This is a genomic window from Holdemania filiformis (assembly GCF_003459085.1).
In the GTDB taxonomy this organism is placed as follows: domain Bacteria; phylum Bacillota_I; class Bacilli_A; order Erysipelotrichales; family Erysipelotrichaceae; genus Holdemania; species Holdemania filiformis.
Window position 1 is genome coordinate 57,672 of the sequence record NZ_QRUP01000011.1, and the last position, 57,671, is coordinate 115,342.

Annotated in this window: 51 protein-coding genes and 1 pseudogene (2 of these 52 cut by a window edge); 28 read left to right on the forward strand and 24 right to left on the reverse strand. The window is 49.0% G+C overall.

The window, feature by feature from the left end; all coding sequences use genetic code 11:
* Window positions 1–2,558 carry the 5' portion of a YfhO family protein gene (locus DWY25_RS09960; protein ID WP_181981780.1) on the reverse strand. It extends 475 nt beyond the left edge of the window, so the window shows 2,558 of its 3,033 coding nt (coding positions 1–2,558); the start codon lies at window positions 2,556–2,558; its stop codon lies beyond the left edge, outside the window.
* Window positions 2,559–2,727: 169 nt separating this feature from the next.
* Between DWY25_RS09960 and DWY25_RS09965 the strand changes: the two genes are divergently transcribed.
* Window positions 2,728–3,423 (forward strand): response regulator transcription factor, encoded by a 696-nt coding sequence (locus DWY25_RS09965; protein WP_117895106.1) that lies wholly within the window; start codon window positions 2,728–2,730, stop codon window positions 3,421–3,423.
* Window positions 3,420–4,853 (forward strand): sensor histidine kinase, encoded by a 1,434-nt coding sequence (locus tag DWY25_RS09970; protein ID WP_117895107.1) that lies wholly within the window; start codon window positions 3,420–3,422, stop codon window positions 4,851–4,853. Before DWY25_RS09965 ends, DWY25_RS09970 begins: the two co-directional genes overlap by 4 nt.
* A gap of 223 nt (window positions 4,854–5,076) precedes the next feature.
* On the opposite strand, the gene DWY25_RS09975 is transcribed toward DWY25_RS09970, so the two are convergent.
* The 9 genes from DWY25_RS09975 to DWY25_RS10015 all read right to left on the reverse strand — a co-directional run bounded on the left by DWY25_RS09975 (window position 5,077) and on the right by DWY25_RS10015 (window position 13,269).
* A complete protein-coding gene (locus DWY25_RS09975; protein ID WP_117895108.1) occupies window positions 5,077–5,895 on the reverse strand; it encodes an RlpA-like double-psi beta-barrel domain-containing protein in 819 nt (272 codons plus the stop codon).
* A gap of 45 nt (window positions 5,896–5,940) precedes the next feature.
* Window positions 5,941–6,729 carry a TatD family hydrolase gene (locus DWY25_RS09980; protein WP_117895109.1) on the reverse strand — a complete coding sequence of 263 codons (789 nt, stop codon included), beginning with the start codon at window positions 6,727–6,729 and terminating at the stop codon, window positions 5,941–5,943.
* Window positions 6,714–7,136 (reverse strand): RDD family protein, encoded by a 423-nt coding sequence (locus tag DWY25_RS09985; RefSeq protein WP_117895110.1) that lies wholly within the window; start codon window positions 7,134–7,136, stop codon window positions 6,714–6,716. Before DWY25_RS09985 ends, DWY25_RS09980 begins: the two co-directional genes overlap by 16 nt.
* Before the next feature lie 10 nt (window positions 7,137–7,146).
* Window positions 7,147–8,490 (reverse strand): tRNA uridine-5-carboxymethylaminomethyl(34) synthesis GTPase MnmE, encoded by a 1,344-nt coding sequence (gene mnmE, locus DWY25_RS09990; protein ID WP_117895111.1) that lies wholly within the window; start codon window positions 8,488–8,490, stop codon window positions 7,147–7,149.
* 227 nt (window positions 8,491–8,717) lie between these two features.
* A complete protein-coding gene (locus DWY25_RS09995) occupies window positions 8,718–10,367 on the reverse strand; it encodes an FAD-dependent oxidoreductase (protein ID WP_181981781.1) in 1,650 nt (549 codons plus the stop codon).
* 70 nt (window positions 10,368–10,437) lie between these two features.
* Window positions 10,438–11,247, reverse strand: coding sequence for a MerR family transcriptional regulator (locus DWY25_RS10000; protein WP_117895113.1), 810 nt, complete (start codon window positions 11,245–11,247; stop codon window positions 10,438–10,440).
* A gap of 61 nt (window positions 11,248–11,308) precedes the next feature.
* Window positions 11,309–11,968 (reverse strand): hypothetical protein, encoded by a 660-nt coding sequence (locus DWY25_RS10005; RefSeq protein ID WP_117895114.1) that lies wholly within the window; start codon window positions 11,966–11,968, stop codon window positions 11,309–11,311.
* Window positions 11,961–12,620 (reverse strand): hypothetical protein, encoded by a 660-nt coding sequence (locus tag DWY25_RS10010; protein ID WP_117895115.1) that lies wholly within the window; start codon window positions 12,618–12,620, stop codon window positions 11,961–11,963. Before DWY25_RS10010 ends, DWY25_RS10005 begins: the two co-directional genes overlap by 8 nt.
* Window position 12,621: 1 nt before the next feature.
* Window positions 12,622–13,269, reverse strand: a complete 648-nt coding sequence (locus DWY25_RS10015; protein ID WP_117895116.1) for a hypothetical protein — start codon at window positions 13,267–13,269, stop codon at window positions 12,622–12,624.
* Between the two features lie 183 nt (window positions 13,270–13,452).
* Here DWY25_RS10015 and DWY25_RS10020 point away from each other — a divergent pair, with 183 nt between their 5' ends.
* From DWY25_RS10020 to DWY25_RS10035, 3 genes are all read left to right on the forward strand, one after another.
* Window positions 13,453–14,877 (forward strand): DEAD/DEAH box helicase, encoded by a 1,425-nt coding sequence (locus tag DWY25_RS10020; protein ID WP_117895117.1) that lies wholly within the window; start codon window positions 13,453–13,455, stop codon window positions 14,875–14,877.
* 132 nt (window positions 14,878–15,009) lie between these two features.
* Complete coding sequence (locus DWY25_RS10025; protein WP_117895118.1) at window positions 15,010–15,234, forward strand: hypothetical protein; 225 nt, start codon at window positions 15,010–15,012, stop codon at window positions 15,232–15,234.
* A gap of 1,077 nt (window positions 15,235–16,311) precedes the next feature.
* Window positions 16,312–16,983 carry a methyltransferase family protein gene (locus DWY25_RS10035; RefSeq protein ID WP_117895120.1) on the forward strand — a complete coding sequence of 224 codons (672 nt, stop codon included), beginning with the start codon at window positions 16,312–16,314 and terminating at the stop codon, window positions 16,981–16,983.
* Between the two features lie 308 nt (window positions 16,984–17,291).
* Here the strand turns inward: DWY25_RS10035 and DWY25_RS10040 are convergent, their stop codons facing one another.
* Window positions 17,292–18,245 carry an alpha/beta hydrolase family protein gene (locus DWY25_RS10040; RefSeq protein ID WP_117895121.1) on the reverse strand — a complete coding sequence of 318 codons (954 nt, stop codon included), beginning with the start codon at window positions 18,243–18,245 and terminating at the stop codon, window positions 17,292–17,294.
* Between the two features lie 15 nt (window positions 18,246–18,260).
* Window positions 18,261–19,190 carry an alpha/beta hydrolase gene (locus tag DWY25_RS10045; protein ID WP_117895122.1) on the reverse strand — a complete coding sequence of 310 codons (930 nt, stop codon included), beginning with the start codon at window positions 19,188–19,190 and terminating at the stop codon, window positions 18,261–18,263.
* Window positions 19,191–20,034: 844 nt separating this feature from the next.
* Here DWY25_RS10045 and tet(32) point away from each other — a divergent pair.
* The 14 genes and pseudogenes from tet(32) to DWY25_RS10125 all read left to right on the forward strand — a co-directional run bounded on the left by tet(32) (window position 20,035) and on the right by DWY25_RS10125 (window position 32,415).
* Window positions 20,035–21,954: a tetracycline resistance ribosomal protection protein Tet(32) gene (tet(32), locus tag DWY25_RS10055; RefSeq protein ID WP_002602099.1), complete on the forward strand. Its 1,920-nt coding sequence runs from the start codon at window positions 20,035–20,037 to the stop codon at window positions 21,952–21,954.
* 81 nt (window positions 21,955–22,035) lie between these two features.
* A pseudogene (locus DWY25_RS10060) lies at window positions 22,036–22,490 on the forward strand (helix-turn-helix domain-containing protein).
* Between the two features lie 213 nt (window positions 22,491–22,703).
* On the forward strand, window positions 22,704–23,471 hold the full coding sequence (locus DWY25_RS10065; protein ID WP_002602097.1) for a class I SAM-dependent methyltransferase: 768 nt from the start codon (window positions 22,704–22,706) through the stop codon (window positions 23,469–23,471).
* A gap of 204 nt (window positions 23,472–23,675) precedes the next feature.
* Window positions 23,676–24,122, forward strand: coding sequence for an RNA polymerase sigma factor (locus DWY25_RS10070; RefSeq protein ID WP_002602096.1), 447 nt, complete (start codon window positions 23,676–23,678; stop codon window positions 24,120–24,122).
* On the forward strand, window positions 24,112–24,315 hold the full coding sequence (locus DWY25_RS10075) for a helix-turn-helix domain-containing protein (RefSeq protein ID WP_002602095.1): 204 nt from the start codon (window positions 24,112–24,114) through the stop codon (window positions 24,313–24,315). Before DWY25_RS10070 ends, DWY25_RS10075 begins: the two co-directional genes overlap by 11 nt.
* A gap of 533 nt (window positions 24,316–24,848) precedes the next feature.
* Window positions 24,849–25,247, forward strand: coding sequence for a plasmid mobilization protein (locus tag DWY25_RS10080; RefSeq protein WP_002602094.1), 399 nt, complete (start codon window positions 24,849–24,851; stop codon window positions 25,245–25,247).
* Window positions 25,219–26,841 carry a relaxase/mobilization nuclease domain-containing protein gene (locus DWY25_RS10085; protein ID WP_002602093.1) on the forward strand — a complete coding sequence of 541 codons (1,623 nt, stop codon included), beginning with the start codon at window positions 25,219–25,221 and terminating at the stop codon, window positions 26,839–26,841. Before DWY25_RS10080 ends, DWY25_RS10085 begins: the two co-directional genes overlap by 29 nt.
* Before the next feature lie 186 nt (window positions 26,842–27,027).
* The gene (locus DWY25_RS10095) at window positions 27,028–27,219 is read left to right on the forward strand and encodes a hypothetical protein (RefSeq protein ID WP_006058351.1); all 192 of its coding nucleotides are present in this window, start codon (window positions 27,028–27,030) and stop codon (window positions 27,217–27,219) included.
* A complete protein-coding gene (locus DWY25_RS10100; protein WP_002605636.1) occupies window positions 27,209–27,967 on the forward strand; it encodes a phage replisome organizer N-terminal domain-containing protein in 759 nt (252 codons plus the stop codon). Before DWY25_RS10095 ends, DWY25_RS10100 begins: the two co-directional genes overlap by 11 nt.
* Window positions 27,964–28,821: an ATP-binding protein gene (locus DWY25_RS10105; protein ID WP_002605635.1), complete on the forward strand. Its 858-nt coding sequence runs from the start codon at window positions 27,964–27,966 to the stop codon at window positions 28,819–28,821. The genes DWY25_RS10100 and DWY25_RS10105 overlap by 4 nt, the downstream gene beginning before the upstream one ends.
* Window positions 28,818–29,000, forward strand: coding sequence for a transposon-encoded TnpW family protein (locus tag DWY25_RS10110; RefSeq protein WP_002605634.1), 183 nt, complete (start codon window positions 28,818–28,820; stop codon window positions 28,998–29,000). The genes DWY25_RS10105 and DWY25_RS10110 overlap by 4 nt, the downstream gene beginning before the upstream one ends.
* A gap of 100 nt (window positions 29,001–29,100) precedes the next feature.
* Complete coding sequence (locus DWY25_RS10115) at window positions 29,101–30,711, forward strand: recombinase family protein (protein WP_002605633.1); 1,611 nt, start codon at window positions 29,101–29,103, stop codon at window positions 30,709–30,711.
* A 400-nt stretch (window positions 30,712–31,111) separates the two neighbouring features.
* Window positions 31,112–31,645, forward strand: coding sequence for a TetR/AcrR family transcriptional regulator (locus DWY25_RS10120; protein ID WP_117895123.1), 534 nt, complete (start codon window positions 31,112–31,114; stop codon window positions 31,643–31,645).
* 245 nt (window positions 31,646–31,890) lie between these two features.
* Entirely contained in the window at window positions 31,891–32,415 is a 525-nt protein-coding gene (locus DWY25_RS10125) for a transposase (RefSeq protein WP_117895124.1), read from the forward strand.
* A 192-nt stretch (window positions 32,416–32,607) separates the two neighbouring features.
* Here the strand turns inward: DWY25_RS10125 and DWY25_RS10130 are convergent, their stop codons facing one another.
* Window positions 32,608–34,062, reverse strand: a complete 1,455-nt coding sequence (locus tag DWY25_RS10130; RefSeq protein ID WP_117895125.1) for a sodium-dependent transporter — start codon at window positions 34,060–34,062, stop codon at window positions 32,608–32,610.
* Window positions 34,063–34,405: 343 nt separating this feature from the next.
* Here DWY25_RS10130 and DWY25_RS10135 point away from each other — a divergent pair, with 343 nt between their 5' ends.
* The 6 genes from DWY25_RS10135 to DWY25_RS10160 all read left to right on the forward strand — a co-directional run bounded on the left by DWY25_RS10135 (window position 34,406) and on the right by DWY25_RS10160 (window position 40,741).
* Window positions 34,406–35,227 (forward strand): histidinol-phosphatase, encoded by an 822-nt coding sequence (locus tag DWY25_RS10135; protein WP_244925959.1) that lies wholly within the window; start codon window positions 34,406–34,408, stop codon window positions 35,225–35,227.
* 167 nt (window positions 35,228–35,394) lie between these two features.
* Window positions 35,395–36,273: a VIT1/CCC1 transporter family protein gene (locus DWY25_RS10140; protein ID WP_006058088.1), complete on the forward strand. Its 879-nt coding sequence runs from the start codon at window positions 35,395–35,397 to the stop codon at window positions 36,271–36,273.
* Window positions 36,274–36,446: 173 nt separating this feature from the next.
* Window positions 36,447–37,145: a response regulator transcription factor gene (locus DWY25_RS10145; RefSeq protein ID WP_117895126.1), complete on the forward strand. Its 699-nt coding sequence runs from the start codon at window positions 36,447–36,449 to the stop codon at window positions 37,143–37,145.
* A complete protein-coding gene (locus DWY25_RS10150; RefSeq protein WP_117895127.1) occupies window positions 37,142–38,179 on the forward strand; it encodes a sensor histidine kinase in 1,038 nt (345 codons plus the stop codon). The genes DWY25_RS10145 and DWY25_RS10150 overlap by 4 nt, the downstream gene beginning before the upstream one ends.
* A 70-nt stretch (window positions 38,180–38,249) precedes the next feature.
* Window positions 38,250–38,933 (forward strand): ABC transporter ATP-binding protein, encoded by a 684-nt coding sequence (locus tag DWY25_RS10155; protein WP_117895128.1) that lies wholly within the window; start codon window positions 38,250–38,252, stop codon window positions 38,931–38,933.
* Window positions 38,930–40,741, forward strand: coding sequence for an ABC transporter permease (locus DWY25_RS10160; RefSeq protein WP_117895129.1), 1,812 nt, complete (start codon window positions 38,930–38,932; stop codon window positions 40,739–40,741). Before DWY25_RS10155 ends, DWY25_RS10160 begins: the two co-directional genes overlap by 4 nt.
* 190 nt (window positions 40,742–40,931) lie before the next feature.
* Here the strand turns inward: DWY25_RS10160 and DWY25_RS10165 are convergent, their stop codons facing one another.
* From DWY25_RS10165 to DWY25_RS10180, 4 genes are all read right to left on the reverse strand, one after another.
* The gene (locus tag DWY25_RS10165; RefSeq protein ID WP_117895130.1) at window positions 40,932–42,011 is read right to left on the reverse strand and encodes a hypothetical protein; all 1,080 of its coding nucleotides are present in this window, start codon (window positions 42,009–42,011) and stop codon (window positions 40,932–40,934) included.
* Window positions 42,012–42,118: 107 nt separating this feature from the next.
* A complete protein-coding gene (locus tag DWY25_RS10170) occupies window positions 42,119–43,312 on the reverse strand; it encodes a hypothetical protein (RefSeq protein WP_117895131.1) in 1,194 nt (397 codons plus the stop codon).
* Between the two features lie 191 nt (window positions 43,313–43,503).
* A complete protein-coding gene (locus DWY25_RS10175; RefSeq protein WP_181981782.1) occupies window positions 43,504–45,360 on the reverse strand; it encodes an ABC transporter ATP-binding protein in 1,857 nt (618 codons plus the stop codon).
* Window positions 45,326–47,146, reverse strand: coding sequence for an ABC transporter ATP-binding protein (locus tag DWY25_RS10180; RefSeq protein ID WP_181981783.1), 1,821 nt, complete (start codon window positions 47,144–47,146; stop codon window positions 45,326–45,328). The genes DWY25_RS10175 and DWY25_RS10180 overlap by 35 nt, the downstream gene beginning before the upstream one ends.
* A 286-nt stretch (window positions 47,147–47,432) precedes the next feature.
* On the opposite strand from DWY25_RS10180, the gene DWY25_RS10185 reads away from it, so the two are divergent.
* Entirely contained in the window at window positions 47,433–47,942 is a 510-nt protein-coding gene (locus DWY25_RS10185; RefSeq protein WP_117895134.1) for a helix-turn-helix domain-containing protein, read from the forward strand.
* Between the two features lie 66 nt (window positions 47,943–48,008).
* A complete protein-coding gene (locus DWY25_RS10190) occupies window positions 48,009–48,482 on the forward strand; it encodes a hypothetical protein (RefSeq protein ID WP_117895135.1) in 474 nt (157 codons plus the stop codon).
* A gap of 131 nt (window positions 48,483–48,613) precedes the next feature.
* On the opposite strand, the gene DWY25_RS10195 is transcribed toward DWY25_RS10190, so the two are convergent.
* The 6 genes from DWY25_RS10195 to tdh all read right to left on the reverse strand — a co-directional run bounded on the left by DWY25_RS10195 (window position 48,614) and on the right by tdh (window position 55,441).
* Window positions 48,614–49,075 (reverse strand): GNAT family N-acetyltransferase, encoded by a 462-nt coding sequence (locus tag DWY25_RS10195; protein WP_117895136.1) that lies wholly within the window; start codon window positions 49,073–49,075, stop codon window positions 48,614–48,616.
* 31 nt (window positions 49,076–49,106) lie between these two features.
* Entirely contained in the window at window positions 49,107–50,093 is a 987-nt protein-coding gene (locus DWY25_RS10200) for a sensor histidine kinase (protein ID WP_220412936.1), read from the reverse strand.
* Entirely contained in the window at window positions 50,090–50,761 is a 672-nt protein-coding gene (locus DWY25_RS10205; protein WP_117895137.1) for a LytR/AlgR family response regulator transcription factor, read from the reverse strand. Before DWY25_RS10205 ends, DWY25_RS10200 begins: the two co-directional genes overlap by 4 nt.
* A gap of 470 nt (window positions 50,762–51,231) precedes the next feature.
* On the reverse strand, window positions 51,232–52,959 hold the full coding sequence (locus DWY25_RS10210) for an FAD-binding protein (protein ID WP_117895138.1): 1,728 nt from the start codon (window positions 52,957–52,959) through the stop codon (window positions 51,232–51,234).
* Window positions 52,960–53,183: 224 nt separating this feature from the next.
* Window positions 53,184–54,377 (reverse strand): glycine C-acetyltransferase, encoded by a 1,194-nt coding sequence (locus DWY25_RS10215; RefSeq protein ID WP_117895139.1) that lies wholly within the window; start codon window positions 54,375–54,377, stop codon window positions 53,184–53,186.
* The gene (gene tdh / locus DWY25_RS10220; protein ID WP_117895140.1) at window positions 54,377–55,441 is read right to left on the reverse strand and encodes an L-threonine 3-dehydrogenase; all 1,065 of its coding nucleotides are present in this window, start codon (window positions 55,439–55,441) and stop codon (window positions 54,377–54,379) included. Before tdh ends, DWY25_RS10215 begins: the two co-directional genes overlap by 1 nt.
* A gap of 248 nt (window positions 55,442–55,689) precedes the next feature.
* Between tdh and DWY25_RS10225 the strand changes: the two genes are divergently transcribed.
* Complete coding sequence (locus tag DWY25_RS10225) at window positions 55,690–57,279, forward strand: polysaccharide deacetylase family protein (RefSeq protein ID WP_117895141.1); 1,590 nt, start codon at window positions 55,690–55,692, stop codon at window positions 57,277–57,279.
* Between the two features lie 102 nt (window positions 57,280–57,381).
* Here the strand turns inward: DWY25_RS10225 and DWY25_RS10230 are convergent, their stop codons facing one another.
* Window positions 57,382–57,671, reverse strand: partial view of a ParB/RepB/Spo0J family partition protein gene (locus tag DWY25_RS10230; protein ID WP_117895142.1) — the 3' end only. Its footprint extends 586 nt past the window's final position; the window shows 290 of its 876 coding nt (coding positions 587–876); the start codon falls outside the window, past its right edge; its stop codon occupies window positions 57,382–57,384.

The window sequence follows — 57,671 nt, forward strand, 5'->3', positions numbered from 1 at the left end:
GCCTGACTGAACGTGATCGTACATTGCCTTTCATAGCCTTGGCTTATTCCTAAATCAAACAAATAATCTTCCCGCTCCAGATACCAGGTATATTCGGGTGAGGAACACTTCGCCGGGGATTGCCCGTGTTGACTGTGAACAGTAAAATCCAACGTTTCTTTTCCGGATTGATCAATATTCAGTCCCGCTATCCGCAGATAAACTTCATCATGCGGGGGGCAGCGGAAGGAAAGGGTCATGCTTCCGCCCGGCTTTTTTACCTCGATCCTTCCTGCATTCCATTGAACACCTTTAGTCGAAACAATTTCATAATTCATGCTTTTTATTGCTTCAAGCTGCTCATTTATCGGAGCTTCCCCCAAGCTCTCCGAATCAGCTAAAATCACAGACTGCAGCATCAATACTTGTTTTTCCAAACCATTGAGTTCTTCTGTCTGAGTTTCAGAAACACTTTGACGATACGTATAGCCTAATGGCAGCGCATACTTATTTTCATAGATCTGATATTCTGAGTTTTCACTCCAGACCGTAGGAACATAACCAAACACAACGGATGGATCAGACTGGTCATTCCGGTCGTTTTGAATTTTCGGGCCGGTTTCAGCCTTCTGACTTGATTGCGCCTGAAAAGGGGGCTGCATCCCCGGGCTGGTCTGCGATTTCAGCCGGTCTTGGTTTTGGGAGTTTCCTTGCGTTTTCGACTTCTCCTGCGGCTTAAGAGCAGCTTGTTTTTTCAAATCAGACTGGGGTTCCTGCAGGGACTGCCTCTGCTTGTTACTATCGATAAAGCCTTGACTGTCATCGGTCTTTGAATAGGCTGGCTGCGACCTTCCCTTCTCAATTTGATATTGCATGGAAAGCAACGTGTTCGTGAACAAAGACGGCCCGGTGCTAATCAACCTGAACGCGGTATATAGTCCCGGACATTCGGTTTGCATATAGAAATCAGTCACAGGCTCCTCTACAATACTCCAATAAAACAGCGGGGTAGAAACTCCTGCCAACATACCGCCGTTGGGCAGCAGGTTCGTGCCGTTCACCCGCACTCCGCTTGTCTGTGTCAGACTGACAAAGCTGGATTCCGCGCTGCCCGTCACGACTTTCTCTGTGGCAAAGCCAACTTGCGCATAATCATGAACCGCCTGATTTAAGCTATAGTAGGAAACAACATTGACGATGACATTGAATCCGACAAATGCAAAGATAACCTGTGCTGCGAACCGCGGGCGGGGCCAGGCTTTAGCCGTCAGCTTCCGGAACCAGAAATTTGTTGCGAGTATCGCCCAGGTGGCCCAAAGCATACCGCTTGTTAACGTCAGGTTTACGCCCGTCATCGTTTTGCACAACAACTCCAGGCAGGTATAGCCAATCGGAATCAGCGTGCAGAGAATCAGAGTCGGGTTTGACATCCGGATCAGACGCGGCAGCTGATCCGCAGTAATATAAGCAAGCAAGAGAGCGAACGCAAATATCCAGCGGCGAGCGGAATATGAAAAGCCATTCATCATTGAACCCGCGGGAACCAGCCAATAAAGTAAAAGCAGCACAATAAAACTTAACTTAAGCGTTCGCTTGCCCTTAGTCAGCGCCAGTGAAGCCAAAGCAAACAAACAGATTGCGGCCATCCCCAGCGCGCCCTGACCGCTCAAGGGTCCGCTCAAGGTCATAACATCCCGCAGATACTGAGAAGCTGGATAGAACAGCGTGTTCCAGGAGACGATGCCGGAACGATAACTGGAAAGAAAACTCAGAATTGCGGGAAGCAGCACCGGCGCCGCCAAGCCAAGGCCGCCTATATAATGCACTGCGAACCGCAAAAGTCCTGACGTTCCGGCTTTTATCCGATCCTGACGAACCTGATCAAAAAAGCGAAGAACACCATAAAGAGCAGTAAGCAGCGACATCATATATAAAAAGTAAAATCCGCACAGCGCGGAATATGCGAGCGTAAAAATAAAGAGAAATGAAGTTTTTTTATGCAAAATCTGGTCACAGCCGACGATCAAAAGCGGGAATTGAATTGCCGGATTCAGGAAAAATGGATGCATCAGCCCTGAACAAAGCAGCGCTCCGCTGAAAACATAGACAATACTTCCGGTGAGTGTCGATATTCTGGATTTTCTAAAATACCGGCAGAGATAACAAAACGACAACCCGCTGAGATACAAGCGCAGAAGAATCAATCCCGTGTATAAATATTCCGCAGCCTGTGCCGGAAAAGCGACTGAAAGAAGATTCAGCGGATCCTGCAGACCGTAATAATTAAGCGTCGTGAAAACATCCATCCCCAGACCCGCGTTGAAATCTATCATCGGGATCGTAAAATTGCCCTGCATTCCCTGATGGAACAGATTCCGCCAATATTCCCCGGTATAAACCAGAACCGGATAATGCTGGGAAAGACCGTCGGCATTCCAGATCAGCTGCCGGCTTTCTCCCCAAAACGGCCAAAAAGCCAGAATAACAATCGCTAAGAATAAGAAGGTATAGGCTAGAGTCATGGATTCCCGCCATTTTTTTCTTCGTTTATCCTGCCTTTTTGCTTGAATTTGTTTCATCAGATTTGACCTCGACTTTCCTTCTTTAATCCACATTGCAGCTTCGGTTTCAGAATAAAGGAAATTCGCGTTCTTTTTCAAAGGTGAAATTGCGGCAATCCTGCGGCAATGATTTCCCCGGAACGCTGCGGATGGTATAATAAAACAAAAGAAGCGAGGAGGCGGATCTATGTCTCAAATCCTTTATGTCGCAGATGACGAAAAAAACATTCGCGATTTGATTGCGGCATTCTTAAGCAAAGAAGGCTTTTCAGTCTCAACCTTTGCGGATGGCGAAACTCTGCTTAAGGCCTGCGAAGAATGTCTGCCTGAACTTGTTATTTTAGACGTCATGATGCCGAAAATGGATGGTTTCAGCGTGTGTTCCAGCCTTCGTCAGCAATATCCACAGCTGCCGATGATAATTGTCTCCGCCAAAGACAGCCCGTATGACCGGGTTACCGGACTGACCCTGGGATGCGACGACTATCTGATCAAACCCTTTCTTCCCCTGGAACTTGTAGCGCGGGTGCGGGCCTTACTGCGGCGGGTGAACACTCAGGCAGCGGACTATGAATCAGGAACGCTCGTTTTCGGCCCCCTTGCGCTCTCCATGGATTACCGTTCAGCCGTTCTCAACCAGAAACCGTTGATGCTGACCCCTACAGAATTTGATTTTCTGGCTTATCTGATCCGTCATCAAGACCGGGCGGTCAGCCGGGAAGAACTGTTGAAGGCACTCTGGCAGGTCGATTGGCAGGCGGATACACGGGCCGCTGACGATTTGGTTAAACGTCTGCGGAAGAAATTCAGAGACTTGCACAGTCCGGTTCAGATTGAAACAGTATGGGGTTATGGATTTCGTCTGCAGGAGTCTGAGCCATGAAGAAAAAAAGCATCTTAACGCATATTCTTCTGCATGCAGTTTTATCCCTTTTGCTCGTCATCCCGCTGACCTGCGTTATTTTTCGAACGCTCGCCCGGGATTTTGCTTATAAAGAAGCTGAGCAGAATTTGACTTTACTGCAGAAAAACGTACTGCCCTTGATGCATACTTACTTTTCATCCGAGCAGGAACATCAATCTCCGGAATCCGTGCGTCTTTTTTTACTACAGCTGAGCGAATTGACAAAGAAAACAGAAAATAAAGCGGAGATTCTCGTCTTGTCACAGGACATGAACGTCATCTTTCCTCACACGGAAACTGCGGCGGCCAGCGTTGACCCGTTAGCCGCTTTGATTGTGGATTATATCGAAGAACAAACTACTGAATTTTCCACGATGACCGCCAGGCTGACAAACAGCGGCAGTCAATATTTAATCCAAATCTACCGCATTCCCTACCGTGGAAAACAGCTGAAATATTTGATTACCTACTGTTCAACCGAATCCATCGATCAATGGGTGAACACTGCGGTCAGCCTGGTCCTGGCAGTTTCCAGTTTTATCGGACTGTTGATGATCTTCATTTTCTATCTATGCGCCCGCGGCATTACACAGCCCTTAGCCCAGCTGGCTAAGACTTCGGCCTGGATTGGCGAAGGGCACTTTCAAACCCTGGATTCGCCCTTTTCCATTAAAGAATTGGAGCTTCTGCGGCTTTCCATGAATCAGATGTCCGAACAGCTGCGGCAAAATGAACTCCAGCAGCAGCATTTCTTCCAGAATGTATCCCATGACCTCAGAACTCCGCTGATGTCGATCAGCGGTTATGCGCAGGGCATTGAACAAGGAGTATTCAAAGATCCGATACCGGCCGCTTCCACCATTCTCGAAGAAAGCAGCCGCCTGAGTGAACTTGTAAATCAGCTGCTCATTCTGTCGCGAATTGAAAATATCTCTCAAACACAGAAAAAAAAGGAACCCCTTGCCCTGGCCCCTTGTCTGCAAAGTTATATCGACCGATATCAATGTCTGGCCCGCCGGCACGATCTGACTTTGACGGTTCTGCCGTTTCCTCAGAATCTGCTTGTTTTTGGAAACAAGGAACTTCTTTTACAGGTTGTCGATAATTTATTATCCAACGCTTTACGATATGCCCGCCGAGAAATCATCCTGCGAATTGATCTCAAAAACGAAAATGTTCTTCTGCAGGTACTTGATGATGGAGACGGCATTTCAGGACAAGATCTTCCTCATCTCTTTGATCGCTGCTACAAAGGGAAAGGCGGAAATTTTGGCATCGGTCTGACCATTGCCAAGACCGCGTCAGAGCGTATGCAAGGTTCGTTGACAGCGGACAATCGTCCCGAAGGCGGGGCAATATTTACATTAACGCTGAAGCAAGCGCAGTGTTCAAGTCCGCAAAAAACATAGATGTAATATTCGTTATCAGGCTGGACTTGGATTCAGCCTTTTTTCTTCGCACAAAAAGTAAAAGCCATTTCCTTTCAAAGAGAATCAGCGTGGTTCCCTGGAATTCAATTTTAAGAAGAAGTGACTCACTACATAAAAAGACATCCTGCCCCGCAGAATGCCCTCGTTCTCTTATGCTTGATTTACTTTGTTGACGCTGCGCTTCCGTTCCGTCTTAATGATCTCAGTTGAAGCGGCAGCCGTTGGTCCGTTTGCGTCCGAAGTCCACAATCGAAACTTTGACATTGGACCGTTTCCCGTTGCGCACGCTCGGATAATATTCCGAACCGGTGAACAGATCGATCGTCGACCCCTGCACCGCGCCGCCCCGGTCGGCTACCACGGCCAGAAAAGGTTCGCCCGGCGTCAGTCCCTGACCATTGAATTTATGGTCGCTGATTTCCACCAGCGTGCATAACGGCAGCGTTGAAGACGCGGCAATCAAATAATAACCGTCGTAAGTAATCCCGTCTTTCCAGGTGCCGTCAGACTGACGCACCCCGGTGGTGCTGATTGCGATGCCGGCCGGCGTTCCCCCGCCGCACCCGACGCAATCCGCCCCATAGGAAGTCACGCGGCTGGAATAGAAGTACGCTTCCTCCTTCACCTCAGAGCCGTAGCTCATGACAATCGGCTGAGCTTCGATGACTTCTGTGGAATAAGGCACCAGGACACGCGACAACAAGTTGCCCTCCTGGTCGTAGGTCATTTCATAGGTATCGTTCTGAACCTTCGGACTTCCATCGTCCGTTTTGGAAATCATCCAGGAAACGCCATTTTCTGAGATTTCCTCGGGATGGACAAATACGGTATCCTGCGCTTCCAGAAACGTCGTGATCGTCTCCTGCGCCGTCCGGTACGGAAGCGGTTCTTCGCTCGCGGCTCGCGAATAACTAAAGGTCTGCAGGATCAGTGGTGTCTTGACTTCTTCCGGGATCATGATCAATGCGGTCATGCCCAGACCTAAGCATACTAAAATTCCAAAAAGCACTGCTTTTTTCATTTTATTTTCCTCCTTTCACCAGAGATCGTAGACTCTTCTCTTATTTCAGAGTTCGTCTTGCGGGTGGAATAAAGCTTGATAGTTATCCCAAAGACTCTGTTTCAACGTTTCTTCCTCCATCCCGCGCAATTCCAGAATGGTTTTCGCAGTCAGCGGAAGATACATCGGCTCGTTCCGTTTTCCCCGGTAAGGAACGGGCGTCAGATAAGGACAATCGGTTTCAATCTGCAAATGCGCCAGATCCACGTCCGCCGCCACCTCTTTCGGGGTTTTGGCATTTTTGAACGTGACCGGTCCGCCCAGGCCGATCGTGTAGCCAAGTTTGACGAATTCCCTGGCCATTTCCCGGCTGGAGCTGAAACAATGGATGATCCCGCGGCGGGCAGCGGGATGCTCGCGCAGAAGGGCCAGCGTATCGCCGATCGCGTCGCGGCTGTGGACCAGAATCGGTTTGTTGACCCGGTTCGCCAGCTCGATCTGACGGATAAACGCCGCCTGCTGCTGAGGATGATTGTCTTTATCCCAGTAGTAGTCCAGGCCGATCTCACCGATGGCCGTGACATTCTCATTATAGACCAGAGTTTCTAGTTTATGCCAGTCTTCTTCCGTAAAATCACGCAAATCACTGGGATGAAAGCCCACCGCGACGTCAAAACGCGCGTCTTCGGCCTTCATTTTCAAGGCGGCTTCCGCTTCTTCCAGCCGGCAGCAGACGATCATCATCCGCGCGACGCCGGCATCCAGCGCCCGCTGGCGGACGTCCTGAGCCTCGCCGATCAGATCCGCACAGGTCAGATGACAGTGCGAATCAATCCAGCCTAGAGCTTTTCCCATACCGAAGTGCCTGCGATCCGGTCATGCAGCGAGCTGTGCTGATCGGAATACGCGAAAATCGCGGAGAACACACCCAGGATCCAGATCTGCAGCGAGAACGCCTTCATCACGCCGCGGATCAGGCAGTCGCCGAACGATAACGAGCCATGTTCCTTCTCGACTTCCAGCTTCATGATCAGCTTGCCCACGGTGCCGCCGGCGAAGTAAATCATCGCCGCCTCATACAAAGCATAGACAATCACGAACAAAAACGATGTCGAAAACAGGAAGCGGAAATGATGGAGAAACGGCAGCCAGCTTAAAATCCAGCGGATTAAGGAGAACGCTATTTCGAGAATGCCGACCGGAATTCCGATCAACAGACTGTCGATAATCAAAGCGATAACACGGTTGGTAAATAATTTCATGAATGATTCCTCACTTTCCTAAACAAAACTTGGAGAACAGCGCATCCAGCAGGTCTTCCCGGCTGGCTTCGCCGACGATTTCTTTAAGTGCCATATATGCCGCCTGCAGATCAATGGTCACTAAATCCAGTTCCGCGCCATCCTGCAGCGCGTTGACGGCCTGCGCCATGGACTGGCGGGCCTGACGGGCCAGCGCGATCTGACGTTCATTCGCCAGCGACGGCAGTTCCAGCATCGCATGATGGTGTTCGTAGCGTTGGTTGATCTGATCGATCAACGGTTCAATCTGATTCTGAGCGGCACAGATGGAAATGGTGCCGGAACGATCCTCAGCCTGCGGCGCGAGATCTTTTTTATTGATGACGACGATCCGGTTGCGGCCTTCAGTCAGATCCAGCAGGCGGCGGTCTTCGTCGTCCTGCGGACGGCTGGCGTCCAGCACGATCAGGATCAGCTCCGCTTCCTCCAGCGCCTTCATGGAACGTTCGATCCCGATCTGTTCCACACGGTCCTCGGTTTGATGGATCCCGGCGGTGTCGATCAGATGGAGCGTGACGTTGCGCAAATGGATTTCTCCTTCGACCAGGTCGCGGGTCGTCCCGGCGATCTCGGTCACAATCGCCTTGTCTTCTTCTAACAGGGCGTTGAGCAGACTCGACTTGCCGACGTTCGGTTTGCCCAGGATGACCGTCTTTACGCCTTTTTTCATGATGCGTCCGCTCTCCGCCCGCTGCAGGATTTCATCCATCCGGATTAACCAGGACCGGGCCTGGGGCAGAACGCTTTCCCAGGTCAGCTGTTCGGCATCCTCGTATTCCGGATAGTCGATATTGACCTCAATATTGGCAATGATGTTGAGCAGCGCTTCGCTCAGCGGTTCGATCAAACGGCGGATACTGCCGCGGATGCCCTGAATCGCCAGCTGCGCCTGCTGGGAAGAATCGGCGTCGATCATATCCATGACCGCTTCGGCCTGCGTCAGATCAATGCGGCCGTTGAGGAAAGCCCGGCGGGTAAATTCCCCCGGATCGGCCAGCCGTGCGCCTTCCGCCAGCACCAGCGCCAGAATTCTCCGGGTAATGTAGCGGCCGCCATGCCCGCTGATTTCCACAACGTCTTCGCGTGTAAAGGTTTTCGGCGCGCGGAAAACCGTCAGAAGCACCTCGTCGACAGCTTCCTTACTGATGGGATCGATGATATAGCCATACCGGACGGTATGCGTCGGCTGATCATCCACCCGGCGGCTGAACAGTCGTCCGGCAATCGCCAGACTGTCCGGGCCGCTGATCCGGATTACCGAAATCGCGCCGTCCTGCAATGCGGTAGAGATCGCCGCTATCGTATCATTCAGCATTCTCTCACCTCCGAAATGTTCATGGTACAGTTTATCATATTTTTAGGATTTGCCTAGTGAAATCCTTCAATCTCCCTTTAAAATAAGGGATTCTTAAGATCTTTTGGAAAATATTTCTGGCGATTTAAGTTCTTTTTAAGATTTTTACTTTCTTCTTTTCACGATTAAACGGATACAAAAAAACTGGAATCGCATGGACTCCAGTTCGCTCAATCCTTAAATCTATCTTATTTTTTCAGCAGTTCGCTGACCGCTTCGCCGACAAACTTGCCGGTGTTGACGGAATAGCCCATCGTGTTGCCCGGAAGCAGGAACATATAGCTGTCGCCGTAAACCGTGCAGGAATCCGTGCCCGCCGAGTACAGACCGGTGATGACCTGATCGTTCTGATCCAGCACTTCCAGATTGGAATTGACCTTGATGCCGCCGAGCGTGCCGTAGCTGGATGGATAATACTGCGCCGCATAGAACGGAGCGGTTGTGATTGGCTTGAGATACGCCGCGCCCTTGCCTAACGGATCGTAACCGTCGGCGCACAGCTGGTTGTATTCCGCAACCGTCGCCGCCAGGCCCTGCGGATCGATGCCCATCTTGTTCGCCAGTTCTTCCAGTGTATCAGCTTTGACAATCGCCGTGTAGCCGGATTCTTCCATCGTCTTGAAGTTCGCGTCAAACTGTGTGAAGTTGTCGGTATTCCAGACCCGGCTGGTGAAATCGACATGATTCGCTTCGACATAGCTTTGCTTGATCGCCTCATCGAGAATCATGAAGCCGGTGTTGCCTGTCTGATTGCGCAGTGAGTTGCCGGTATAGGTTGTGTTCTGCACCTGTTCCTCGTTGAAGAACCGCTTGCCCTGTTGATTGACCATCAGGTTCGGCTGCTGAATGACGAGCTTGATATCGTTGGTGTACGATCCGGTTGAGCCTGGCTGGAAGATATCGAAGATCATTTCCTCGATCATCTCCGATTGCTTCACGCCGGCATTCCACGCCATCTGGATCCCGTCGCCTTCATGCCCCGGGAAGCGCATGCCGAAGAAGTCCTGATCGAGATTCAAAGCGAATTGTTCCTTAACCCATGCTTCGTTGTTGCCAAAGCCGCCGGTCGCGATCAAAGCGGCATTGCACAGGAAATGATAGCCCTGCTTGCCATCCGCGCTGACGGCACAGACACCGCTGACCTTGCCGGTTTCCGTTTCCAGACGGCAGGCCGGCGTTTCCAGGTAGAACTCCACGCCCAGTTCGCGGGCGCGGGCTTCCAGATGATCAGTCATGGTCTTCGCCTGACCGCCGCCGATCACGCCGGTTTCTGATTTGACAATGTGCCAGGTCGGATAGGATTTTTCAAAATAACGCGCGGCTTCTTCAAATTCGACGCCCATCGCTTCGATCCATTCCAGCGTTTCCTTCGATTCCTCGAAGTACCGGCGCATCAGCACGCAGTCAGTGCGGTAGTGCGTGTACTCCGTGAACATGTTGTACATCGCATCTAAATCCAGTTCCTCGCCCTGTGCTTTCTGCAGCTCCGTACCGATCGCAAGGATGCCCATACCGAATTTTGCGCAGCCGCCAGTTGCTCCGGTTTTTTCCACGACGGCGACAGACAATCCGTTTTCCGCGGCTTTCACGGCAGCGCACAGACCGGCCGGGCCGGCTCCGACAATCACGAAATCCACGGTTTTCTCAGTGATCGCATCCGCGGACAGCGCGGTATACGGCGCGTCTAACGCGGCTGCGACGGTGTCCCCCGTAGCTTCCGGCGAAGGTGTTGATGTGGTGTTTTCCTGGGTGCTGCAGGCCCCCAGCAGCCCCAGTGCGCCCATGCCCGCGGCTGCGGCCAGGGAGCTTTTCAGAAACTCTCTGCGAGATAAATTCATTTCTAATTCCCTCCTCATGTTTCTGAAAACATTGTAGGGTATACAGGTACTGTACAGGCAAGTGATATTTTTAACAATCCCGGAATGGGACGTAACATTTATGATATTCGATCGTCTTGCCCTCCTGGGTATGGACCAGAATCAGGCTGGTGCTGACAAAGGAATGCACCGTCTTGCCGGAGGCGATCATCTCGTCCCGAAACGCCAGCGCTTTTTCGATCAGCTGACCCGGCATCGCATCCCACTCACAGCGGACACACCGCACTGCCGCCAGCGAACCGGGCAGCTTCCGCATTTTCGGATGAAGCGGAATCCCGGCGGCCCGGGCATTAGCTTCGATGATCCCCAGACTGGTGACTGACCGCCAGCCGGAAGGTCCTTCGATCAGATCGGCATGGACGCTGGTCAGGGGCATCGCCGCGATCAGCGCTTTCAGCGCCGGCAGATCCGCGGCTGTCATGTCGGCAAAAGCATCGGCGGTCAGTACGTAATAATCAGGACAAACTTCGATCCGGGTGCAGGGCCACTCGCACTCCTGAAGCACTCGCCGGTATTTCCGCAGTTCTTCCCGCCGCTGCATGAGCCGCTCGATCTGCGCGTTCAGCTCCTGTTCGCGCTTGTTGATCCGGGTCTGGATTTCCGGCAGCGTCAGCTCCGCTTCTTTTACAAAGGTAGTCAGCGTTTCATCCAGTGAAAACGACATCGACGCATAACGTTTTAAGTAAAACAGCTGAAAAATATCGTCAATGCTGTACCAGCGAAAATCATGTTCATCCCGCCGCGGATGAATCAAGCCTTTTTCTTCATAAAAACGGATCGCTCCGCGCGTATTATCAAACAAATCGGAAACTTCCTTGATCGTAAACCATCCGTTTTTCATCCCGATCACCTCAGTCTGATTGTATCATGAACGGCTTGGGAAAGGCGTTATAAAGTGATAATCAAGAATGGGCGTGGCTTCCTTTACGGCTTTTGTCTGTGGACAAGTCCAGCCCCAACCAGGGAAGCTCCGCCAGCCAGATTAAATTAAGCAAATCGAAAAAGCTAAGCGCCCATTCGCCGTTTAAATCAGGGTAAAAACTGAAGAGCGCATAAACGCTGATCACCGCCAGTTTGATCGCAATAAATCCCCAGCGGATCTTTCTGGCCTTTTTCAAGTACAGCGTTGTCAGTCCTGCCTGAAAGAGAAACGCAACAGTCTGCACAAGTCCGATTGACAATCCAAGGCCCAGGATTCTTCTCAAGAATTTCAGAATCAGCGTATGCGGAATTCCGAGGATCTCCAACAGCAGCGACGCCGCAAAATAACCATCGTCCAGCGGCATCAGCGTCATTAAAAAGAGGAGAACCGCCAGTCCTGCCGCAAAGCTTCCGATGCATTGTCTTGCATCGCTGATCCAAAATAAATAAAAGCCCACGATCATCATTCCGACTGAAATCATAACGAAAGAAATCCCCGGCTGAACCCACGGCTCGCCATAGAATCGCAGCGAATGAAGTTCCGGTCCCCAGCTCAGCCAATAGCCCAGCGATATCGACAAATAGATCAGCAGCCAGCTGCCCGCACGGTATAGGATCATTCTGTATCGCGAATTATTCATCGTTTGATCCCTTTTCTGCTTTCAAACTTTGCTTTGCGGGAGTGTCCATCCAAATCCACGGAATTTCAGCCAGTCTGACCAGCGTCAGCATACTGAAGAAACTGAGCATCCAGGTATTATCCACACATTCATATAAACAGAAAAGCGCATAAACGCTAATTATCGCCAGCCTGGAAGCAATACATCCCCAATGGAGCTTTTTAATATATTTGAAACTCAATACGATCAAAACAACCTGAAGTAAAAATAGAATTCCTGTGACCGTTGAGATAGGAATGATAAAACCGGTAATTACTTTAATGATCTTTAAAATTATCAAATAGGGAAGCATGGGCAAGGTATAGAGCAGAAGAACACCTAAATATCCATCGTCATAGAACATTATCTCTAATACAATAAACTCCAATATCAGTCCCGCGGCGAATCCTGGCAGAGTGTGAATGGAATCGCTGAGGATGAATAAGACCGCGCCCAGGATCGCCAATCCGATAAGAATAAGGAGCGTTGGCATTCCCGGAACGATACGGTCATTTCCATAAAAGTGGAAAAAACGACATCCCCCATTAAACTGCCAGTAGCCCAGCACGAGGGATAAATAAAGCAACAGCCAGCTGCCCGCACGGCTTAGAATTTTCTGCCAATTCGTATTCATCCTAGCTTCCTCCCTTTCCTTGATTAATCCATTTTTGCAGCGCCTGAATTCCCTGTTCTCCTATGGATAACCAGACCAGAATTTCCAGAACATAGGGATATAAAGAACGTAATCCGCCATGGATCGTGCCGATCGCAAATACATTCGCTAAAATCGTCATGCGAACCGCTGTCCAAGTCCAGTGGACTTGTTTGCGGACAAGCAGAACAAACAATAAGATTCCACATAACGTCCAGGTCAGACAGAAGGCCACAGAAACATCCGTCCAAAGCCAATCCCTCGATGCCATAAACTTCATACTGAAGGGGGATAACAGGGCTAAAGCAAATGTTAAATCTCTATCGTTAGCCCAAATTTTCATTATTTTAACGAACAGCAGCAGGATCAGGATCACTGCAGAAGCTGTCCTCAGCTTGAAAAATGGAAGCTTCTTTCTGAATAAGAAAACAAAAATCCCGGTGGTCAACCCGGCGGTCAAAACGGTAAAGACCAATGCAGAAGAAGGCTTTTGCAGCATCGGAGAGGAAGGACTTGTCCCTAAAATTTCCTGATACTGTGGGGCATATCCCCACCAGACGACGCAGACGCCGGCCAGGATCACAGAAAATAAGATGGCTGCCGAAATAATCCGGTCTTTCAGTTGTTTCATTCCATATCACCCCAGATTCTTCCTTTTTCATTGTAGCATAGCCGCTTATCGGAAAACCTTACGATAATATTACATTTGTAGACCTGATTTAATCCTTGTGTTTTTGGGCTTCTGCTGATATGCTGAGAGCCAGACTTATTGATTTTATCCTTATTATAAGAAACTTAACAGGAGGTTCTTCCGATGAATAACAACAATGTATTCGATCTGCTTGAAGCGGATTTGCGTCAGGCAGTTGAGGCGCTGCACTACACTCAGCCCACCCCCGTTCAGGAACAGGTGATTCCCGTTTTTCTTGAGGGCCGAGATTGTCTGGTTCAGGCGAAGACTGGCTCAGGAAAAACTGCGGCCTACGCACTCCCCGTTTGCCAACAATGTCATTTTGAAGACCGTCTTCCGCAAGCCTTAATTCTCGCTCCAACACGCGAGCTGGCTGATCAGATCACTCAGGAAATCCAGAACTTCAGCTTGTTCCGACGTCTGACGTGCGTGCGGCTGGTGGGCCGGCAGCCGATGAAAAGTCAGAAATATCAGCTGAAACAGCGGGTTCAGATTGTCGTCGGTACCCCGGGCCGGGTGTGGGATCATATAGAACAGGGAACACTCGATTCCTCCCAGCTGAAAATGATCGTCCTGGATGAAGCGGATCAAATGTTCTCGCTGGGGTTGACGGAAACTGTTCATCAGATTTTAGAACAGCTTCCTTCCCCTGTTCAGACATGTTTGTTTTCTGCAACTTTAAGTCCTGAAATTTTACAGCTGGCGGAAATCACGGTTCACGATCCTTTAATGATCCAGATTGATTCACCATGCCAGACGAATCAAAATATCCGCCTGACCTCCTTAACGATTTCCAACACGGAAAAACTTACCGGTCTGCTTCATGTCTTTTCCACTATCCAAGCACCCTCCGCGATTGTTTTCTGCGACCGGCAGGTGACCGCGGAAGAAGTCGCGGAACAGCTCAAGAAAAGAGGACTTTGCGCGGATGCCCTGCATGGCGGGATGGAACAGGATCAGCGGTTTGCCGTGCTGAAACAATTCCGTCAGGGACAGCTGCGGATTTTATGCGCGACCGACGTAGCGGCGCGGGGTCTGGATATCGACGGTCTTTCGCTGATCGTGCATTGGGATCTGCCTTTGAATCTGGAATCTTTCATTCATCGCTGCGGACGCTGCGGTCGGATTGATCAGCCGGGCACTTCGGTTGCCCTTCTCACGCCGAGTCAGCAGAGTCGCTATTCCTCTTTCTTGAAAACATTAGAAACTCAGGATGAAGTTTTTGAGCTGGATCCGTTTGATGATCACTCAGGATTAGCGCATTGGAAAACAAAAAGTCAAAGACAGCCGGAGAAAGCGGCAGAACTGAAACAAAACAAAGCGACAATCTTAATCCGGGCCGGCCGGCAGCATAAGCTGCGCCCTGGTGATTTTGTCGGTGCTTTATGCAGCGCGGGATATTCCGCGGAACAGATTGGAACGATTGAAGTGCAGGAACGGGTGACCTTTATCACACTGATTCAAGCCGATCCGCAGCCATTAATCCGCACCGGAGAGCTTTCTGTTAAAGGCAAGCTCCGCCGGGTTGAACGGGCTCGCTCGCTCTAGTTTCATTATACCTATTTCATCATCATAAGCAGAAGTTCCGGCGTTCGCCTAGTTATAACGCAGAACTTCTGTTTTTCATATTAGGAAAGATGGTATAATTTCATCATACAAAGAAATGTTGGAGGGTCAACCGTGAAAAAGTTATATGGATTTTTAAGAATCCTCTTGTGGTGCTTCATCGGTGTTTTTCTTGGCAGCAGCCTCTTTCAGTATCTTGATTACAAAGCCCATCCTGGTCTGTATGAAATGCAGTCTGCCCCGTGGTATACGGCAATTCAGATCCGCGGCCTTTTTACGGTTGTGCTGGTCGTGATCATCCTCGCGGCGATGGTAGTCATCCGTAAGAAAATGAAATAAGTCAACGCAATTTTTGCGGAGGAAACCTGAAATGAGAAAGAAATATTTGAGTATGCTGATTATCGGGTTAAGCCTGTTGTTTATGGGCTGTGTCAATCTGTTGTTAAAGAACTTTAACATCGTGACCCTCATTCAAATCGGCTTTGGTATTCCCTATATTTGTATTGGAGCCAAGAACATTAAAAGTAGAATAGATTGAGGAATTAGATGAAGTGAGATGTATGGGATGAACGCCTATCACGTTGTAACTGATAAACCTAAGTATATAGAACAACAGATCATATTTGATGAAGAACATCACAGCGGTGTATTTCAAAAAGTACAGGATAAACTAAATTTTGTAAACGACATATACTCCAATCCATAAAAATATAACCCTGAAACATAGATCATCCTACGAAAGTCGAACTCAGGGAATTGGCATTAGAAGAAGTACAACAAAAAAATATCCGCAATTCTCCTCGCGTTTGAGTTGTTTATATGTTTCTAAGATATTGGAAGAAGCCGATCAATGGGTAGCTCTTTCGTAGAAATCGGACGTCCCACTTATCATGTTGTAAAATTAGAGATTGAAGAAAATTGTTTTATCGGCGATGCTACAAAATGTTGTGATGGAACACCGGATAAAAATAAAAATTTACTGTTATCGAAATTGTTAAAGAGATCCATCGGAATTTACTACAAAAATGAAATAGAGTAGAAAAATCTATATTTCAATATCCCTCAGTTTATTGGATAATGAACTACAAATTTGTAAAGGAGTGATAGCAATGTGCGACACTTGTTCATCTGTAGAATTAATTGATTTTATGCGCACCCCTGATGATTTTGAGGACGCTGTTCAATCCATTAAGTTCCTTCTAAGAGAACGCAAATTTATATTGGTAGATGGAAATTATAAGTTAGGCTGCCCTAAGAATGAACAAGGACAATGGGTGAATGATATTCTTTATTGTGTTATAAAATGTCCTGATTGCGGCCAGCTTTTTTCTTGTTCAGTCAATACGTACAGAGGAGGAGGTTCTTTTAGGAAAGGAGGTTTCATTTGAAAACTGTATCTAAAAGGAGACAATATGTATGAATCAACTGGCACTTTTATATCTTATACGAGTTGAAATTCAAAAAGTGATCGGCTTTTTATTGTATGTCCTTGGCACAGGATTTTCTATCACCTGTACGGGAGCACTCTATTTTGCCTATCTATTTATCGCGACGCTCGTCATCGGCTGGATCTTGTTTAAGGCGAATGCAGAAACATTGGCAGAGCGGGGAAAAACAAATACAAATTCGCCGCTATGGGATAAAATCCTCTTATTTATTTTCTGGTTATTGAACTATTTTGTCGTCTATCTGTTTGCCGGAATCGCGGAACAAGCAGAACACTTCAATATTGGATTTGCTTTCGGGATACTGTTCACCCTGTTTGCGGCATGGCTTTCCACAAAAGCAACGTTGGAAAATACCTTTCTGGAATCCACCGCAAGAATCCAGGGTGATCGGAATCAAACCGTATGCACAACCGGGCCGTATCGCATCGTGCGTCATCCCGCCTATAGCGCGCTGATCATCAACTGCTTTGGCGTCAGCCTGATTTTTCCTTATGTCAGCGTTGGAATTTGCATGGCTGTAACAGTAATCATTGTCATCATCCGAACTCTATTTGAAGACAAGATGTTAAAGGAAGGTCTGAATGGATATCTTGACTATACAAAAGAAACCCAATATCGATTGGTTCCTTTTGTCTGGTAAGGGATGAGATTCATTTCAGCTTATCTGTTCATTCCTCCCTAAGCCTTTGTTCCAAAAATGGATCTGATCCGCCTAATTTCTGCTGTATCCGCGGGTTCACAGAATTGTCTGTGCCGCAGCGGACAAAGAATATTTCCATGACCGGCCGTAACAAAGTGCGGCCTTTTTTACTTCATAGTAATCATCCAGATTGTAAACTTTGATAGCTCAGAATCATTCTTGCGTCTTTGGTTTCCGCTGTCCCTAAACCTTAATGCTTGGATATCGCAAAAGCCTGTCAGGACGTCTTTCATTTCATAAAATTTCTTTTACTCCGTACCTTTCTGAGAATAGAAATCCTGATATCGGGTGTTATTTCTTATTTCAGCATGATCTCCGAAGAACGCATTCTCATTGTCTTCTTGATCTTTCAGATAAAGGTCAAGCCACGCGATCACATAACCGTTTGCTTCGTAGAGAATGTTGCCATGATCTACGTCGTCAGCTCTGCGAAATGCTGCCTTATCCCCTCGCAAAAACGCATACTGCTCCTGCAATTCTGCCAGGGGTGTTACCGTATCACTGTCAAACGGACCGGTTCCGGCAATGATCATCATGGGAATCTCTATTTCTTCGAGTCTGAAAGCATACTGCTCCTCTGTCCCTAATTGAAATCCCCATTGCAGCTGCAAAGCCAAATCATTATTCGTAGGACTTAAAGCAAACGCAGCTTTATATCGGTTTCCGTTTTCATATTCGGTTATTGCGTTAAAGGTACCGATTCCGCCTTGCGAATGACCCCCTACGGCGATCTTATCAGTATCGATCCACTTAACAATCTCTTCGGTATTCAAAGCAAAGTCTAACGTTTCACTTGCGTGTTTTCCATCCCAGTTAGTACCATAATCGTTACCGACAATCACATATCCCCAGGAAGCAAAATGCTCAAAAACCGCTTCATATTTACTGCAAGGCGTTCCAGATCCGTTGATCATCACTACCAACGGATATTTTCCTTCTTTTTCGGGATACCAGACAACAAAATGATTGGTATTGTTGTCTCTTTCATCCTGGGGTGCGTCATATGTTTTTTTCACCACTTCATATTCGCCAAGATGATTGTATTTATTTTCAATCACACCCTCGGTAGAAATCTTTTCCCAATATTTTTGAGGCGCGTTCTGATTTTTTGACAAGATGAAGAGAAACACAGCGATGCCTATGGAAAGCACCAACACTACGACAAGTAAAATCTTCATCAGTATCTTAAAAAATTTTTTCATGTTTTTTTATCCGCCTTATTCACTCATATATTTTTCCAGATATTCTTCTACTTTTGTCATATATTCAACATACATTTGATTATCGTTTTGTAAGCCATGACCAGAGTGAGGAAAGACGAGATATTCATGCGGAACACCCTTTTCAGTCAAAGCTTTATCAAGCCGTACCGAAGCTTCATACGGCTGGAATTTATCATATACGCCATAAGCCATCACGGTCGGCACGGTATTTTCATCAACCCAATATAGGGCAGAAACCTCCTTCGTCAGTTCTGCATAAGCTTCCGTCCCGAACATTTCTTCCGTAATCTTTTGCCCTGTCATCACGCTGAACATGGCAGCGGCCGCCACAGGATCCTCATCAAAACCGTAGCACTTCCAATCCTCCGGATAAAAACTGGACGGTCCGACGCCTTCAAAAACCATCCTGACAGGAACCGGAGAATCCTTAGCGTCGCGATAAGCATAAATCAGAGCCAGGCAGCCGCCTGCGGAACCGCCGGATATTGCCATCCGATCAATGTTATAGCCCAGTGCTTCTGCCTCTTTTATAATAGAAGGAATGCTTTCTTTGATCTCCATTGACTGCGTATAAATATTGGCATTGGGATTTTCTTCTGAAAAAGCTAAAGTATAATTAATTCCTGCCGTCACATAGCCCAGCGAACAAAGCCATTGAAGCATTTTCGCATCATCGCTCTTATCTCCGGATGTGAATCCTCCCGCATGAAGATATACGATAAGACCATAGGTGTCTTTTGAATCATCGGTAGGCACATAGAGGTCAAATTTATTTGCGGCTCCCTCGCCATAAGACAAATCAGGATAGGTCTTGCCAATTTCATCACTCCACTTTACAGTGTACTTTCTCATTTTACGCGGAGTGTAGGTTATTTTAAAAATCGCAGATCCCACGAAAGAGAGAAGAAACGCGATAATGCTCATGTACGGTAAGGAAGCAAGCAACCGAAAACAAGAGATAGACCGCCAGCACTACACTATTCCGAACCAAAGACCAAAAGATAAGCATTGTGGGAAAATCTAAACTTTTGGATTTTCCTACAATGCCGACTACGGCGGAATCCTTCCCACTCCTTATATCTTTATTTCCGTATACATTGAATTTGTATTTAGTAAATGCTATAATGTCCCTATTCAAATTATAAATGTGTTGAATTAGTTACATGTACATATTTTTTGTGCCGCATAAATACCCTGTTGAGGTTGTCGTTCTTTGTCCAGATGTGGAAACAATAAAAGGAAGGGAACGATACAGGGAGAAAACAGGCTATTCCGGCTTTACGGTTGAAACCTTATACGATACATTTATGCAGACAACACCACGGATCGGCTTTTGGCTGGACAATTCCAACCAAACACCACAGCAGACAGCAGAAACCATTCTGAACGCCAGAAAGTCGGTATGATTGTTACATATAAGGGGAAGAAAAATTTCTTTTAGGTACTTTCTTTCCTAAAACTAATGTGATATAATAGCATCATTCCAAAAAAGGAGTAAAAAATATGCGGCAAGGTATTCTTAAATAAAACTATAATCAAATAGTGGGAACAAAGGATTATGATAGTCCCTTTTGTGGGGGCTTGGTTTTTTGTACCCAATTTAAGAATACTTTTGCCTTATCAATTTTGACATATCCGAAAAACAGCAATCACAAACAGGTGTATGCTGTATATGTGTATGTCCGCAAATTATAATCCCCAGTGGTAAAAGTATTTTACTGCTGGGGATTTTTATGCCCTTTTGGGGCTGTAAAAGGAGGACAATCACATGAAAATAATCAATATTGGAATTCTCGCCCATGTAGACGCAGGAAAAACAACATTGACGGAAAGCCTGCTGTACACCAGTGGAGCGATTGCGGAACAAGGAAACGTGGATAAAGGAACTACAAGAACAGACACTATGATTTTGGAACGGCAGCGCGGAATTACCATTCAGACAGCGGTTACTTCTTTTTGCTGGAATGATTATAAAATCAATATCGTGGACACTCCCGGTCATATGGATTTTTTAACCGAAGCATACCGCTCTTTATCTGTCCTTGACGGAGCTGTTTTAGTCATTTCGGCAAAAGACGGCGTACAGGCACAAACCCGTATATTATTCCATGCGCTTCAGAAAATGGACATTCCGACAATTATCTTTATAAATAAGATAGACCAAAATGGGATCGACCTGCGGCGTGTTTACCAAAGCATTAAAGATAAACTTACCAGTGATATGATTGTCATGCAGGAGGTTTCCCTGTCGCCAAAGATAACCATGACCGATATTTCTGATTTGGACAAATGGGATATGATTATTTCCGGAAGCGATGAACTATTAGAACGATATGTTGCAGAGGATTCTTTGGATATACAGGAATTACAATATGAAAAGTGCAAAAGAACCAGATGCTGCTCTTTGTTTCCTGTTTATCATGGGAGTGCAAAAGACAATTTAGGAACAGAAAAACTGATTGAAGCGATTACAGAAACTTTCATTACAGAAACAGACGATATTCAGTCTGAATTATGTGGATATGTTTTTAAGGTTGAGTATACAGAGCGGAAAAAACGGCTTTCTTATTTACGCCTGTATCATGGGACGCTCCATTTACGGGATACCCTGCTGCTGTCAAAAAAGGAAAAAATAAAGATTACAGAAATGTGTATTCCGTCAAATGGTGAAATCGTCCCGGTTGACCATGCCTGTCCGGGAGAAATTGTTATTTTAGCTGATGATACTTTGAAACTGAACGACATTCTGGGAAATGAAAAACTCCTGCCTCACAAAACACGGATTGATAATCCCATGCCATTACTTCGGACAACGGTAGAGCCGCAAAAGCCGGAGCAAAGGGAAGCCCTGTTAAATGCCCTCACAGAGATTGCTGATACAGACCCTCTTTTGCATTTTGACATTGATACTGTTACACATGAGATTATATTATCTTTTTTGGGAAAAGTACAGTTAGAAGTTATTTGTTCGCTATTAGAAGAAAAATATCATGTGGGCGTGGCTATGAAAGAGCCTTCGGTTATTTATCTGGAAAGACCGCAAAAAAAAGCGAGCTACACGATTCATATTGAAGTGCCGCCGAATCCGTTTTGGGCATCTATTGGTTTGACTGTAACACCGCTTCCTGTTGGAAGCGGAACACAATATAAAAGCGAGGTATCTCTCGGCTATTTAAACCAAAGTTTTCAAAATGCCGTCATGGAGGGTGTGCGTTATGGAATGGAGCAGGGCTTATATGGCTGGGGAGTGACAGACTGCCAAATTTGTTTTGATTATGGAGTTTATTACAGCCCGGTCAGCACCCCCGCTGATTTTCGTTTTCTTGCGCCTGTCGTGTTGGAGCAGGCATTGAAAAAAGCAGGAACACAACTGTTGGAACCATACCTTTCCTTTACCCTTTTTGCACCGCAGGAATATCTTTCACGGGCTTATAATGACGCACCAAAGTATTGCGCAATCATTGAATCAACCAGACTTGAAAAAGATGAAGTTATTTTTAAGGGGGAAATCCCTGCCCGTTGTATTGGTGAATATAGAAATGATTTGAATTTTTATACAAATGGAAGAAGTGTCTGCATTACAGAATTAAAAGGGTATCAGGAAACTTCCGGCGAGCCTGTGTTTCAGCCACGCCGCCCGAACAGCCGTTTAGACAAGATCCGGCATATGTTTCAGAAGATAATGTAACATCTTGCGCAATGCAAACGTTCATTGCTGGCTATTGCGAAATATCATTGATAAAATCAGCATCAGAGAGGAGGAACCATTTTGAACCAGAAACAGACGGATATTACAACAGGAAAGCAAATACGTCATCTGCGAACACAATCGGGAATGACACAGGAAGAACTGGCTGGGAAATTGAATGTTACCCGGCAGGCGCTATCGAATTGGGAGAGAGATGTTAATGAACCCGATTTAAATACGTTGAAAAAAATTTGTTTTCTTTTTGGAGTCCACATGGACGATTTTGCGAAGGAGGTAATAACAAAAATGGAAACATGTGAAAAAAAGAGAAACGACAATTTAATAAGTATGATATGGCAATTGGACTTTTTTATGGTGTCGGGATATTTCTTGGCATTGGTATTTTCTTTGTTGGCGGTTTTATGACAATGTCGGGTGCAGGGTGGGGAGCATCACTATTTGGCGGTGGCTGTTTTTCTCTTGTATTTGGCTTGATATGCCATGCAGTTATTACATTGAGAAGAAATGACAAATGATGACATATCCTGCTTTCTAGTCTTTTCGGTCATATCGCGTAAAAAAGCCGCTGCTTTTGGCTTTCCAATAGCGGCGGCAAAGGGAAATATCCTTTGAATACCTTACAGAAGAAAAGTTTTGCAGCATTATAAAAATAAAAGCCTATACCATTTTGGAAAGAAAAGATACATAATAGTCAAGACGGCAACAATCAGAAGTTATGGAGGGTAACAATGGAATATAGTAAGGAAGATTTAATGGAAGCAAAAAGGCAAATTTTGGGAGTGGGAGAGAACATGGGAACAGAGGAAAGCAAAAAGATCTGGGAGAAAAACGCACAATTTTGGGATGATGCAATGGGTGACGAATCCAATGAATTTCACAGAGAGGTAGTACGTCCCAAAGTAACGGAACTTCTCTCTCCTGATCCTTCGGATTACATTTTGGATATTGCGTGCGGCAATGGAAATTATTCTTCGTATCTTGCACAGAGAGGCGCTTCGGTCGTCGCTTTTGATTACAGCAAAAAAATGATAGAATTGGCTAAAAGACGGCGATCACAATATGCAAAACAAATTGAGTTTTGCGTAGCGGATGCGACCAATAGAGAAAGCTTATTAGGATTAAAAAGAAATCGAGCCTTTACGAAAGCAGTTTCTAATATGGCAATTATGGATATTACGGATATTGAACCGCTTTTTATGGCTGTTTATGAACTATTGGAGGAAAACGGGATTTTTGTCTTTGCAACGCAGCACCCTTGTTTTATCACATTGACTGAAAAATATATGACACCGCACAGTTACTATGATATAGCGATCGAAGGGCAGCCGGAGGAGCAGATTTATTATCATCGTTCCATACAAGATATTTTTAACCTTTGTTTCAGAGCTGGATTTGTCATTGATGGATTTTATGAAGAATGTTTCAAAAACAATAAAGAAATTCCTATGGTAATGATAGTAAGGCTTAAAAAGGTAAAACGTGATAGCTTAAAATAAATTCAAGTTTGCCGGATAAATAGCAAACCCGGCCGAGCCAGTCAACGGTCAAGATGAACGGGCTTCGCCCGCCGTTGACAGCCCCGCCCGGTTTTGCAGTTAGGCAGTCAAGGAGCGACAGCCTAAAGTGCTGCCGCCCCTTACTATCATAAAAAGCAACTACTAACCAGCCACAGCCCTTTTGGGAGGAAAGGGGGATTTTCCATGACCTGTACAGAAGAATATCGGGAACATATCGAGTACACTTTCCATGCCTTTTGCAAAGTCGTTATCCGAAATGCAACGATCAACGCAGCGAGGACACGGAGCAGGAAGCACAAAAGAGAAATATCCCTTGAATACCTCACAGACGAAAAGCACTACCCTTTAGGCACGACAGATGAATATTTCCAAGCCCCGGAGCCGGACGAGGAATACATACTTACCCTTTGCGGCGATACGGTCATTTTCAGCAGCGGTTTACTTGCGGAAGCCCTGTCACGGCTGGACGAACGGGAGCGGGAAATGATTTACCTGTCCTTTTTCAAGCGTATTCCACAGCACGAAATTGGCAGACAGTACGGGCGCAGCCGCAGCACAGCGGGCTACCATATCCGAAAAGCCCTACGGCAGCTCCAAGCGGAAATGGAGGGAATGGCATATGAGAAATAATAGGCTTCTCCCCTATGAAACAATCGTCCAAGCCGCCAGCGGGGAGCCGGAAGCGGTGGGAACTGTATTGCAGTATTACCGCCGCCGCATACAATGTGCCGCCCGTGTGAATGGACGGGTAGACCAAGATACAGAGGACTACATCACCCAGACGCTTCTCACAGCTATTTTCAAGTTCCGCTTTGGGAGATAGCCCTACCGCCTACAACTGAATAACCGCCGCTTCGCCGGCAACCAGAAAGCAGTAAATCTATTCAACAGATTTGCTGCTTTTTTTCGTTCCTGTTTGGCATTTTTGAAAATCCCCAGTATGAAAAAACAAAAGGGAAAATAGCCGCCGCAGTTGGCAAAATCCCTTACTTATCCGTAGAGGGTATCAAAGAAAAAAATACTGCCATTGTCCGCCTATTCCGGCTTGCGTGGTGTTGTAGGGAATAGAGGGGAAATTCTAAAAATCTCCGTCCATTTTGCTTTGCGTGGTGTTGTAGGTAGTGAAAGGAAAATTTTCAAGATAAGCCGGAATAGCGGGTAGCAAAGCCCTTTTGAAACGTTTTGTTAGCGGAAAGGACGGGAGCCGGGGAACGCCGGAGTTTTTCAGAGCAAGATTCTACCGAGGTGCCAAAATTCGCTCTCCGCTTATTTTTGCCCCTGCGGGAATCTTGTTGGGGAGTGCCTTCCCCAAACCCTGCTATGCGCCCTGTCGGGCGAGAAAGGAGGTCACAGACCATGCGAAAGAAATACAATACGCCCCACCGCCGTCATGTGGTAAAGACCCGCATGACCGATGAAGAATACGCCGACTTCACCGGGCGGCTGGCGGCTTATGAAATCAGCCAGTCCGAGTTTATCCGGCAAGCCATACGGAAAGCGACCATACGCCCCATTGTCACCGTTTCCCCGGTCAATGACGGGCTGCTTGCCGCCCTCTCCAAGCTCACGGCAGAGTACGGGAAAATCGGCGGCAACTTAAACCAGATTGCCCGGAGCCTGAACGAATACGGAAGCCCCTACCGGGGGCTGGAAAAGGAAGTGCGGGGAGCCGCCGCCGACCTTGCCGCCTTGAAGTTTGAAGTCTTGCAGAAAGTAGGTGAAGCCGTTGGCGATACTCAAACATATCAGCTCTAAAAATGCCAACTACGGGGACGCTGAAAAATACCTCACATTCGAGCATGACGAGTTTACCATGAAGCCCACCCTTGACGCAGACGGGCGGCTCATACCGAGGGTAGACTACCGCATATCCTCTCTGAATTGTGGCGGGGAGGATTTTGCCGTTGCCTGTATGCGCTCCAATCTCCGCTACGGCAAGAACCAGAAACGGGAGGACGTAAAGAGCCACCACTACATCATCAGCTTTGACCCACGGGACGGCCCGGACAACGGCTTGACCGTTGATCGGGCGCAGGAGCTGGGCGAGAAGTTCTGCGCCGAGCATTTCCCCGGACACCAGGCCCTTGTCTGCACCCACCCGGACGGACACAGCCACACCGAAAATATCCATGTGCATATCGTCATTAACAGTCTGCGGATTGCGGAGGTTCCCATGCTGCCCCACATGGACAGGCCAGCGGACAGGAAAGCAGGCTGCAAGCACCGCTGTACGGACGCAGCTATGAACTATCTGAAAGCCGAAGTCATGGAGATGTGCCACAGCGAGGGGCTTTACCAGATAGACCTTTTGAACGGCAGCAAAGAACGCATTACCGAGCGTGAGTATTGGGCGCAGAAGAAAGGACAGGCTGCCCTTGACAGAGCCAACGCCCCTATTGCTGCGGACGGTATCGCGCCCCGGCAGACCAAGTTTGAAACGGATAAGGCGAAGCTGCGCCGGACTATCCGGGAAGCCCTTGCCGCTGCTTCCGGCTTTGATGAGTTTGCCGCCCTGCTTCTCCGGCATGGTGTGACCGTCAAGGAGAGCCGGGGGCGGCTAAGTTACCTCACGCCGGACAGGACGAAGCCAATTACCGCCCGGAAGCTGGGGGACGATTTTGACCGGGCTGCTGTCCTCTCCGTTTTGGAGCAGAACGCCGCCAGAGCCGCCGAAAAACCCGCAGCCATAGCGGAATACCCCGGCAGTATCAAAGACCGCTTACGGACGAAAAAAGAAGCGAAAAACGCCCCGAACAATGACGCTGTACAGCGCATGGTAGACATAGCCGCCAAGCGAGCCGAGGGGAAAGGACGGGGCTATGAGAAGTGGGCGACCATGCACAACCTCAAACAGATGTCGGCTACCCTCATGCTCTACCAGCAGTATGGCTTTTCTTCCCCGGACGAGCTGGACGCTGCCATTTCCGCAGCCAACACCGCCACGCAGGAGAGCCTTGCCGGACTGAAAGGGCTGGAAGCCGCTATCCGGGAGAAAAAGGAATTGCAGCGCAACCTTTTGGGCTATATCGGCACGAAGCCCGCCCGTGACGGTCTGAAAGCGCAGAAATCGGAGAAAGCCCGGAGAGCCTACCGGGAACAGCACGAAAGCGATTTTATCATAGCGGACACAGCCGCCCGTTATTTCCGGGAGCATGGAATAACCAAGCTGCCAGCCAGCAAAGCCCTGCAAAGGGAGATTGAGCAGCTTACCGTCCAGAAGAACGCCGGATATAACGACTACCGGGAGAAACGCCAGCGGGCGCAGGAGCTTCAGACAGTCAGACGCAATATCGACCAGATTTTAAGGGGCGCACCGAGCCAGCAGAAAAAGCGTGAACAGGAGCGTTAAAGACCGCCCCGAAATGATACCGAAACCCTACAAAAATACAGGTATGATATGAACCCTTACCGCAATACTCCCCGACTTCCAAACGGGGCTTACAGGGCAGAAAAAGCCCGAAAATGATACCGAGAACATACAGAAAATGCCCCCTATCCCGCTACACCGATAGGAACGGCAGAAAGGAGCTTACCATTGCCGAGAATGAGCAAGAAGCGGCGGCTGGAATGGTCTTTCTTCCTCAACCACCGCAACCGTATCACTTACAACGACCTATGCCGGGGCTGCACCCGTGACTGCAAACAGAGCTTCCGGGCGGTTATCATACTATGCCCTCGCTATTATTCCAAACGCTGGAAAAAGGAGGACGCAGCCTATGGCAGATAACCGCAAATATTACTACCTCAAGCTGAAAGAGAGCTATTTTGACGATGATGCAATCGTTCTGCTGGAAAGTATGCAGGACGGCGTTATCTATTCCAACATTCTCTTGAAGCTGTACTTGAAATCGCTGAAAAACGGCGGGAAATTGCAGCTTGACGAGAATATCCCCTACACCGCCCAGATGATTGCGACCATTACCCGCCAGCAGGTAGGTACCGTAGAGAGAGCTTTGAAAATCTTTATGAAGCTGGGGCTTGTGGAGCCTTTGCCAAGCGGCGCACTCTACATGAGCAACATTGAGCTTTTAATCGGCCAGTCCTCTACCGAGGGGGAGCGCAAGCGCAGGGCGCGGCTGGCTTTGCAGGAACAAAAAGCCCTGCCGCAGACAGGGGCGGACAAATGTCCACCATATCGAGCGGACATTTGTCCACCAGAGATAGAGATAGAGAAAGAGATAGATATAGAAATAGAAAAAGAGAGAGAGTTAGAAACGGGACACCCCGCCCCCGCCGCCTATGGCAGATACCACAATGTCATTCTTTCCGATACGGAGCTTGACGGGCTGAAAACAGAGCTTCCCGGCAAGTGGGAGTATTACATTGACCGCCTATCCTGCCATATCGCTTCCAGCGGGAGGAAATACAAGAGCCATGCAGCCACGATTTTCAAGTGGGCGCAGGAGGACGCAGCCAAGAAAGCCCCGAAAAAGGGCATACCCGATTATACCTGTAAGGAGGGCGAGAGCTTATGACGAATGGATTTGATGAAATGATTTTGAATATGACCGACACCACGCCGGAGCCGGAGGACTACACCGGCGAGGACGGGCTTTTATACTGCGGGAAGTGCCACAAGCCCAAAGAGGGCTATTTCCCCAAAGAAACCGCCGCATGGCTGGGGCGTGACCGCCACCCGGCAGAATGTGACTGCCAGCGGGCAGAGCGTGAGGAACGGGAAGCCGCAGAGAAACAGCGCAGTCACCTTGAAACTGTCGAGCGGTTGAAGCGGCGGGGCTTTACAGACCCGGCTATGCAGGGCTGGACGTTTGAGAACGACAACGGCAAGTGCCCGCAAATGGAACACGCCCATTTCTATGTGGAGAACTGGGAAACCATGAAAGAGCGCAACATTGGCTATCTGCTATGGGGCGGCGTTGGCACAGGCAAGAGCTATTTTGCGGGCTGTATCGCAAATGCCCTTATGGAGCGTGAAATCCCCGTGTGCATGACAAACTTTGCATTGATATTGGGTGACCTTGCCGCCAGCTTTGAGGGCAGGAATGAATATATCTCCCGACTTTGCAGCTTCCCGCTGCTTATCCTTGACGATTTTGGAATGGAACGGGGAACGGAATACGGCTTAGAGCAGGTCTACAACGTGATTGACAGCCGTTACCGCAGCGGCAGGCCGCTGATCGTCACGACTAATCTCACGCTGGAGGACTTGCAGCACCCGGAGGACACCGCCCACGCCCGCATTTATGACCGTCTGATTGAAATGTGTTCTCCTGTCCGCTTTACCGGGAGCAACTTCCGAAAAGCCACGGCGCAGGAGAAAATGGGACAACTGAAAAAGCTGATGAACAGAAAGGAGAGCCGCCTATGACCAACACCCCAAAGAATGACCGCAGCACCCGCCGCCCGGATTGCGTGACGGAAATCCGCATAGGTAATTCTGTCCTTGTCGTTTCCGGCTATTTCAAGCAGGACACCACCGCCACCGCCGCCGATAAAATGCTGAAAGTGCTGGAAGCGGAAGCTGCTACACAAAAATCGGCAATTTGACGGGACGTAAAGAAGCAGAAAGGACTGTACAGCCAGCCCCGGCGTGTGGTATGATAGTCATACGGAATAGTGGGGCTGGCTGTCGGAAATGGAGGACACTATGTTAAGACAGACCACCCGAAACCTTATTACCGCCCTTTATCCGAGATTATCCCACGAGGACGAGCTGCAAGGTGAGAGCAATTCTATTTCAAACCAGAAGCGTATTCTTGAAACCTATGCGAAGCAGAACGGCTTTTCCAATCTGCAATGGTACACAGATGACGGTTATTCTGGGGCGAACTTCCAAAGACCCGGTTTTCAAGCCATGCTTGCGGACATTGAAGCCGGAAAAGTCGGCACCGTTATCGTCAAGGATATGTCACGGTTAGGGCGAAACTATCTGCAAGTGGGAATGTATACGGAAATGATTTTCCCACAGAAAGGCGTCCGCTTTATCGCTATCAATGACGGAGTGGACAGCGCACAGGGCGACAATGATTTTGCCCCTCTGCGGAACATTTTTAACGAATGGCTGGTGAGAGATACGAGCAAGAAAATCAAAGCAGTAAAACGGTCTAAGGGTATGAGCGGGAAGCCCGTCACGAGCAAACCCGTATACGGCTACTTTATGGACGAGGACGAAAATTTTATCATTGACGGGGAAGCCGCCCCTGTTGTGCGGCAGATTTACAGCTTGTGCCTTGCCGGGAACGGGCCGACCAAGATAGCCCGTATGCTCACAGAGCAGGAGATCCCCACGCCGGGAACGCTGGAATACCGTCGGACGGGAAGCACCCGCCGCTACCACCCCGGCTATGAGTGCAAGTGGGCGACCAATACCGTGGTACATATCCTTGAAAACAGGGAGTACACGGGCTGTCTGGTAAACTTCAAGACGGAGAAGCCGTCCTACAAGACCAAGCACAGCGTAGAGAACCCCATTGAGAAACAGGCGATTTTCGAGAACCACCATGAGCCTATCATTGACACCCAGATGTGGGAGCGTGTGCAGGAGTTACGCAAGCAGCGCAAACGCCCGAACCGCTATGATGAAGTGGGCTTATTCTCCGGCATACTCTTTTGTGCCGACTGCGGCAGCGTCCTTTACCAGCAGCGTTACCAGAACGCCACCCGCAAGCAGGATTGTTATATCTGCGGGAGCTACAAGAAGCGTACCCGTGACTGTACGGCGCACTTTATCCGCACCGACCTGTTGACCGCCGGAGTGACCGACAATCTGCGGAAAGTCACCAGCTATGCAGCGAAGCACGAAGCCCGGTTTATGAAGCTGCTGATCGAGCAGAACGAGGACGGGGGCAAGCGCAGGAACGCCGCAAGGAAAAAGGAGCTGGAAGCCGCCGAGAAGCGTATCAGCGAGTTATCCGCTATCTTCAAGCGGCTGTATGAGGACAGCGTGACCGGGCGCATTTCAGACGAGCGTTTCACGGAGCTGTCGGCAGACTATGAAGCCGAGCAGAAAGAACTGAAAGAGAGAGCCGCCGCTATCCGGGCAGAGCTTTCCAAAGCGCAGGAAGCCACGGTAAACGCAGAAAAGTTTATGAATGTTGTCCGCAAGTACACCAGCTTTGAAGAACTTACCCCTACCCTTTTGCGTGAGTTTGTGGAGAAAATCGTTGTGCATGAGTGCAGCTATGACGAGAACGGCACACGCAGACAGGACATTGATATTTATTACTCTTTCGTTGGCAAGGTAGACCTGCCCGAATGACCGCCCGACCTATCCGGCGCAATGCGCAAACGCCGGATAGGAACGGCAAAATTTTTTACACTTCTACTACTTCTTTATCACACATCAGCAAATACACAAGAAGATAAACAGACCCCTGCCTTTATTTGCTTTGCTCATAGAAAATTTCCTCCAAATAATGTACCTCCCAGCATCAGATTCATAATCGCCCGAACCGCAAGCCGGCCCAAAAGAATACCCGCAATAATCACGATCGCTAGAATTATTAGTCTTTTCCGTGTAAGCATCATCTTTCCTTCATCTCCTTTTCATTTCGGCTTCTTGACTTTGATGTCTCGTTATACTACAATATCGATGAGTCATTTGTATCGCCGATACTATTGTATCAGCCGTTTTCAAATAAGCAATAGGAGGACAAAAAATGATACAGACGGAGCGAATTGTATCACCCATGAGTAATGAAGGACGCAACACATATGTTGTTGAACATTTGACAAATGCGCTCCTCGAACTCCTGAATGAAAAACCGATCCATGACATTTCAATCAGCGAACTTGTCGAACAAGCCGGCGTAGGCCGTGCTTCTTTTTATCGGAATTACGAATGTAAAGAAGATATTTTGAAACACCTCTTAAACGAAAAAACGGCTGAATGGGGAAACAAATGGAACGAAAACAGCGGCACGCCTTTAAGCGAACACATCCGTGTCATGCTTAAACATTTTGAAGCCAATCGTTCCTTCTACAAGCTTTTGAACGACCGGGGACTTATTTATTTATTAAAAGACATCATCCTTAGTTTTTTCGGTCCAAAACCTGAACACGATATGATCAGTGCCTATTCTTCTGCTTTTGCGGCCTATGTGCTTTATGGCTGGATAGATACATGGTTTCAACGCGGAATGAAGGAATCCGCCGATGAGATTGCGGACATGTTTAAAGCGCAGGATCTTTAATGCTTATGATCAAGCCGTATCCGCAGTATAAAATCGCTATTTTCCCCATCAACAAGCTATATCTGCCTTGAATGCGCTGGGGAACACGCTGACACTCTCCGTCGGAATGCAACAGATCGTTTCAGCCGCATAGAAGAGAAAATAGGAGTTATGGAATAACAAGTCCCAGCACAAGATCTGTTCGATTTTTTGTACTGGTTATTGATGCAAGTCCTGATTAGGGAACTTTTTAAAGGAGAGAAACAGTGAAAGAAATTAGTTTCGTTTTTTCGTTAAAAGGAAACATCAAGTCACAGAAAATATCTTTGTGCGGACATTTAGAAGCACTGATCGGAAATTATTATCTTTCTCAGGCAGGCAATCCCAAAGCAGCCTGGTACGGTATCCATTATGACGCATCGATCAATGTCGACCAGGATTGTGTAAAACCCACGGATGAGAACTTAATCGGTTATGTTTACCGGGATGACCGGGTCGCATTTGTATTAAACCCATTTCTTGATCAATTTATAACTGACACAAAAGGTTATCCGATCTGCTATCTCGGCGTAAATTCGTTGGACGACGATAGCCTTGAATGCAGGAATGCGATGAATTATAGCTCATCCATTTTACCCGCTCGCTGGATCGATGATGATTTTTTAAATGATGACCAACTTCCCTTTGACTTTGAAAGTTTTGAATATATCGATGAAGGACTGCCTTATCTGAATCCCAAGCATTTTTCCGTGAGTCATTTCGTGAAGTATTGCCGGCTGGACAAAGAATAAACTAGCTGGAAAAGGAAAGAATAATTGAATTTTAGAAAACATGGAATCAGTTCAGTCTCATATTCCGGCGTGAGTCTCGATTCCCGCGAAGTCTGGCTGTTCCAAATGAAAATGAACGTCCTCAAAGCAAAAGAAAACCCTCGTCTGAAATCTGCTCCCTGGAAGAAGCATCCGTCAGACGAGGGTTTTTGATTATGATTTACGCTGACTCAGCCAGGCACTCAGCGGAAACATCATGACGCCGGCCACGATGATTAACGGCAGCCAGAACTGCGCAAAACCGGTGAACTTGGCATAGTAGCCCTGGAAAAAGATGAAGATGACAATGCATGGCAGACCCCAGCGCAGATAGCCGCGGATCTTCTCTGGAAAGCGCAGCCCTTTTCCGGCGTTTGCTTCCTCAATGAATGCCTCCCAGCCCCATCCGCATTTCCGCGTGCAGAACATCAGGTAGATCAGCGAACCCAACGGCAGAATGTTGCTGGAAACGATGAAATCCTCCAGATCCTGAATCGTGCTGCCCGCACCCAACGGCTGGAAGCCGCTCCACAAATTGAAGCCCAGCGCGCATGGCAGCGATAAGACCAGAAGCAGAATGATATTCATCCAGACCGCTTTTTTTCGTGACAATCCCGAATCCATCGCGAAGGCGACGATATTTTCAAATACCGCAATGATCGTCGTCAGCGCAGCAAACGACAGGAAGATGAAGAACAACGTTCCCCAGATCTGCCCGCCAGGCATCGAGTTAAAGATATTCGGCAGCGTGATGAACACCAGGCCCGGCCCGGAATCGACAGGAATGTTGTAAGCCGCCGCGGCCGGGAAAATGATCAGCCCGGAAAGCAGCGCAACCACGGTATCCAGCGCCATGATATTTAAGCTCTCACCGAACAAGCTGCGTTCTTTACCGATGTAACTGCCGAAGATCGCCAGTGATCCCATGCCGATCGACAACGTGAAGAACGCCTGACTCATCGCCGCGAAGATGACATTGCTGATGCCGGCCTCCAGCATCCGGTTAAAATCCGGAATCAGATAAAATTTTAATCCTTCGATCGCGTTCGGCAACGTCAGCGAGCGCACACACAGCACGATCATGATCAGAAACAGACAGGACATCATGACCTTGGATACCCGTTCGACGCCATTCTTTAATCCTAACCGGCAGACCAGAAAGCCCAGCAGCACCGCCAGCACCATAAAACCGATCTGCTGCGCCGGGGATTTCAACATGGCGTCAAACACCCCGGACACATCCGCCGCTTCCAATCCGGTCAGGCTGCCGGAGCCCATTTTAACCACATAGTTCATCATCCAGCCGCCGACCACCGTATAAAACATCATCAGAATGTAATTGCCGCTGACCGCCATCGCTTTAAATCCATGCCAGCGCGTTCCTTTGGGTTCCAGCACATCAAAGGAATGCGAAACTGATTTCCGCGACGCCCGGCCGACGGAAAATTCCATGACCATGATCGGTAATCCCAGCAGGATCAGGAAAAACAAATAGATTAAGACAAACGCGCCGCCGCCATATTGGCCCGTAATGAACGGAAACCGCCAGACGTTGCCCAGACCGACCGCGCAGCCGGCCGATATTAAAATAAATCCCAGCCGGGAAGATAATTTTTCTCTTTCTTTCATGACTTATAAAATCCCCTTTTTCTCCGCTATTGTACCATAGAAAAGAGGCGCTGTCTTCAGCCAAAATAAGCCGTAGTCCTCCATTCAGAGCCCGTCTTGGCTTTCCGGCGGACGCGCCCCTTCACTTTTCCAGATAAGCGCGGCAAAGCAATAAAATCGCTGCGGTTTCAGCTCGGGATTCAGCTCAGATAAAGTAACTTTCAATCAGGATTTTCTCCGGAAGAAATCAAGAAGCGCTGAATTGAAAAGCGGCCGGCTTCTCATTAAATGAGGATTGTTTTCAGTCCGATCATCCGTTACACTGAACTTAACCTGCACGATGCCGGTCAAAGGAGAATTTACCATGCAGAAATTCAATTTACACACGCATACCTTCCGCTGCGGTCATGCCAGCGGGACTGACGACCAGATGGTGCTCAGCGCGATCGAAGCCGGTTTTGAGCTGCTCGGTTTCAGTGATCACATGCCCTATCCCGAGCTGCATCTGCCAACCTGCCGCATGTTTTATGATCAGCGCCAGGAATACGTCGATTCCATGAAGAAGTTAAAGGTCAAATATCAGGATCGGATCCAGCTGCGGTTTGGTTATGAAGCGGAGTATCTCGAGGACCATCAGGAACTGTTGGAACAACTCCACGGTGAAGTCGATTATCTGATTCTCGGTCAACATTTCAAAGCAATCGAAACGAATCCAGCTTATGAGCTGGTCTATGATTACGACGCCTATAATAACGATGAAGACGTGCTGTTCTATGCCGGTCAAATTGAAAAAGCAGCGGCCACCGGTTGGTTCAGTATGATTGCCCATCCGGATTACTTTATGTTAGGCCGCCGCACCTTCACTCCTGCCTGCGCGGAAGCGGCCCAACGGATCTGCGCTGTCAGCGCAAAAACGGGGATTCCGCTGGAAATTAATTTGAACGGCGTGCATTACGGTAAGCATGAATATCGAATCAGCACGACTGATCCAGCGTCCACGGAAACGACCTACGCCTATCCTTTCCGGAAATTCTGGGAGATCGCCGCCGCCATGCGGTGTCCGGTATGTTATGGATGGGACGCGCACGCGCCGCTGGTGCTGCAGGATTTCAGCCGGGTCGCGGTAGCGGAGAAGCTGCTTGAAGGACTGCCGCTGAACTTTATCGACCGCTCGCCGGTCGAATAGCTTCGGCATGCTTCCCCTTCCGTCTTTCCTGACTTATCGTTTATCCTCTGTCCTTTTCACCGTGTTTTTATCTTTTCATTGGAAAACACATTCGTTTCTTTTTCGTTCCATTTTGAATTCTTTCGTTAAATAGTGTAATATGAAGTACAGAACTAGGGGGTTAACATATGAATGAATGTTCCGGAGCTGCCCTGAAAACCCTGATTCGGATGCAGCAGAATGAAATTGACGAATATCATATTTACCAAAAGATCGCAGCGACGGTCAAGTCGGAGGAAGACCGCAAAATCCTGCTTCAAATCGCTCAGGAAGAAGCCTCGCATGGCAAGCTGTGGGGAAAATATACCGGCTTGCAGCCGAAGCCGAACACCGGCAAAGTTTTCTGGTACAGCCTGCTTTCTAAAATCTTCGGCTATACCTTCGCTCTGAAACTGATGGAAAACGGCGAGGACAAGGCGGATAAAGCCTATACGAGCTTAATTCAGGAAATTCCGGAAGCGGAGAAAATTGCCGAGGATGAGGAACGGCATGAACAGGCGCTGTTAGCGATGCTTGACGAGGAACGCCTGCAGTTTGTCGGTTCGATGGTGCTGGGCATGAACGATGCCTTAGTTGAGCTGACCGGAACGCTGGCCGGCCTGACCTTCGCCCTGCAGAACAACCGGCTTGTCGCTCTGTCCGGCCTGATCACCGGCGTTTCTGCGACCTTCTCGATGACCGCTTCGGCCTATCTCTCCGCCAAGAGCGACAATGACCCGCAGGCTGTCAAATCGTGTCTGTATACCGGCGTCATGTATATGATTACCGTCGCTTTGATGAGTCTGCCATATTTACTGCTTCCGGCAGAAGCCTACATCCCGGCGCTGATCGCACTGCTAGTCACGGTGACGCTGATTATTCTGGTGTTCAATTATTATATCTCTGTCGCCAAAGACTATAATTTTAAGCAGCGGTTTCTTGAGATGTTTGTAATTTCCGGCTCGGTCGCCGTGATTTCCTTCCTCGTCGGTCTGGTCATTAAAGCCTGGCTGGGCATCGACATTTAACCGCAGATACATAAGCATCTTTTCCTTATCAGCCAGCCGGGTTAAAACAAGCCCGGTTTTCTTTTTCCGTCTGTTCCTTCTTTTCTTCCCGCAAAAGCCTTATAATGAGGAAAAGAACATGCGTCAATAAATGAACAACCTTCAGCCCGAAAATCAAGAAGGAGGAATGAAGAATGAAGCATCTTTTCTTTGTGGAGGATGATTTAAGCCTGATCAACGGTTTATCCTTCGCACTAAAAAAAGAAGGTTACGCCGTCGACGTAGCCCGGACAAAACAGGAAGCGGAAGCCTTGTGGCTTAAAGAGAAATTTGATCTGGTCATTCTGGACGTTTCGCTGCCCGATGGTTCCGGTTATGATCTGTGCCGCCAAATCCGGCAGACCTCGACCGTGCCGATCATTTTTCTGACCGCCGCGGATGAAGAAACAGAGATTATCATGGGACTGGATCTCGGCGGGGATGATTACATCACAAAGCCCTTCAAGCTGGCCGTTTTTCTTTCCCGGATCCACGCGCTGCTTCGCCGTCAGGAAAATTTCAGCCCTGCGGAGAGGGAGCTGGCGTCCAACGGGATCCGAGTCCAGCGGCTGGAACGCAGCGTTTATAAAAATGGAGAACTCGTGAATTTAACCGCCGGCGAATATAAGCTGTTATGCTTATTGATGGAGAATCCCAACCAGGTGCTGACGCCGGAACAGATATTAAGCAAGCTTTGGGATTGCGATGAAAACTATGTCGACACCAACACGCTGACAGTTTATATCCGGCGATTGCGCGCCAAGATAGAAGACGATCCCAGCGATCCGAAGAAGATCGTGACGCTGCGCCGGCTGGGCTATAGATGGAATGTTCCGGAGCGTACCGGCGTATGAAAATTCTGGTCGATTCCAAAATCAAACACTTGTTTTATACCGTAGCCCTGATCTTCTTCAGCTTTCTTCTGCTTTCCTTCTTTCTGTTTACTCTCGATGTCACCCAGACAGCCGGAATCAGCCTGATCCTCTTTTTGATGACAGGAATTGCCGTCCTGGGCGTTATGTTTCTCTATTTCAACGATCAGTACAAAACGATGGAAAACGCGATTTCCCAGATCAAGGACTACACGGCGGGCAATCCGGCGGCTAGGATTGAATGCGACGAGGAAGGCGAGCTGAACCGGCTATTCCACGAAGTCAACGCGCTGGTCGCAATCCTGAACGCTCATGCGGAAAATGAAGAACGAGCGAAGCGCTTCATGAAGGACACGCTTTCCGACATCTCTCATCAGCTGAAAACCCCGTTAGCTGCTTTAAATATTTACAACGGGATCATCCAGCAGGAGGCCGGGGACGCCGAATCCATCCAGGAATTTGCGGCGCTTTCGGAACAGGAGCTGGAACGCATTGAAACGCTGGTGCAGAACCTGTTAAAGATCACGAAGCTGGACGCCGGCACAATCGTTCTGGAAAAGACCGTGGAAAACGTCTCGGAACTGATGGCACAGATTGAGCGACGCTTCGCTTTTCAGGCTTGCCAGGAAGGCAAAACTTTATCCTTTTCCGGCGATGAGTCGCTGACGCTCCTCTGCGACCGCACCTGGCTGACGGAGGCTGTCGGCAACCTCCTGAAAAATGCCCTCGATCACACGCAGGCCGGAGACCGCATTACCGTCCAGTGGAAACGCCGGGCCACTTTAGTTCAGCTTGTCGTGCAGGACAACGGCTGCGGCATCCATCCGGAAGATCTCCATCATATCTTCAAGCGCTTTTACCGGAGCCGCTTTTCAAAGGATACCCAGGGCATCGGACTGGGACTTCCTCTGGCCAAAGCGATTGTGGAAGCGCACAGCGGAACGATCGAAGTGGACAGCACGCTGGGAATCGGAACAACCTTTACGATCAATTTCCTGATTCCTACAAAATTGTAGGCTGTCCGTCATCACCGGGTCGTGTTGATCCGGTACTCTTTCCTTGTTCAAAGAAAGAGGTGTTAACCGTATGGATTTATTAGAAGTGAAGAACATTTCAAAAACGTATGGCAGCGGTGAAGCGGCAGTTCACGCGTTAAAGCATGTGTCGTTTTCTGTGCCCAAAGGGGAATTCGTCGCAGTTGTCGGCGAGTCCGGTTCCGGGAAAAGTACGCTGCTGAATCTGATCGGTGCGCTGGATTCACCGACGTCCGGCAAGGTGCTGATCGCCGGCAAGGATTTGTTTTCCATGAACGACAACAGTCTGACGGTCTTCCGCCGCCGGAACATCGGCTTTATTTTCCAGAGCTTTAATCTGATTCCGGAATTAACCGTCGAACAGAATATCATCTTCCCGGTTCTGCTGGATTATCAAAAACCCGACAAAAAATATCTGAAGGAATTGTTAAGCGTGCTGAACTTGCAGGAACGCCGTCATCATCTGCCAAGTCAGTTGTCCGGCGGTCAGCAGCAGCGCGTTGCGATTGGACGGGCGTTGATCACCAGGCCTTCGCTGATCCTCGCCGATGAACCGACCGGCAACCTGGATACGCAGAACACCAGCGAGGTGATCACATTATTGAAGGAAGCGTCGCGAATCTACCAACAGACCATCGTCATGATTACTCACAGTAAAAGTATCGCGCAGACCGCGGATCGGATCCTGCAGGTATCCGACGGCGTGCTGACCGACTTCGGGAGATGCCGGGAATGAAAAGCTATCTGAGTCTGATTCCGATCTCGGCGAAAGTGCATCAGCGGCAGAACCGCATGACGCTGCTGTGCATCGTTTTCTCCGTGTTCATGGTCACCGCGGTTTTCAGCATGGCCGAAATGGGCGCACGAATCGAGCAGGCCCGATTGATGGAAAAGCATGGTTCGGTTTCCTTTCAGAATTTGTTCAGCAGCGCGCTGGGGCAAAGCCTTTTGCTTGTCGCCCTCGTCTTGTTTGTTTTGATCCTGATCGCCGGGGTGCTGATGATTTCCAGCAGTATGAACAGCAGCGTCGCCCAGCGGACTCAGTTTTTCGGAATGATGCGCTGCATCGGCATGAGTAAGCGGCAAATCACCCGTTTCATTCGCCTGGAAGCGTTAAACTGGTGCAAAACCGCAGTCCCGGCCGGGGTCGTGCTGGGGATCGTCACGTCCTGGATTTTATGCGCGGTGCTGAAGTTTGAAGTCGGTGAGGAATTCGCGAAGATTCCGCTGTTCGGTTTGAGCGCGATCGGCATCGTCAGCGGAGTGATCGTCGGCGTCCTCACGGTGTTGATCGCGGCGAGCTCGCCCGCGAAAAGAGCGGCGAAAGTCTCGCCGGTGACCGCGGCTTCCGGAAACTCACAGATGGTGATGAGCGCGAAGCACGCCATCCGCTCCCAAGTCTTCAAGATTGAAACGTCACTGGGAATTCATCACGCGCTGGCGGCGAAGAAAAATCTATTTCTGATGATCAGCTCGTTTGCCCTGAGCATCGTCTTATTTTTGAGCTTTTCCGTCTTGATCGACTTTGTCAACTACCTGATGCCGCAGTCCGCCGCCGCTTCCGATCTCGATATCGCCAGTGTCGATGGCACAGATTCCCTTTCACCGGAGCTGGCGGAGTCGCTGAGCAACATGGCCGGGGTGAAACGCGTCTATGGACGGCGGAGCGCTTTTGAAATTCCAGCCCAGCTGCACAGCGCTTCCACGCAGGCAATGGCCGTCGATCTTGTGTCCTTCGATGACTTTGATCTGAGCTGCCTGCAAAAGGATCACGCGCTGACTCACGGAAGCAAGCTGGCCAAGGTTTACGGCGACAGCGGCTATGTATTGGCGACCGGCGATGCGGGAAGTGCCTGGAAAATCGGCGACCGGATCTCCATCAACAACACCGAGCTTGAAATTGCCGGGATGTTAAAATACGATCCGTTCAGCAGCAGCGGACTGACGCAGGGCAAGCTCACGTTGATCGTCTCCGGCGAAACGTTTGCCCGTCTGACGGGGGAAACGGCGTATTCATTGTTGATGATCCAGACAAAAGCTGACGTCACCGACGAACAAATTCAGGCGATCCAGCAGGCGGTAGGCAGCGAGTACATCGTTAAAGATAAGCGCGAACAGCGCACAGCCGGAATGTACTTCGCTTTCGTTTCCTGTATTTATGGATTCCTGAGCATTCTTACCCTGGTCACCATTCTGAATATCGTCAACAGTATTTCGATGAGCGTATCGTCCCGGATTAAACAATACGGCGCGATGCGGGCAGTCGGCATGGGCAAGCGTCAGGTCACCAAGATGATCGCGGCGGAAGCGTTCACCTATGCTTTTCTGGGGTGCTTCGCCGGCTGTATCCTGGGAATTCCCTTAAACAAATTGTTATTTGATCTGATGATCGCCAGTCATTTCGGTTATGCGGTCTGGGTCTTCCCATTTCAAAATCTGGCCGTGATTCTGAGTTTCGTCTTCTTCGCGGGGCTGGCGGCGGTGGCTGCCCCGGCCAAACGGATGCGCACGATTTCGATCACGGAAACGATCAACGATTTATAAGCAGGATCTCCCAAACCGGTCAAAAGATTCAAGGAAAGACCGGAAACGACGGGATAAGAAAAGCAGTGCCGCGGAGCTGGAATCCAGATCTCTTGCGGCACTGCTTTTTAAGAGAATAAATAGGTATAACTATTCAGAGAATGAATAAAAAGCAAGGTTGAGTTTGAATCCAGCCTTGCTTTTTCCGTGTTTATTTTCCAATCTGGTTCGCGTAGAAATCGACCAGCTGTGTCCGCATCTGTGCCACGACGTCTTTCGCCCAGGCGTAGTCCTTTTTCTTTTCTTTACTGCCGACGGCGTTTGCGAAGCGTTCCGCCAGATCCTGACCTTCATAGAACGGAACCGCAACGTCGACCACCTTTCGCTCCGGTGTTTCTTCAAGAACTGCGTCGCTGCTCAGCTTGGTGATCAGCACCGTCTGATCCTGAAGGTTGAAATAGCTTTCTGGTTTCAGGGTGTCCTTGTTGTACTGCTGGACGATGAAGACCGGCAGCGATACCATTTCTTTTCCCTTTTTGTTAAAGCTCAGGGAAACGACATAGCCGTCGCCGTTGAGCGTCAATCCGTCGATGGACAGGAATGAGCGTTCAATTCCAGAGGGGAAGGACGTCTGCTTGAGATACGCGACCGTCACTTTCAGATTTTCAATCTGCTTGCTTTTGGCGTCCAGATCACTGAATAAATCGGGACTCGGCACGCGGTAATCCTGAAGCATTTCGCCGACCGCGGCAGTTTCATCATAGACCCAGCGAGTCATCTGATCCGCGATTGTCCGCTGATCTTCACCTTCTGTGCGTCCGATCAAATTGTTCATATTGACTAAGGACACTGTTCCGTTAGTCCAGATCTGATGTTCTTTTAACTGTTCCGCGTTCCAGCTGCCCTTGCTTGTGGTCAGCGGTTTGGCGTTCATCGATTCCTCGGTAAACAACTGAAAGAGGGACAGCCCTGGATTCAGCTTGGTTCCCGCTAAGATGACCGTGCCTTTCAGACCGGCTTTCTTCGCTTCCTCACACGCGTCCATCGTGCAGCCGTCCAGTGTTTCCTCGCTGATCGACAGCCGGACAGTTTCCGAAGCGATCCGGACCGGTGCGGTCTGCGTGATCTGCAGCTTCGCCGACGCTAAGCTGATTCCCGGCAGTTCGTTGTTAATCACTTGTTCCTCGGGTGCCGGAAGCATACCGTCATCCGTCGGCTGCGGCTTCTCCTTGTTCTGACAACCGCTGATCAACAAGATCAGAACCAAAGCTGCTGCAATTGTTTTTTTCATTTCCTGCACCTCGTTTCTTCTTTTATTATAAAGGATAGAGTTAAGGAATGTCTTAAAATTTACTTACGACTTCCGCAATTTTTCTTAGTAAATTCTGGATTGTTTCATTAATGGAAGTGGAAGAACTCCTGCACGCGGCGGGCGTAATGGCCCAGCACGATCAGATGATGATTCCCAATCGGCTCGCGCAGCAGCGTGTCCAGTCCCTGCGGCAGCGAAACCCGGATCTGTGTGCGGCACAGGTGTTTTTCGTTCAGATTTTCGACAATTTCTCCATTCTGGACAAAGTAACGATCCATCAGCGCGGAACACTTGAAGACCGTCGCATCGCCTTCACGCAGATGACCAGCCAGCGCGACGCCCAGATCGGATTCAAAATGCGTCATCAGCCGGAAAGCGCTCGGCATGGTCAGCGGCAGCGTGCAGTGCGCGAAGATGATCTGTTTCTGCTGAGAGAGAATCCGCGATGGATTGCACATGAAGACCGGCTGATCCGTCAGCTTGCCGATCAGCGTCATCGCGATCAATGACGGCATATCGCCTTCACATCCGCCATAAACGCCCTCGGCGTTAAGAATTGCCAACGCAAGACAGCCCGTGCTCTTGACCGGGCCTAACAGATCGAAGCAGCGCACTGTGACTCCGGCCAGCTGATATTTCTGACAGATCCGCTTGAGCGCGCCGTAGATTTCCAGCGATTTCTGCATTTCCGCTTCCGGCCACGGCTGCTGCCGCAGCTGCCGGGTATATTCGTTTTCTTCCACCTGATGTTTTTCAATCTCCGCAAAGAATTCCTCCATCGAAATCGTAATGAGCTCGATTCCGGTTTTCTCCCGGACGGCCTGGGCGTCCACATGACTGGAGATCAGCCAGTCTGAAGGTTCGCCGACGCTGCCTAAGCGCAGCCCCTGCAGCTCCCGCTTGACCTTGAACACCTGAACCAGATCCGCTAACCGGGCCGCGGTATCATCCAGATCCCCATGCAGGATTTCCGCCTGCACACCCTTCTGACGCAGATAGGACAGGATTTCCATCGACGCCGCCAGTGAATTATTTTCGCCGGAGGTCAACAGGAAAACAGGTTCCTTTAAAAACGGTTCCAGCTTGAGAAAGCGGCCTTCCGTTCCGCCTCCGCCCACAAACACAACGGTCATCGCTTCATCGTTCAAGGCTTCCGCCGGCACGATTTCCAACGTGTGGCCGCAGCGTTTAGATAATTCCTGCAGATAGTTCCGGTTCAGTACATCGCGGTCTTCCATATCCGCATTCATACTTTGTAAATAGCCAATTCCAATCTTCATGATAACCCTTCTTTCTTTAGCTTCATTGTAACCTTACCCCGGCTAAAAAACAATCAATCTGCCGGACTTCATCCTCTGCTTTTCCGCTTTGTCCGGTCTTTTACCGCTTTTCATCAGGAATAGAAAAAGATCAGGAAAGCGAACAGTTATCCTTCGCCTTCCCGATCTGTAATAAGCGGCCTGCCTGTCGTTTATACTTGAGATCCAATCATTTCCATCGTCTGCGGAGAATGCCGGTAATACTGCGCCTGCGCTTCCCACAGTTCCTGATACAAGCCCGGCTGCCCGGCCAGCTGATCATGGGTTCCGCGCTGAACGATCTGACCGTGATCGAACACGACGATTTCATCGCAGAACTTACAGCTGCTCATGCGGTGTGAAATAAAGATCGAAGTCTTATCCTTCACCAGCTCGTTGAAGTTTTCATAGATTTCCGCTTCCGCCAGGGGATCCAGCGCCGCGGTCGGTTCGTCGAGGATGACGACTGGCGCATCCTTATACAGCGCCCGGGCGATCGCGGCTTTTTGTGCTTCCCCGCCGCTGAGCAGGATGCCTTCGCCGTTCTCTTTGCCCAGCTGCGTCTTCAATCCTTTGTCCATACCCGCAACCCTTGCGCTCAGCCCGACTTCCTCCAGCACCCGCATCGCCTTCTGGTCATCGACATTCGCCGAAGCCGCCAGATTTTCGCCTAACGGCATTTCCATCAGCTTAAAATCCTGGAAAACAACGGAGAAGATCTGAACGTATTCTTCAAACGCGTATTTCCGGATATCGATCCCGTTCAGCAGGATTCTTCCCTCTGTCGGTTCCGCCAGCCGGCACATCAGCTTGATGAACGTCGTTTTCCCCGCGCCGTTGCGCCCGACGACCGCAAAGTGTTTCTTCAGTTCCAGATCAAAGGAGATATCCTTCAGCGCGGTTTCGCTCTGGCCCGGATAGCGGTAAGAAACATGATCGAAGGTCAGATGATATTCGCCGTCATCCCGTTTCTCCACCGGCAGCGTCCCTTCATAGCTCATATTCGGACGTTGGATGAAGGCTTCATAGCTGTTGAGGTATTCGTAACGGTAGGCGATGTTGTTATAGCTGGCTGCCAGTGTGACCAGCGAGGTCGTGAAGCGCAGGATCGCGTTGGCGTACAACATGACCTCACCGATACCGATGGTGCCCTGCATCGCGATGATGCCGATGACCAGATAGGTCATCCCGGATGCCAGTTGCGTCAGAAAGGTGATGACACCGTTAATCTTGCCGTTGTTTGTGCCCCAGTCGATATAAAGCCGGGAGCTTATCAGCGTCTTATCAAAGAGTTCCATCAGGAAATCCTCCATTTGATATAACCGGATATCCTTGCCATTTTGAATACTCATTCCCAGATTTCCGATATACCCGCACATCGCATTGTTATGGACGTTATCCCGTTTCATTTTCTGAAGCAGTCTTCCCGCTTTCGCGCTCAGCCGTGATCCGATCATAATAACCACCGCATACACAGCGAAAAGAAAGATTAAACTGCTTACCGGCAGCCAATAATCTTGAGCCTGCGTAAAAATCTGAACCAGCAAAACAGAAACAAAGGCCAAAGAATAAAGCATGGAGAAGAACATCGTCAGAAATTGAAGCAGATCCCGAAGCTGTTCCCCTGTACCGCCTCCACCGTTACTGCCTTGATCCGCCTTGCGGATTTCGTCGATCGTTTCCGCTTTTTCTAACTCTTCATATTCAATCTGATAGGCTTTTTCAAGAACACGCTGACGGATTTTGTATTTTGACAGATCGCGCAGCTTAAGAAAACGTTGATTTAAAGCCTTACTGCTCAACCCCAGAATAACGCTGAAACCGATCATCCAGTAAACGTTCTGCATCGCCTGCGGAAACTGACCGGCGATCAGGAAATTTAAAATCTGAGCGGAGAAGTAAATCGGCAGAAAGGGCACGGCCGCCGTAATCGCAGCGGTCAGGATCAGATAGGCGATCACATGGGGTTCGCTTTTCTGCATCATCCGGATGAATTTACAAGTTTCCTGCCAGGCTGTTTTCAAATTCATAGACTTCCCCTCCTTCCTGATAATATTGACTTTGAACTTCAAACATCTTGGCATATTTGCCTTTCCGCTTCATCAATTCCTCATGGGTGCCATCTTCCACAATCACCCCGTTCTCAAGAAACAGAATCCGATCGCAGAACTGGGTGGAGGACAGACGATGGGAAATAAATAATGCGGTGTGATCTCCGACCAAATCGTTAACCATCTTATACATCTCGCTTTCAGCGATCGCATCCAGCGCCGCAGTCGGTTCGTCCAGGATCAGCATCTTTGCTTCCTTATATAAAGCACGTGCCAGAATCAACCGCTGAACCTCGCCTCCGGAAAGCTGAATTCCGTCCGTGTTCAGATCTTTTCCAAGATAGGTTTTCTCCTGCAGCGGCAGACGGCTGACCTTCTCCCAGAGATTCGCCCGCTTCAATACCTCGATCACCTTTCCGCAATCCGTGGCTTCCAGATTTTTGCCGGAGATGTTTTCGGCGATCGTCACCGACATGATCATCGCATCCTGGAATACCACCGCCAGTTGTTTTTGAAACGCTTCCCGATTGTCCTCCGTTAACTCCCGATCGTTCAGTAAAATCCGGCCACTGTCCGGCCGATACAGACCGCATAACAGCTTGACCAGCGTTGTTTTGCCAGCCCCGTTGATCCCCACCAGCGCCACTTTCTGCCCTGCCGGAATCGTCAGATTAAAATCATCCAAGACCTTGCGTTGTTGATCATATTGAAATGAAACATGTTCAAAGGTAATGGTCATGGATTCAGCCGCAGCCTGTGATTCCGCAGGTTTTGCATGAACCACTTCCGATTCTGTATAATCGCGGTAATAACCAATCCGCATCAGATCGTTGCTCAGCAGCGATATCATTTCGCTGATTGTGGAAAACCATGTGGAAAAACCACTGATCACGCCTAACAAAAAGACAAATTGCGCAATGCTCATGCCCTGCATCAGACTCAGAATCAGCCAGCTGTAAGCCGCCAGATCCCGGACCGCCTGAATAAAAATACCCGCCATGTCATAAAGGAAATAAGCACTCCGGACCTTTCCTTCGATCTTTTCCAGCCGGCGGATCAGACTTCGGTAGAATTCTGCCATCCAGGCTCGCATTCCGTATAAGCGGATATCTTTCCCCGTTGCCACGTTGTAGGTTTCCTTATGCAGATACCAGATTGACCGAACGATCTGACCGGATTCCTCCATGGTCGCCGCTTCTTTTTTCCAGGCATAACGATAAATGAAATATTGAATTACCGACAACCCCAATAACAGGCCGATCAGCTGAATGTTTGTCGTCCCAATCACCAGGGAGTACAGCGTTAAGCCCAAAAGGTTTACAGCCAGCTTGATGTTGTGGTGGCAAAAGCCTTCCAAGCCATGATCGTTGGTCGATAAACATTCCTCCGTTTTCGCAATCTGGATCTGTGTCTTATAATCTTCCACATTCTGATAATCCCGCGTAATCGTGCTGCGGAACATTTCACTCCAGAACTTTTTTAAACGATAGAGAATAAACTGCGTCGATGAGCGATTCTCTAAAAAGGTCTGAATCCCGTTGATCACGCCGTAGACTAAAAACGCGCTGAGACAGACGAGAACCAAGGTCTGCACACCGGCCTGTTGTTCCAGACAGGCGATGATCAGCGACGGCATGAACACGCCGACCAACGGCGTTATCGCGGAAAACAACACCTCGGCGATTCCGTAATAAACTAATTTCCGGTCAAAGTCCCACATTTTGGAATAGACCAGATGATAGGTGCTGCGCACACTGTATTTCATAATGACGCCCCTTCCTGTCGTTATCTTCATTCTGATTATATAGTAGAATGACGCCGGTTAAGAAAAAAGGGCACGAAACGCAAAATTTCATGCACGAATGGTTTTTGTTTTCGATTCAGCTTCAAGCAGACCTGAATGCCATAACGATCAACTTGCCGATATTCTGTCAGATATTGAATAGAATAAGGAAAACGACCCGGTATGCTTCCATGTTAATCTCCGTTGCTTGCCGCATCGGATATTTTTTCTTACAATGAAGGCAGAAATGAAAAGGAGACAATCCTGAATGTTAAATGAAAATATTAAACGAGGCAGAAAATTAAAAGGACTTTCGCAGCAGGAGCTGGCCGTCAAGCTCAACGTGGTCCGTCAAACGGTATCAAAATGGGAACAAGGGTTATCCGTTCCCGATTCTGATATGTTAATTGCCCTGTCGGAAGTGCTGGAAATCCCGGTAAGCAAATTGCTCGGAGAACCTGTTGATGAAGCAGAGATGAATCATTTAAGAGTAATTTCTGAAAAATTGGAGGTGATAAACCTGCAGCTGGCCCAACGGAAAATCACAAGGCGAAAAATTCTCCATGGACTGCTGCTCTCATTGTGCGCGGTCATCGTTATGATTAATGCGGTACTCATCGCCATCGGCAGTCCTTACTTGAGCTGGGATTACAGCAGTCCTGAAACCGCGGTGATCGGCGTTGCCTTTCATTCGCTGGAATGGTTGTTTGTCAGAACGGCGCCCCTTCTTTTGATCGGCATCATCCTGGGTCTGTTCCTGACTCGAAAGAAAGATTGAAGATCTCTCAGCTTTTAGATAAGCTTCAGATTTTTAACGGTACTTGATAAACAGGAGGTTCTTAAAATGAAGAGAAAGAAAATTGGGATAACGATTGCGGCCATGGTTATTTTGGGATTGGGTTTTATAGTTTACAATCGTACGAATTCTGACCGCTATGTGCCTGACGAAGATGAAATAGCGCTGCATATCCAGCTGGATACAAAAGAAGATATTGGATTGTTGATTTATGATTATCGCATCGGGAATCACGAATACAGCGGCGGCACTTCCAATGCGGACAGATCGTTGATCAAACACGATTCGGATAACATCGTCGTATGGAATAAAACGGAACTTAACAATTCCCCGGAGCCCCTGGAATTATCAATCCAATTCAGAATTATAACCGAATATGTGACGCCTAATTATGAAAATATCTATCCGGAAGACATCACCCGATATTTAAACCCGATCTCATGGGAAGCGCACTTTGGCGAATCCTATGTTATTACGATAACCGGGGATAAGACCAACGGGTATCAAGCCGCATTCAACTAACTTCTCTTTATCTGGAATAAAACGAAGCTCATTGCGTCATTCAACGATCAAAATAAACAGCTGTGTTCAGTGTTAAAAGTGTGCCCATCTTCACGGGAAGAAGATCAGAAAATATGGATTGTCATTGGTCTTTAAAGGTTCATACGCATAACCTTGCTGCACTCCACGAAATCCATTTTTTCATACATTTCAATTGCATTTTTATTTTGTGTCAGTACGCTTAATTCAACATATTCTAATTTTTTTATTTTCGCCCAGTTTATCACTTCGTTTAGCAAAGCTTTTCCAACTCCTTTGCCTCTCTGATCCGGGGCTACGACAATGTCCATTAAATAAGCATATCTATGGAAAACAAAGCAGTGATACGCTGGTGTTGTTTGTTCCTGCACAAGAGCAAATCCCAAGATTTGATTTTTTTCTTTGGCAATCAGTATATCATCCCGTTCACTCTCGATAATAGATTTTATAAAATCCTCCTCTTGAATTGCTGTTTGAAAATATTTTGGCTGTAACTTAGCCATATCCGAAAAAAGTAGTTCATAAAGTTCTTTTATATCAATCAGATTATTTAAACTTGCTAATTCTATATTCATTCTATATCCTTTCTGACACACAACTTCCGGTTTATAAAGGAAGCATAATTTCCGTGACGAAGATCCCCGGCTCATTCTTGCGGTTGATATACCCGCCGTACTTCTCCACTTCCCGATTGATGCGCAGTAAACCATGTCCATGGTTGCCGCGCTTGTGTGTGATATATTCGTCATCCATCTTCCGCACCACCTCTGCGGTCGCATTGGCGACGGAGATATAAAGCTGCTGCTTAAAGACACCGATATATAAGCGAATAAAACGGTCCGACGTCAACGTTTCGCACGCTTCCATCGCATTGTCGATCAAATTTCCCAGAATCACGCACAGATCCAGATCAGCGACGGTGAGCTGACTCGGCACGGTCGCTTTGTAGTCCAGCGCGATCTCTTTCTTGATCGCCATCGACAGTTTTGAATTCAGGATCGCGTCGACGTTCAGGTTGCCGCTGTCGACCAGCTCATAGACGTCTTCCAAGTCCTGTTCCAGCGAATTCAAATAGTTTTTCGCTTCTTCGATTTGATTCATCCGCAGCTGGGCTTTCAGATTCTGTAAATGATTGTGATAATCATGCCGCCAGCCGCGCATAATCTGATAGATATTGTTGACTTCCTCCATCTGCCGGACCAGAGTTTTATTCTGATATTCCATCATCCGGTCTTCATAACTGCGCCGCAGAAGCCGCTGGTTTGCGCAGCCGACGCCGTAAAGCAAAAGGCTGATCATCAGAAAAAGTAAAAGCTGATCCTGCACTATACCACAGCCGACGAGGAAAAGCATACTCACACCGATCACCGCCAGGATCGCCGGCCGACTTTGACTTCGCTGCTGCTCCAGGACAAGACAAAGCAGATAAGCAACGCAGAAAAATGGCAGAAAGGAGCGGGTTCCCCTATAACTGAGCGCCGCGCCGATCAACACCGCCAGATCCAGCGCCAGACTTTTCCGCTGAAACCGCAGCCAAAGAAGAATCATCAGCCCGATTCCCGGCAGGCATTCTACAAGATAAACCGCGATCATAAGCGTGTTCCTTTGTTATAGCGGATGAACGCTTCGTTGACGATCTTTAATTGCGACCGGGCGATCGGCAGCGTAAACGAACCCGCGGATAAATCCTCACGGCGGATCTGATCCACCTTGGCGATATTGACCAGATAGGATCGATGAATCATCACAAACGTTTCGTCCAGCATCGCTTTCAATTCACGGATGCCGATTTTTTCTTTCTGCCGGTGATCTTCAAAAACAAGGTGACAATAGTGAGCTTCCGCTTCCACATAAATCAAATCGTTCAGGTTAATCCGACTTCCGTTTAACAAAACGTAACGCTGATCCGCGGATTGAATTTCATCGAGGATTGCGAACAACGCCTCATCCTGAACCGGTTTGATCAGATACCGCAGAGCTTTGACCTCGTAGCCTTCAAACACATACTCCTTCATCGCCGTTAAAAACAAGATCGGAACCTGAGCGTCAGTCTGACGGATTCTGCGCGCCAGCTCCATCCCATTTTGTTTTTTCATCTGGATATCAAGGATGATCAAATCAAACGGATACCGGCCATCGCACTCGAAAAGCATCTGTTCGGCGCTTTCATACCAGACCAGATCTGTTTTGCCCCAGCGGCCAAGCGATTCCTCCAGAATTTCTTTCTGAATTTTTTCATCTTCACAATATGCGATTTTCATAGTTTCATTTTATAATGTTCTCGATGTACACACAAGCCGGAATTCAAGTTTAAAGGAATAAGCGCGGTCACCCGTTCTTTTTTTAAGAAAAACCATCTCCTGACAAATATAGTGTAATCCCTGTTTCTGACAACTCAGATAGCAGATCAACACATTTTTCTGTTGTTTTACGAATTAAAATCACACATTTTTCTGCTGTTTTACGACTTAAAATCACACATTTTTCTGAAATCAACAAGAACGAATTGCGTTCGGGGAAACAAGGATCCAAAAGATTATGACTGAATCAAAGTTAAGGATTCGCTGTCTGAGTTCAGCGGTCATCTTATTTTTTATGTTTTTGCTTTGTGCAAAAATAAAAAACAGGCAAGGCAAAGCTTGATATTGCTCTGTCCTGCCTGCTTGTTTGTAAGAAGTTCCAATCTTGCCTCAAAGGGGTGAGAGCTTGAAACCTTATCTTAAGCTAAGATTTATTTCAGTTCTGCCGCCGCGTTTTCACCCGCGACCTTACCAAAGACAACCGACTGAGAATATCCGCCGGACTGCCATGTCACTTCACCGGAAGCATACAGACCCTTGACGACAGTACCGTCTTCATACAGAACCTGCGCCTTTTCGTTAGCGACAACGCCGCCCTTAGTCATGTGGTTTGCCGGTTCAACGCGAACGCCGTAGTACGGACCTTCCGCATCCAGCGCACGGGAAGGAACTTCGCCCAAGACTGCGTTTTCCGCGCCCGCTTCCGCATCTGCGTTATACTGATCAATGCTGGCCTTCAATCCTGCCGCGTCGACACCCAGAGCTTCCGCCAGTTCTTCGATCGTCTTGCCTTCCGCATAGTAGCCCAGACCAACATGCTTGCGGATCCGGTAGAATGAATCGTAGCCTGTCTTATCTGTGATATAGAACGCCGCGCCGTCAGGCTGACCCTGAACCATTGCCGCCCGGTCTAATCCGCCGGTGTTGTCGTTCAACAGTTCGCCCGCCTTGTTGACTAACAGATTCATGTCGGCGCCGCCGGTCAGATCCCGGCGCGGAACGATGATGTTGGAGAACACGCTCATCTTGCCCATGTTTTCCATCTGGAAGCCGTTCTTTTCAAAGACTTTGACAAAGTCGCCCGTAGTGCCCATCTGGTTGGATGTATTCATGACTTCATAACCCGGAGCATATTCCGCCAACAGTTCCTTGTTGCTGCAGAAGCCGCCGGTCGCGATGATGACTGCCTGTGCGTTGATGTCATACGATTCGTTATCGTTATTTGTGACTTTCACGCCGATGACGTCCTTGCCGTCCAGAATCAGATCTTCACCCTTGGTGCCGGTGCGGATATCGACGCCCAGATCCTTCGCCGTCTTTTCCAGACCCGCCTGGATGACTTCGCCGGAATACTGGTTATCTTCCGCCATGTGGTTGGTACCGCCATAGTTATAGTTCAGCTCCACGCCCATCGCGCGCAGCCAGGCGTCCAGTTCATTTTCCTGGTTAGCCCAGACTTCGATGCGTTCCGCGCTTTCGCCGGATTTCGACTTGCTTTCAATGAAGTTTTCGACCTGATTGACTGTCCATTCTTCATTGCCCGCTTTTTTCTGCGCTTCGGTATTGATGATATCGAAGAAGTTCATATCGAATTTGCCGTTGCCGCTCAGGATATCCAGTTTTTCAACCAGGATCACGTTGGCGTTCGCGTTGGTCTGCTTCGCGCCGATGGCTGCCGCTAATCCCGAAGGACCGCCGCCGACAACGACGATATCGCAGGTTTCCGCTTCCCGCTGAGACGCTGGTTTTTCCGGTCCCTGAGTGGTCATCGTGATGTCTTCCACATCCATGCCCGCCTGCTTCATCGCATCCGCCACCGCGGCCTTCACGCCGAACGATGAGAATGTCGCAGCCGTCACGCTGTCGACGACCGGCGAGTTGGCTTCCAGGATTCTTTCTTTAATCACCGGGAACGCGCGATCGATGACGACGTTGGTTTCGTGGCTGTCCACCAGCTCGATGTCCGTAATCTTCTGATCGGCGATCGTGACTTTCAGATTCATCTCTCCGCCGTAGCCTGTACCCTTGACGTCATAGACGCCGGAGTTTGCCGCATCAGGGGTTTTGTCCTGACTTGGTTCTGCAGGCGTATTTGAGCAAGCAGTCATGCTTGCCGCTAATAAACCCGCAAGACCGACCTTCACAAATTTGTTGTTCATGTTTCCTCCTATGTAGATCTCCTCTACATTCCCTATTTTACAGAAATCTCTTCTTTCGTCAAGCGAACAAAATCACAAAGATTTCACAAAATGAACACAATAAATCCAGATAATGGCTTAACCATGAGGCTTTCTCTCCCTTTCTGGAACTACTTTCAGCGTATGAAAAGTTTTTGTAAGGTGAAAGAAACCCGCTTTCTGCTCGAAAACGGGTCTTTTTTGATTTATTTCCGCATTTCTTCGCGGACTTCGCAGAAACAGCGGACAATCGTGTCGATGTCTTCGCGGGTATGCGCGGCGCTGACCTGCGTGCGGATCCGGGCTTTCCCCTTCGGAACGACCGGATAGGAGAAGGCGACAACGTAGATTCCTTTATCCATCATTCGCTTGGCCATTTCCCCTGCCGTCTTTTCATCATAAAGCATGACCGGTACGATCGGATGCACGCCTGGGATGATATCAAATCCGGTGTCCGTCATTTTCTGACGGTAATACGCGGTGATGTCTTCAAGATGATCGCGCAGCGAGGTATCGGCTTCCAGAATCTTAAAGACTTCCAGAGACGCAGCGACGATGGCCGGCGCCAAGGTGTTGGAGAACAGATACGGCCGGCTACGCTGACGAAGCAGATCGACGATTTCCTGACGGGCCGCCGTAAAGCCGCCGGAAGCGCCGCCTAACGCCTTGCCCAGCGTGCCGGTGATGATGTCCACACGCCCTTCCACACCGCAGTATTCCGCTGTTCCCCGGCCGTGTTTTCCGACAAAGCCGGCAGAATGACTGTCGTCCACCATGACCAGCGCGTGGAACTCGTCGGCCAGATCGCAGATGGATTTCAGATCGGCGATAATGCCGTCCATTGAGAACACGCCGTCGGTGGCGATCAGCTTAATCCGCGCCCCGGCTTCCTCCGCGGCAATCAGCTGCTGCCGCAGATCGGCCATGTCGTTGTTTTTATAACGGAAACGCTTGGCTTTGCACAGGCGCACACCGTCGATGATGCTGGCATGATTCAGCTCGTCGCTGATCACCGCGTCCTCCGGCCCCAAAATCGTTTCAAACAGACCGCCGTTGGCATCGAAGCAGGAGGAATACAGGATCGTATCGTCCATACCCAGAAAATGCGATATCGCCGCTTCCAGCTGTTTGTGACTGTCCTGTGTACCGCAGATAAAACGCACGGAAGCCAGGCCGTAGCCCTTTTCCTCATACGATTTCTGCGCCGCCTGAATCAGACGCGGATCGTTGCCCAGCCCGAGATAGTTGTTCGCGCACATGTTGATGACCTCGCGGCCGTCTTCCAATTTCACGTGTGACGATTGGGGCGTGACGATCGGACTTTCGCCTTTAAATAAACCCGCTTCTTTAATATCCTCGACTTCCTGGGCGTAAAATTGCAGCGCTTCAATCTTATTCATTATTTTTCCTCCTTCTGCAGCGAACTCCAGTCCAGCACCACTTTGCCGGATTGTCCGGAATTCATCGCCGCGAATCCTTTTTCATAATCCTGAATATCAAACCGGTGGGTGATCACAGCGTCGATGTTCAGGCCGCTCTGCAGCATCGTCGACATCTTATACCAGGTTTCCCACATCTCCCGGCCATAGATACCCTTGATCGTCAGACCGTTGAAAATGACTTTTTCCCAGTTGATCCGGGCGTCTGCTTTCTGTAAGCCTAAGAGTGCGATCTTGCCGCCGTTTTTCATGTTGTTAACCATGTCGTTGAAACCAGACTGTGCGCCGCTCATTTCCAGGCCGACGTCAAAGCCTTCCTTCATGCCCAGCTCGCGCATCACGTCCGGCAGCTTCTCCTGAGCGACGTTGACTGTGCGGGTCGCTCCGAGCGTTCTGGCCAGGTTCAGGCGGTATTCGTTGACATCGGTCACGACCACATGCCGCGCTCCGACATGCCGGCAGATCGCCGCCGCCATGCAGCCGATCGGTCCTGCGCCGGTAATCAGCACATCCTCGCCGATCATATTGAACTGCAGCGCCGTGTGGACGGCGTTGCCCAGCGGATCAAAGCAGGAGTATAATTCCTCGCGGATCGACGGATCACAATGCCACGCGTTTTTCGCCGGAATCACGAGGTACTGCGCGAACGCACCGTTGCGGTTTACGCCGACGCCCTGGGTGTTGCGGCATAAATGCGGCTGGCCTGCCAGGCAGTTCCGGCAATGGCCGCAGGTGATATGCCCTTCGCCGCTGACAAGGTCGCCGACCTGGAAACCTTCAACATTTTCGCCAACCTCGGCGATTTCCCCGACATATTCATGCCCGGCGGTCAAGCCGATCGGAATCGTATGCTGCGCCCATTCGTTCCAGTTATAAATATGCACGTCCGTGCCGCAGATCGACGTCTTGCGGATTTTGATCTTCACGTCGTTTTTGCCGCATTCCGGGACCGGCACCTGTTTCAGCGTCAAGCCGACGTCCGCCTTTTCCTTCACTAAAGCCCACATCATTTTGCCTTCGCTCATTTTGTTCCTCCTTCTTTTTGTAAGCGGTATCTTTAATTTTATAGTGCCTTAGTTTCCAGTGAAATGCAAGACACTTTTTTAAATTTGTCCGCAATACAAAGACAGTTTCTCGATTTATCCGCGCCGCTTTCTGAAACTTGTGAAAATCGTTGAAAATTATTATTTTACTTGAATTCATCGAGCCGGCCCCGTCTTTTTCATGATTCGACAAAATCCGGCAACAATAAGAGGGTAAAGGAGGGGAGCTAATGCAAGCGGAAACTAAAAAAACAAGTGATCGAAGATCAGGATTTCGTCGGACGAAGATCTTTTTAATCCTCGTCAGCGCCGGGGCGGCAGGCGTTCTCTTCTTTTCATTCCCGCAGCGTACGCCAAAAAATAAAAAGCCCGACTTTCTCGAAGCGGAGGATCGTCAGCTGGATCAAGCGCTGCATGAAAAACAAGACGCCGTGGAAATTGTCGTTTTCTACCCACAGGAACCGCAGACCATTCAGAGTGCGGCCAAAAAACAGGCTGAGCAGCTGATGACCACGCTGACCGCGGAATACGCCCAGCCGGTGGAGCTGCCGGCTGCCAGACAGGAAGACCCGGATCCCCTATTAATCAAAGCGGACTATCATACCGAAGCCTTAGCACAGAACACCGTGTCGGTTGTTTACCTGATTCAGAAAAAAGTTGGCGATCATATCGAGGAAGAACGCTGGGGTTATCTTCTTGATCAACAGACAGGAGCTTTGGTCGGCGCGGATCGGGCTTTCGATCAAACCGGGCTGAACCGGATCTCCGCTTTATTCCGGGATGCGATGAAAAACCAGGAAGCAACTCACTCCCTGGCTTACTCGCTGCCAATGATCGAGGCGACTTCCCCGGTTCCGGAAAATTTCTCTCAGTTTTATTATGATGACGACCGGCTGACGTTCTTCATGAAGCTTCCGGAAGGTGTGGCGATTTCCACGGAAACGGAAGAACCCAAAGAGGATGGACAAGCAATCGGCGATGAAATGCAAGACAGCGCAGATAATGGAATAGAGCGAACTAACCCGGCAATGTCCGGACAGGAAATGTTCTTTCAAGAATCCCAAAATCAATTGCGCTGGTCGGTGAACCGGACGCAGCTGGGATCGCATTTCTTATTGAAACCGGCAGAGGACCGCGAAGATTTATTCATCCCCCCGCGAACTATTGATCCTGAGAGGCCGATGGTGGCGCTCACCTTCGACGATGGCCCGCATCCCAAGAACACGCCGCGCATTCTGGAGGCCCTGCGGACTTACGATGGAGCGTCGACCTTTTTCATGGTCGGCACCAATGTCGAGCGTTATCCGGATATTGTCAGACAAGTTGCGGAAAGCGGCAGTGAAATCGCGTCGCATACCTATGATCATCCGAATTTAACCAAGCTGTCAGGGGATCGCCTGAATTATCAGCTCCGCCGTGTCAACGAGCTGATCGGCGAGTTAACTGATCAGCAGGTATCGGTGAAAACACTGCGTCCCCCCTACGGCGCTGTCAGTGAACAAGTCAGGGAAGCTGCCGACACGCCGCTGATTCTGTGGAGCCTGGATACATTGGACTGGAAAACCCGCAATGCCCAGAAGACGATCCGTCATGTCCTTGAGAATGTGGAGGATGGCGATATCATTCTGATGCACGATATCCACGCAGAATCCGCCGACGCAGCGGTAGCGATTATTCCGCAATTAACCGCGATGGGCTATCAGCTCGTCACCGTTCAGGAGCTGATGCAGGCAAAGGGGCTGGAAATGCTTCCGGGGCAGAAAATTTTCAGCGGAAATCCAGATACGCACGGTTCGTCTGTGATGCTCACCGATCAATGATACTAACGGTAAGCGACGCAAGTTCCTGACTGAAAAAGGCATTGAAATACAAAAAAGGCATATCCCGATCTGAGCTGGGGATATGCCCTGATTCTATTTCCATTAAGATTCTGTTTCTTCCAGACAATGAATCAATTCCAGAATCCGGTTCAGGTCCTGCGTGCCGGAATACTGGATAACGATCTGTTTCTTATCGACCTTGACGCGAGTCTGCAGCTTGTTCTGCATGACTTCCTCGACATACAACAGATTCGGGTCTTCCGTTTTCTTTGCGGCCTTGGATTTCGGTTTTTCCTGCCGTTCCTTGACCAGCCGTTCCACCTCGCGTACAGACAGACCTTCTTCGGCGATCTTCATCGCCAGATCATACGCTTCGCCCTCGTCCTCGATTG

Coding starts and splice junctions, on each gene's coding strand:
- DWY25_RS09965 (WP_117895106.1), top strand. CDS start 2,728: ATGTCTCAAATCCTTTATGTCGCAGATGACGAAAAAAACATTCGCGAT.
- DWY25_RS09970 (WP_117895107.1), top strand. CDS start 3,420: ATGAAGAAAAAAAGCATCTTAACGCATATTCTTCTGCATGCAGTTTTA.
- DWY25_RS09975 (WP_117895108.1), bottom strand. CDS start 5,895: ATGAAAAAAGCAGTGCTTTTTGGAATTTTAGTATGCTTAGGTCTGGGC.
- DWY25_RS09980 (WP_117895109.1), bottom strand. CDS start 6,729: ATGGGAAAAGCTCTAGGCTGGATTGATTCGCACTGTCATCTGACCTGT.
- DWY25_RS09985 (WP_117895110.1), bottom strand. CDS start 7,136: ATGAAATTATTTACCAACCGTGTTATCGCTTTGATTATCGACAGTCTG.
- mnmE (WP_117895111.1), bottom strand. CDS start 8,490: ATGCTGAATGATACGATAGCGGCGATCTCTACCGCATTGCAGGACGGC.
- DWY25_RS09995 (WP_181981781.1), bottom strand. CDS start 10,367: ATGAATTTATCTCGCAGAGAGTTTCTGAAAAGCTCCCTGGCCGCAGCC.
- DWY25_RS10000 (WP_117895113.1), bottom strand. CDS start 11,247: ATGAAAAACGGATGGTTTACGATCAAGGAAGTTTCCGATTTGTTTGAT.
- DWY25_RS10005 (WP_117895114.1), bottom strand. CDS start 11,968: ATGAATAATTCGCGATACAGAATGATCCTATACCGTGCGGGCAGCTGG.
- DWY25_RS10010 (WP_117895115.1), bottom strand. CDS start 12,620: ATGAATACGAATTGGCAGAAAATTCTAAGCCGTGCGGGCAGCTGGCTG.
- DWY25_RS10015 (WP_117895116.1), bottom strand. CDS start 13,269: ATGAAACAACTGAAAGACCGGATTATTTCGGCAGCCATCTTATTTTCT.
- DWY25_RS10020 (WP_117895117.1), top strand. CDS start 13,453: ATGAATAACAACAATGTATTCGATCTGCTTGAAGCGGATTTGCGTCAG.
- DWY25_RS10035 (WP_117895120.1), top strand. CDS start 16,312: ATGAATCAACTGGCACTTTTATATCTTATACGAGTTGAAATTCAAAAA.
- DWY25_RS10040 (WP_117895121.1), bottom strand. CDS start 18,245: ATGAAAAAATTTTTTAAGATACTGATGAAGATTTTACTTGTCGTAGTG.
- DWY25_RS10045 (WP_117895122.1), bottom strand. CDS start 19,190: ATGAGCATTATCGCGTTTCTTCTCTCTTTCGTGGGATCTGCGATTTTT.
- DWY25_RS10065 (WP_002602097.1), top strand. CDS start 22,704: ATGGAATATAGTAAGGAAGATTTAATGGAAGCAAAAAGGCAAATTTTG.
- DWY25_RS10070 (WP_002602096.1), top strand. CDS start 23,676: ATGACCTGTACAGAAGAATATCGGGAACATATCGAGTACACTTTCCAT.
- DWY25_RS10075 (WP_002602095.1), top strand. CDS start 24,112: ATGAGAAATAATAGGCTTCTCCCCTATGAAACAATCGTCCAAGCCGCC.
- DWY25_RS10080 (WP_002602094.1), top strand. CDS start 24,849: ATGCGAAAGAAATACAATACGCCCCACCGCCGTCATGTGGTAAAGACC.
- DWY25_RS10100 (WP_002605636.1), top strand. CDS start 27,209: ATGGCAGATAACCGCAAATATTACTACCTCAAGCTGAAAGAGAGCTAT.
- DWY25_RS10105 (WP_002605635.1), top strand. CDS start 27,964: ATGACGAATGGATTTGATGAAATGATTTTGAATATGACCGACACCACG.
- DWY25_RS10110 (WP_002605634.1), top strand. CDS start 28,818: ATGACCAACACCCCAAAGAATGACCGCAGCACCCGCCGCCCGGATTGC.
- DWY25_RS10115 (WP_002605633.1), top strand. CDS start 29,101: ATGTTAAGACAGACCACCCGAAACCTTATTACCGCCCTTTATCCGAGA.
- DWY25_RS10120 (WP_117895123.1), top strand. CDS start 31,112: ATGATACAGACGGAGCGAATTGTATCACCCATGAGTAATGAAGGACGC.
- DWY25_RS10130 (WP_117895125.1), bottom strand. CDS start 34,062: ATGAAAGAAAGAGAAAAATTATCTTCCCGGCTGGGATTTATTTTAATA.
- DWY25_RS10135 (WP_244925959.1), top strand. CDS start 34,406: ATGCAGAAATTCAATTTACACACGCATACCTTCCGCTGCGGTCATGCC.
- DWY25_RS10140 (WP_006058088.1), top strand. CDS start 35,395: ATGAATGAATGTTCCGGAGCTGCCCTGAAAACCCTGATTCGGATGCAG.
- DWY25_RS10145 (WP_117895126.1), top strand. CDS start 36,447: ATGAAGCATCTTTTCTTTGTGGAGGATGATTTAAGCCTGATCAACGGT.
- DWY25_RS10150 (WP_117895127.1), top strand. CDS start 37,142: ATGAAAATTCTGGTCGATTCCAAAATCAAACACTTGTTTTATACCGTA.
- DWY25_RS10155 (WP_117895128.1), top strand. CDS start 38,250: ATGGATTTATTAGAAGTGAAGAACATTTCAAAAACGTATGGCAGCGGT.
- DWY25_RS10160 (WP_117895129.1), top strand. CDS start 38,930: ATGAAAAGCTATCTGAGTCTGATTCCGATCTCGGCGAAAGTGCATCAG.
- DWY25_RS10165 (WP_117895130.1), bottom strand. CDS start 42,011: ATGAAAAAAACAATTGCAGCAGCTTTGGTTCTGATCTTGTTGATCAGC.
- DWY25_RS10170 (WP_117895131.1), bottom strand. CDS start 43,312: ATGAAGATTGGAATTGGCTATTTACAAAGTATGAATGCGGATATGGAA.
- DWY25_RS10175 (WP_181981782.1), bottom strand. CDS start 45,360: ATGAATTTGAAAACAGCCTGGCAGGAAACTTGTAAATTCATCCGGATG.
- DWY25_RS10180 (WP_181981783.1), bottom strand. CDS start 47,146: ATGAAATACAGTGTGCGCAGCACCTATCATCTGGTCTATTCCAAAATG.
- DWY25_RS10185 (WP_117895134.1), top strand. CDS start 47,433: ATGTTAAATGAAAATATTAAACGAGGCAGAAAATTAAAAGGACTTTCG.
- DWY25_RS10190 (WP_117895135.1), top strand. CDS start 48,009: ATGAAGAGAAAGAAAATTGGGATAACGATTGCGGCCATGGTTATTTTG.
- DWY25_RS10195 (WP_117895136.1), bottom strand. CDS start 49,075: ATGAATATAGAATTAGCAAGTTTAAATAATCTGATTGATATAAAAGAA.
- DWY25_RS10200 (WP_220412936.1), bottom strand. CDS start 50,093: ATGATCGCGGTTTATCTTGTAGAATGCCTGCCGGGAATCGGGCTGATG.
- DWY25_RS10205 (WP_117895137.1), bottom strand. CDS start 50,761: ATGAAAATCGCATATTGTGAAGATGAAAAAATTCAGAAAGAAATTCTG.
- DWY25_RS10210 (WP_117895138.1), bottom strand. CDS start 52,959: ATGAACAACAAATTTGTGAAGGTCGGTCTTGCGGGTTTATTAGCGGCA.
- DWY25_RS10215 (WP_117895139.1), bottom strand. CDS start 54,377: ATGAATAAGATTGAAGCGCTGCAATTTTACGCCCAGGAAGTCGAGGAT.
- tdh (WP_117895140.1), bottom strand. CDS start 55,441: ATGAGCGAAGGCAAAATGATGTGGGCTTTAGTGAAGGAAAAGGCGGAC.
- DWY25_RS10225 (WP_117895141.1), top strand. CDS start 55,690: ATGCAAGCGGAAACTAAAAAAACAAGTGATCGAAGATCAGGATTTCGT.